Annotated in this window: 53 protein-coding genes and 1 pseudogene (1 of these 54 cut by a window edge); 32 read left to right on the forward strand and 22 right to left on the reverse strand. The window is 67.8% G+C overall.

Annotated features, from left to right (window positions below):
* Positions 1-209: 209 nt before the first annotated feature.
* Both ACFW3F_RS06115 and ACFW3F_RS06120 read right to left on the reverse strand, forming a co-directional pair.
* Positions 210-746 (reverse strand): ferritin, encoded by a 537-nt coding sequence (locus tag ACFW3F_RS06115; RefSeq protein ID WP_388055340.1) that lies wholly within the window; start codon positions 744-746, stop codon positions 210-212.
* 85 nt (positions 747-831) lie between these two features.
* Positions 832-1,755, reverse strand: a complete 924-nt coding sequence (locus ACFW3F_RS06120) for an LCP family protein (protein WP_388055341.1) — start codon at positions 1,753-1,755, stop codon at positions 832-834.
* Positions 1,756-1,796: 41 nt separating this feature from the next.
* On the opposite strand from ACFW3F_RS06120, the gene ACFW3F_RS06125 reads away from it, so the two are divergent.
* Positions 1,797-2,189, forward strand: a complete 393-nt coding sequence (locus tag ACFW3F_RS06125; protein WP_388055344.1) for a hypothetical protein — start codon at positions 1,797-1,799, stop codon at positions 2,187-2,189.
* A gap of 148 nt (positions 2,190-2,337) precedes the next feature.
* Positions 2,338-3,753, forward strand: coding sequence for an APC family permease (locus tag ACFW3F_RS06130; RefSeq protein ID WP_388055345.1), 1,416 nt, complete (start codon positions 2,338-2,340; stop codon positions 3,751-3,753).
* A gap of 99 nt (positions 3,754-3,852) precedes the next feature.
* Here ACFW3F_RS06130 and ACFW3F_RS06135 read toward each other — a convergent pair whose 3' ends face one another.
* The 3 genes from ACFW3F_RS06135 to ACFW3F_RS06145 all read right to left on the reverse strand — a co-directional run bounded on the left by ACFW3F_RS06135 (position 3,853) and on the right by ACFW3F_RS06145 (position 6,868).
* Positions 3,853-5,100 (reverse strand): oxygenase MpaB family protein, encoded by a 1,248-nt coding sequence (locus ACFW3F_RS06135; protein ID WP_388055347.1) that lies wholly within the window; start codon positions 5,098-5,100, stop codon positions 3,853-3,855.
* Between the two features lie 143 nt (positions 5,101-5,243).
* The gene (locus ACFW3F_RS06140; protein WP_388055349.1) at positions 5,244-6,041 is read right to left on the reverse strand and encodes a CPBP family intramembrane glutamic endopeptidase; all 798 of its coding nucleotides are present in this window, start codon (positions 6,039-6,041) and stop codon (positions 5,244-5,246) included.
* A gap of 74 nt (positions 6,042-6,115) precedes the next feature.
* Complete coding sequence (locus ACFW3F_RS06145) at positions 6,116-6,868, reverse strand: DUF2470 domain-containing protein (RefSeq protein ID WP_388055351.1); 753 nt, start codon at positions 6,866-6,868, stop codon at positions 6,116-6,118.
* Positions 6,869-7,027: 159 nt separating this feature from the next.
* Here ACFW3F_RS06145 and pheA point away from each other — a divergent pair, with 159 nt between their 5' ends.
* Complete coding sequence (gene pheA / locus ACFW3F_RS06150; protein WP_388055353.1) at positions 7,028-7,996, forward strand: prephenate dehydratase; 969 nt, start codon at positions 7,028-7,030, stop codon at positions 7,994-7,996.
* Complete coding sequence (locus ACFW3F_RS06155) at positions 7,996-8,655, forward strand: histidine phosphatase family protein (protein ID WP_388055355.1); 660 nt, start codon at positions 7,996-7,998, stop codon at positions 8,653-8,655. Before pheA ends, ACFW3F_RS06155 begins: the two co-directional genes overlap by 1 nt.
* 9 nt (positions 8,656-8,664) lie before the next feature.
* Here ACFW3F_RS06155 and ACFW3F_RS06160 read toward each other — a convergent pair whose 3' ends face one another.
* The 4 genes from ACFW3F_RS06160 to ACFW3F_RS06175 all read right to left on the reverse strand — a co-directional run bounded on the left by ACFW3F_RS06160 (position 8,665) and on the right by ACFW3F_RS06175 (position 11,647).
* Complete coding sequence (locus ACFW3F_RS06160) at positions 8,665-9,165, reverse strand: hemerythrin domain-containing protein (RefSeq protein WP_388055358.1); 501 nt, start codon at positions 9,163-9,165, stop codon at positions 8,665-8,667.
* Positions 9,166-9,281: 116 nt separating this feature from the next.
* The gene (locus ACFW3F_RS06165) at positions 9,282-9,632 is read right to left on the reverse strand and encodes a metallopeptidase family protein (RefSeq protein WP_388055360.1); all 351 of its coding nucleotides are present in this window, start codon (positions 9,630-9,632) and stop codon (positions 9,282-9,284) included.
* Positions 9,633-9,636: 4 nt separating this feature from the next.
* Positions 9,637-10,794 (reverse strand): septum formation family protein, encoded by a 1,158-nt coding sequence (locus ACFW3F_RS06170; protein ID WP_388055362.1) that lies wholly within the window; start codon positions 10,792-10,794, stop codon positions 9,637-9,639.
* 109 nt (positions 10,795-10,903) lie between these two features.
* Complete coding sequence (locus ACFW3F_RS06175) at positions 10,904-11,647, reverse strand: PaaX family transcriptional regulator C-terminal domain-containing protein (RefSeq protein ID WP_388055364.1); 744 nt, start codon at positions 11,645-11,647, stop codon at positions 10,904-10,906.
* Between the two features lie 124 nt (positions 11,648-11,771).
* Here ACFW3F_RS06175 and ACFW3F_RS06180 point away from each other — a divergent pair, with 124 nt between their 5' ends.
* Together ACFW3F_RS06180 and ACFW3F_RS06185 are read left to right on the forward strand one after the other, a co-directional pair.
* Positions 11,772-13,421: an acyl-CoA dehydrogenase family protein gene (locus ACFW3F_RS06180; protein ID WP_388055366.1), complete on the forward strand. Its 1,650-nt coding sequence runs from the start codon at positions 11,772-11,774 to the stop codon at positions 13,419-13,421.
* Positions 13,414-14,433 (forward strand): crotonase/enoyl-CoA hydratase family protein, encoded by a 1,020-nt coding sequence (locus ACFW3F_RS06185; protein WP_388055368.1) that lies wholly within the window; start codon positions 13,414-13,416, stop codon positions 14,431-14,433. The genes ACFW3F_RS06180 and ACFW3F_RS06185 overlap by 8 nt, the downstream gene beginning before the upstream one ends.
* A gap of 260 nt (positions 14,434-14,693) precedes the next feature.
* Here the strand turns inward: ACFW3F_RS06185 and ACFW3F_RS06190 are convergent.
* Positions 14,694-15,238: pseudogene (locus ACFW3F_RS06190) on the reverse strand (integrase core domain-containing protein); the annotation flags it as partial.
* Between the two features lie 209 nt (positions 15,239-15,447).
* Between ACFW3F_RS06190 and ACFW3F_RS06195 the strand changes: the two are divergent.
* Positions 15,448-16,692 (forward strand): DUF222 domain-containing protein, encoded by a 1,245-nt coding sequence (locus tag ACFW3F_RS06195; RefSeq protein ID WP_388055370.1) that lies wholly within the window; start codon positions 15,448-15,450, stop codon positions 16,690-16,692.
* 167 nt (positions 16,693-16,859) lie between these two features.
* Here the strand turns inward: ACFW3F_RS06195 and ACFW3F_RS06200 are convergent, their stop codons facing one another.
* A complete protein-coding gene (locus ACFW3F_RS06200) occupies positions 16,860-17,831 on the reverse strand; it encodes a cation diffusion facilitator family transporter (protein WP_388055372.1) in 972 nt (323 codons plus the stop codon).
* Positions 17,832-17,913: 82 nt separating this feature from the next.
* On the opposite strand from ACFW3F_RS06200, the gene ACFW3F_RS06205 reads away from it, so the two are divergent.
* From ACFW3F_RS06205 to ACFW3F_RS06215, 3 genes are all read left to right on the forward strand, one after another.
* Positions 17,914-18,327 (forward strand): ankyrin repeat domain-containing protein, encoded by a 414-nt coding sequence (locus ACFW3F_RS06205; RefSeq protein WP_388055374.1) that lies wholly within the window; start codon positions 17,914-17,916, stop codon positions 18,325-18,327.
* Between the two features lie 66 nt (positions 18,328-18,393).
* Positions 18,394-19,653: a serine--tRNA ligase gene (gene serS, locus ACFW3F_RS06210; protein ID WP_388055376.1), complete on the forward strand. Its 1,260-nt coding sequence runs from the start codon at positions 18,394-18,396 to the stop codon at positions 19,651-19,653.
* A gap of 14 nt (positions 19,654-19,667) precedes the next feature.
* On the forward strand, positions 19,668-20,603 hold the full coding sequence (locus tag ACFW3F_RS06215; protein WP_388055378.1) for an EamA/RhaT family transporter: 936 nt from the start codon (positions 19,668-19,670) through the stop codon (positions 20,601-20,603).
* 84 nt (positions 20,604-20,687) lie between these two features.
* Here the strand turns inward: ACFW3F_RS06215 and ACFW3F_RS06220 are convergent, their stop codons facing one another.
* The gene (locus ACFW3F_RS06220; protein ID WP_388055380.1) at positions 20,688-21,263 is read right to left on the reverse strand and encodes a TetR family transcriptional regulator; all 576 of its coding nucleotides are present in this window, start codon (positions 21,261-21,263) and stop codon (positions 20,688-20,690) included.
* A gap of 72 nt (positions 21,264-21,335) precedes the next feature.
* Here ACFW3F_RS06220 and ACFW3F_RS06225 point away from each other — a divergent pair, with 72 nt between their 5' ends.
* The 4 genes from ACFW3F_RS06225 to ACFW3F_RS06240 all read left to right on the forward strand — a co-directional run bounded on the left by ACFW3F_RS06225 (position 21,336) and on the right by ACFW3F_RS06240 (position 24,583).
* On the forward strand, positions 21,336-21,755 hold the full coding sequence (locus ACFW3F_RS06225) for a VOC family protein (RefSeq protein WP_388055382.1): 420 nt from the start codon (positions 21,336-21,338) through the stop codon (positions 21,753-21,755).
* A gap of 57 nt (positions 21,756-21,812) precedes the next feature.
* A complete protein-coding gene (locus ACFW3F_RS06230; protein WP_388055384.1) occupies positions 21,813-22,700 on the forward strand; it encodes a DMT family transporter in 888 nt (295 codons plus the stop codon).
* Between the two features lie 76 nt (positions 22,701-22,776).
* Entirely contained in the window at positions 22,777-24,030 is a 1,254-nt protein-coding gene (locus ACFW3F_RS06235; RefSeq protein WP_388055386.1) for a lipase family protein, read from the forward strand.
* Between the two features lie 40 nt (positions 24,031-24,070).
* Positions 24,071-24,583, forward strand: a complete 513-nt coding sequence (locus tag ACFW3F_RS06240) for a GNAT family N-acetyltransferase (RefSeq protein WP_388055388.1) — start codon at positions 24,071-24,073, stop codon at positions 24,581-24,583.
* Between the two features lie 72 nt (positions 24,584-24,655).
* Here ACFW3F_RS06240 and ACFW3F_RS06245 read toward each other — a convergent pair whose 3' ends face one another.
* The 4 genes from ACFW3F_RS06245 to ACFW3F_RS06260 all read right to left on the reverse strand — a co-directional run bounded on the left by ACFW3F_RS06245 (position 24,656) and on the right by ACFW3F_RS06260 (position 28,925).
* The gene (locus ACFW3F_RS06245; protein WP_388055390.1) at positions 24,656-24,868 is read right to left on the reverse strand and encodes a hypothetical protein; all 213 of its coding nucleotides are present in this window, start codon (positions 24,866-24,868) and stop codon (positions 24,656-24,658) included.
* A 251-nt stretch (positions 24,869-25,119) separates the two neighbouring features.
* Positions 25,120-26,541: a lipase family protein gene (locus tag ACFW3F_RS06250; protein ID WP_388055392.1), complete on the reverse strand. Its 1,422-nt coding sequence runs from the start codon at positions 26,539-26,541 to the stop codon at positions 25,120-25,122.
* Positions 26,542-26,686: 145 nt separating this feature from the next.
* On the reverse strand, positions 26,687-27,301 hold the full coding sequence (locus ACFW3F_RS06255) for a TetR/AcrR family transcriptional regulator (protein ID WP_388055394.1): 615 nt from the start codon (positions 27,299-27,301) through the stop codon (positions 26,687-26,689).
* A gap of 19 nt (positions 27,302-27,320) precedes the next feature.
* Complete coding sequence (locus tag ACFW3F_RS06260; protein WP_388055396.1) at positions 27,321-28,925, reverse strand: Rieske 2Fe-2S domain-containing protein; 1,605 nt, start codon at positions 28,923-28,925, stop codon at positions 27,321-27,323.
* A gap of 326 nt (positions 28,926-29,251) precedes the next feature.
* Here ACFW3F_RS06260 and ACFW3F_RS06265 point away from each other — a divergent pair, with 326 nt between their 5' ends.
* The 4 genes from ACFW3F_RS06265 (at position 29,252) to ACFW3F_RS06280 (ending at position 32,406) form a co-directional block, all read left to right on the forward strand.
* On the forward strand, positions 29,252-29,890 hold the full coding sequence (locus ACFW3F_RS06265) for a TetR/AcrR family transcriptional regulator (RefSeq protein WP_388055398.1): 639 nt from the start codon (positions 29,252-29,254) through the stop codon (positions 29,888-29,890).
* Positions 29,891-29,900: 10 nt separating this feature from the next.
* The gene (locus ACFW3F_RS06270; protein WP_388055400.1) at positions 29,901-30,671 is read left to right on the forward strand and encodes a lysophospholipid acyltransferase family protein; all 771 of its coding nucleotides are present in this window, start codon (positions 29,901-29,903) and stop codon (positions 30,669-30,671) included.
* 83 nt (positions 30,672-30,754) lie between these two features.
* On the forward strand, positions 30,755-31,567 hold the full coding sequence (locus ACFW3F_RS06275; protein ID WP_388055402.1) for a lysophospholipid acyltransferase family protein: 813 nt from the start codon (positions 30,755-30,757) through the stop codon (positions 31,565-31,567).
* Positions 31,567-32,406, forward strand: coding sequence for an HAD family hydrolase (locus tag ACFW3F_RS06280; RefSeq protein ID WP_388055404.1), 840 nt, complete (start codon positions 31,567-31,569; stop codon positions 32,404-32,406). The genes ACFW3F_RS06275 and ACFW3F_RS06280 overlap by 1 nt, the downstream gene beginning before the upstream one ends.
* A gap of 49 nt (positions 32,407-32,455) precedes the next feature.
* On the opposite strand, the gene ACFW3F_RS06285 is transcribed toward ACFW3F_RS06280, so the two are convergent.
* Complete coding sequence (locus tag ACFW3F_RS06285; RefSeq protein WP_388055406.1) at positions 32,456-34,186, reverse strand: peptidoglycan recognition protein; 1,731 nt, start codon at positions 34,184-34,186, stop codon at positions 32,456-32,458.
* Positions 34,187-34,619: 433 nt separating this feature from the next.
* Here ACFW3F_RS06285 and ACFW3F_RS06290 point away from each other — a divergent pair, with 433 nt between their 5' ends.
* The gene (locus tag ACFW3F_RS06290) at positions 34,620-36,203 is read left to right on the forward strand and encodes a SpoIID/LytB domain-containing protein (protein ID WP_388055408.1); all 1,584 of its coding nucleotides are present in this window, start codon (positions 34,620-34,622) and stop codon (positions 36,201-36,203) included.
* A gap of 99 nt (positions 36,204-36,302) precedes the next feature.
* Here the strand turns inward: ACFW3F_RS06290 and ACFW3F_RS06295 are convergent, their stop codons facing one another.
* From ACFW3F_RS06295 to ACFW3F_RS06315, 5 genes are all read right to left on the reverse strand, one after another.
* Positions 36,303-36,992, reverse strand: coding sequence for a GAF and ANTAR domain-containing protein (locus ACFW3F_RS06295; protein ID WP_388055410.1), 690 nt, complete (start codon positions 36,990-36,992; stop codon positions 36,303-36,305).
* A gap of 92 nt (positions 36,993-37,084) precedes the next feature.
* On the reverse strand, positions 37,085-37,744 hold the full coding sequence (locus ACFW3F_RS06300) for a class I SAM-dependent DNA methyltransferase (RefSeq protein ID WP_388055412.1): 660 nt from the start codon (positions 37,742-37,744) through the stop codon (positions 37,085-37,087).
* Positions 37,745-37,817: 73 nt separating this feature from the next.
* Positions 37,818-38,600 (reverse strand): PIG-L deacetylase family protein, encoded by a 783-nt coding sequence (locus ACFW3F_RS06305; RefSeq protein ID WP_388055414.1) that lies wholly within the window; start codon positions 38,598-38,600, stop codon positions 37,818-37,820.
* Positions 38,597-39,547 carry an acyl-CoA dehydrogenase family protein gene (locus ACFW3F_RS06310; protein WP_388055416.1) on the reverse strand — a complete coding sequence of 317 codons (951 nt, stop codon included), beginning with the start codon at positions 39,545-39,547 and terminating at the stop codon, positions 38,597-38,599. Before ACFW3F_RS06310 ends, ACFW3F_RS06305 begins: the two co-directional genes overlap by 4 nt.
* A complete protein-coding gene (locus tag ACFW3F_RS06315) occupies positions 39,544-40,350 on the reverse strand; it encodes a glycosyltransferase (RefSeq protein ID WP_388055418.1) in 807 nt (268 codons plus the stop codon). The genes ACFW3F_RS06310 and ACFW3F_RS06315 overlap by 4 nt, the downstream gene beginning before the upstream one ends.
* 135 nt (positions 40,351-40,485) lie before the next feature.
* Between ACFW3F_RS06315 and glf the strand changes: the two genes are divergently transcribed.
* From glf to pks13, 13 genes are all read left to right on the forward strand, one after another.
* On the forward strand, positions 40,486-41,694 hold the full coding sequence (glf, locus tag ACFW3F_RS06320; protein WP_388055419.1) for a UDP-galactopyranose mutase: 1,209 nt from the start codon (positions 40,486-40,488) through the stop codon (positions 41,692-41,694).
* On the forward strand, positions 41,695-43,638 hold the full coding sequence (locus ACFW3F_RS06325) for a glycosyltransferase (protein WP_388055421.1): 1,944 nt from the start codon (positions 41,695-41,697) through the stop codon (positions 43,636-43,638).
* Positions 43,619-44,398, forward strand: a complete 780-nt coding sequence (locus tag ACFW3F_RS06330) for a phosphatase PAP2 family protein (protein WP_388055423.1) — start codon at positions 43,619-43,621, stop codon at positions 44,396-44,398. Before ACFW3F_RS06325 ends, ACFW3F_RS06330 begins: the two co-directional genes overlap by 20 nt.
* Positions 44,395-45,315, forward strand: a complete 921-nt coding sequence (locus tag ACFW3F_RS06335; protein WP_388055425.1) for a decaprenyl-phosphate phosphoribosyltransferase — start codon at positions 44,395-44,397, stop codon at positions 45,313-45,315. The genes ACFW3F_RS06330 and ACFW3F_RS06335 overlap by 4 nt, the downstream gene beginning before the upstream one ends.
* The gene (gene zomB / locus ACFW3F_RS06340) at positions 45,302-47,392 is read left to right on the forward strand and encodes a flagellar motor control protein ZomB (protein ID WP_388055427.1); all 2,091 of its coding nucleotides are present in this window, start codon (positions 45,302-45,304) and stop codon (positions 47,390-47,392) included. Before ACFW3F_RS06335 ends, zomB begins: the two co-directional genes overlap by 14 nt.
* A 374-nt stretch (positions 47,393-47,766) precedes the next feature.
* Positions 47,767-48,756, forward strand: coding sequence for an alpha/beta hydrolase (locus ACFW3F_RS06345; protein ID WP_388055429.1), 990 nt, complete (start codon positions 47,767-47,769; stop codon positions 48,754-48,756).
* 631 nt (positions 48,757-49,387) lie between these two features.
* On the forward strand, positions 49,388-50,914 hold the full coding sequence (locus ACFW3F_RS06350) for an alpha/beta hydrolase-fold protein (RefSeq protein ID WP_388055431.1): 1,527 nt from the start codon (positions 49,388-49,390) through the stop codon (positions 50,912-50,914).
* A gap of 276 nt (positions 50,915-51,190) precedes the next feature.
* Complete coding sequence (locus ACFW3F_RS06355) at positions 51,191-51,727, forward strand: DUF732 domain-containing protein (RefSeq protein ID WP_388055433.1); 537 nt, start codon at positions 51,191-51,193, stop codon at positions 51,725-51,727.
* Position 51,728: 1 nt separating this feature from the next.
* Complete coding sequence (locus tag ACFW3F_RS06360) at positions 51,729-52,742, forward strand: cutinase family protein (protein WP_388055435.1); 1,014 nt, start codon at positions 51,729-51,731, stop codon at positions 52,740-52,742.
* Positions 52,682-52,816, forward strand: a complete 135-nt coding sequence (locus ACFW3F_RS06365) for a pentapeptide repeat-containing protein (RefSeq protein ID WP_388055437.1) — start codon at positions 52,682-52,684, stop codon at positions 52,814-52,816. The genes ACFW3F_RS06360 and ACFW3F_RS06365 overlap by 61 nt, the downstream gene beginning before the upstream one ends.
* 222 nt (positions 52,817-53,038) lie before the next feature.
* Positions 53,039-54,049, forward strand: coding sequence for an LLM class F420-dependent oxidoreductase (locus ACFW3F_RS06370; protein WP_388055439.1), 1,011 nt, complete (start codon positions 53,039-53,041; stop codon positions 54,047-54,049).
* A gap of 258 nt (positions 54,050-54,307) precedes the next feature.
* Entirely contained in the window at positions 54,308-56,209 is a 1,902-nt protein-coding gene (gene fadD32 / locus ACFW3F_RS06375) for a long-chain-fatty-acid--AMP ligase FadD32 (protein ID WP_388055441.1), read from the forward strand.
* A 116-nt stretch (positions 56,210-56,325) separates the two neighbouring features.
* Positions 56,326-57,391, forward strand: the beginning of a protein-coding gene (pks13, locus tag ACFW3F_RS06380; protein ID WP_388055443.1) for a polyketide synthase Pks13. The gene runs 4,268 nt beyond the window's last position; 1,066 of the gene's 5,334 nt are visible here — the first part of the coding sequence; it begins with the start codon at positions 56,326-56,328; the stop codon falls past the right edge of the window.

The raw sequence follows: 57,391 nt of genomic DNA on the forward strand, positions 1-57,391 counted from the left end.
CTGTTTTCTCCTTGTGCTGCGAGGCGGTGTTATACTTTTTGCTCCCTGTGGTGCGAGGAGCGGTGATTCTGTTTGCTCCCTGAGGTGCGAGGAGCGATAGCGACGAGCCTCGAAGGGCTTGGTGAGTTCGACTCGCCGGGCCCTTCGAGGCTCGCTTCGCTCGCACCTCAGGGAGCAGCGGGTGCGTCAAGCTTGAGAGCGCTTGCGCGTCAGACGTTTCCGCCAGCTGCGGGAGGTGCGGTGGCATCGGATGTCCTCTCGCCGTTGAACTCGCGCTCGACGAAGTTCTCGAGGTCGAACAGGTTTCCGTTGCAGCGCTCGGCGATGGTCTGCAGGGTCGTCATGGTCGCGACCTCCTCGACCTGTTCCTTGAGGAACCACTGCACGAACTGCTCGCCGAGGTAGTCGCCGGTGTCACGGGCCGACTTGGCGAGGTCGACGACCTGCTGGGTCACCGTCTTCTCCTGTGCGAGAGCGAGATCGATGGGCGCGCGGTAATCGTCGAAGCGGTTGTTGGGCGCCGGGATGCCGGGGATCTCGACCTCCATGTCCCGGTCGAGGAAGTACTGCACGATCATCATCGCGTGATTGCGTTCTTCGACTGCCTGGCGGTAGAAGAGCTTTGCGAGCTGCGGCATGTCGTGATTGTCGAAGTAGGTGGCGACCGCGATGTACTGCTGTGAGGCGTAGAACTCGTTGCTGATCTGGTCGTGCAGCAGTTGGTGAAATTTCGTGTGCTCGGTCATGCGGACCATCGTAGAGCCGAAAAATGGCTCTCACCAGCAAGTTCAGGCTAAGTAAGGCAAGTCTCGCCTGCCTTTGGGAACCCTTCTACGACGGTCCGCCCGCGTCGACGAGAAGCTCGTCGGGGATCGGTTGACCTGCGCGGAGCAGGGCGAAGAACTCCTCGGTCTGCCCGTTGACCGGCAGTGCCAGACCCTCGTCGGTGAAGGTGCTCTCGCCTGCGGGGGTCGTCGTGGTGATGGGGTCGCGGAGAGCGAACATGAGCGATGCGAGGTTCCAGATGTGGTCGCGGTCATCGACGGTGAGGGCGTCGATGGCGCCACCGACGAAACCGAAGAGCCGGAACGGGTTGAGCAGCACCGTCGGGCTGGTGGCGCGGGAGACCAGTGCCGCGAGGAACTTCCGCTGGTTGATCACCCGCTCGAGGTCTGCCCGCGGGAATGCGCGTGTGCGAACCAGTCCGAGTGCCTGCCGGCCGTCGAGTCGGTGACAGCCTTTCGCGAGGCGCAGACCGGCTTTCGGGTCGTTGAGGGGCTGGTCGATGCACATGTCGACGCCGCCGACCGAGTCGACGAGGGTGTCGAATCCGCCGAAGCCGATCTCCGCGTAGTGGTCGATGCGGATCCCGGTCAGGTTCTCGACGGTCTGCACGAGCAGCGCCGGACCGCCGATGCTGAAGGAGGCGTTGATCTTCAGGTTGCCGTGACCCGGAACCTCAACGTACAGGTCGCGCGGGATGCTCACCACGATCGCCTTGCCGCCGCCGGGTGGATTGTGGACGAGCATGATCGTGTCGGTGCGGGAGCCGTCGGCGTCACCCGTGGCCAGTGCTCGGCGTTGTTCCTCGGTGAGGTCGGAGCGCGAGTCGGTGCCGACGATGAGCCAGTTGGTGCCGGGGGTGTCCGATGGGCGGCCGGCATAGGCCGGCAGCGCGTCGATGCGATCGAGTCTCGAGTCGTAGTAGAACAGCAGTCCGACACTGCCGAGGACGATGACGAGCAGCAGGACCATCAGGATCTTGCCGACCCGGAGGCCGCGACGCCCGGTGCGCCGTGGCCGCGGAGGCGCTGCCGGTCGAGGAGATGCTGCCGGTCGCGGAGGCACGGGCGGGCGATCGCCGGAGCGGTTGCGGTCGCGCCGATCCTCGCGCGGCGGACGTGGGCCTCGAGACCGATCGTCCGGGATCGGTTCCGGCCGCTGGGTGGGGGCGTACCCACCGGCGCCGGATGCGGGATGCGGCGGCCGGCCGGCCGGACCGGGCCCCGGAGCGCGGCGCGGGTCGGATCCGCCCGCGGGGATACGTGGCATGGCCTGCGGATGAGCCGACGGGCCGACGCTGCCGGGAGGTGGGCGGTGGCCGTGGCCGGGAGGCGGTCCCGGGCGCGGAGTCGGGCCCGCTGGCCGCCCGGGCGGCATCGGCGGCCCGGGGCGACCTCGCCGGATGATCGGCGGGTCCTGCTCGTTCATCCCATCAAATGTACGCATGGGCGACCGTGGCGGATGTCGGTCGGTTGGCGTGCCGACGCGGCGTCGTCCCCAGCGCAATATGCCGCTGAGGTCTCATCGCGGCCCGAACGGGGTACAGGACTGGCCATGACCGACAAACACGTCGCCGAAGCGGGCGGCGCAGGAATCGATGACGCAGCGTCCGACGGCACCGGGACCGAGGGTGGGCAGACGCCACTGCGGCGCGCCATCACCGGCAAGCTGCTCTTCTTGTTCATCCTGGGTGACGTACTCGGCGCGGGGATCTATGCGCTCGTCGGCGAGGTCGCGGGCGAGGTCGGCGGCGCGATCTGGGTGCCGCTGGCGCTCGCTCTGGGGCTGGCGATGCTGACCGCGGCGTCGTATGCCGAGCTCGTCACCAAGTACCCGCGGGCCGGTGGCGCGGCGGTGTTCGCGCGACATGCCTACCGCCATCCGCTGGTCTCGTTCCTCGTCGGATTCTGCATGCTGGCCGCAGGCGTCACGAGTGCCGCCGGGCTCGCGCTCGCCTTCGCCGGCGACTACCTGCAGGTCTTCCTCGACGTGCCGACCACTGTGGCGGCGCTGGTGTTCCTCCTCGCGGTCGCGGCGCTGAACGCCCGCGGGATCACCGAGTCCCTGCGAGCCAACGTGGTGATGACCGTCGTCGAGGTCTCCGGACTCGTCCTCGTCGTCGTCCTGGCCGGCATCGTGCTGGGTCGCGGGGACGGCGAGCCGCAGCGCGTGCTGGAGTTCACCGACGAGTCCACGCCGGCGCTGGCCGTGCTCGGGGCCGCGCTGCTGGCCTATTACTCGTTCGTCGGCTTCGAGACCGCCGCCAACATGGCCGAGGAAGTCCGTGACGTGCGGAGGGTGTACCCCAAGGCGCTGTTCGGTGCCCTGCTCGTCGCGGGAGTGGTGTACGTCCTCGTCGGCCTCGCGGTGTCGGTGGTCGCCCCACCCGAGCGACTGGTGGAGTCGTCGGGTCCGCTGCTCGAGGTCGTCTCCATCGCCGATGTCGGGATACCCGACGAATTGTTTTCCCTGATCGCGTTGATCGCCGTCGCGAACGGCGCATTGCTGACCATGATCATGTCGTCGCGCCTGACCTTCGGCATGGCACGTGACGGGCTGCTCCCCGGGGCCCTGGCGAAGGTCCTGCCCAGACGACGGACGCCGTGGACGGCGATCCTGGCGACCACCGCAGTCGCGATGGTCCTCTCGGCGACAGGCACCGTCGCGGCACTCGCCGAGACCGTGGTGCTCCTGCTGCTGTTCGTGTTCATCAGCACCAACGTTGCCGTCCTCGTGCTGCGCCGCGAGCGGACGGACACCGACCACTTCCGGGCGCCGACGATCCTGCCGGTGCTCGCGGTGATCTCCTGCATCGTGCTGATGACCCAGCAGAGTGCGTCGACATGGTTGCGCGCCGGCATCCTGATCGTCGTCGGACTCGTGCTCTATCTCCTCGCGCGGGTCACCGGATCGGGCGGGCGCCCGGTCGCCGACGACGATCGTGCCGAGGGCGACGCCGAGCCCAGCTGATGTCGCATGCGACATCAATCCGTTCGCGCGACCTCGATCGAGGTCGCCCCGACGGACTCAAGTCGCATGGGACATCAGTCCGACGCCCCGGCCGCCGACTCAACGCTCCGCGAGCGACCCGATCTCCGGTGCGTCGGCGCCGAAGTGGCGGAAGAGAGCCCGGCGTCGTGCGCGGGCGCCGGTCCATTCCAGGTAACGCGGGCCGGCCGGTGTGCGCGCAATGATCTGGTAGGTGAACGTATTTCGCAGCCATGCGAAGCCGAAGGCCCACGGCAGTGCGGGGCGCAGACCGAGGTCGCGCATGCCGCGTACGCCGAGGAACCCCTGCAGCATGCTGACGAGGCGGGCACGGGTGTAGCGCGCGGCCACGCGGGGAAAACGTCGGTAGTGCAGGCGATTCTGGGCGTCGACGATGGCTGTGGTGAGCGCCGCGCCGGCGTCGGTCACGTCGTGCTGTGCCAGTAGGACCGCGTAACTCAGCTGATGCTGGTCACGTTCGGAGTCGAAGAGCCAGTCGTCGTCGACGCCGATCAACCAGCCGACATATTTCCAGAGATGCATGAGGGCGCGGGAGTCGTCGCGGCTCACCGGGACGCCGAGGGCGCGGACGCCCATCATCAATGCGCCGCTGAAGAGGTTCAGTGTGGCGGCCAGGTCGGACTGGTTGATCGGCAGACCCCACTGGTCGATGTCCCAGCGACCGTTGTGCTCGTACCGCTCGTTGACCAGGGCATGCATGAGGCGCACGTGGACGGTGAGCCGCCAGCCCTCGCCGCCGCGGGCCATCCCGCCCGGTTCACCGACCGCGATGGCCCACGTCTGTGTCTCGCCGAGACGCCGGATGACGGTGTTCCCGGTGAGTCCGCCCGTGGCGACCAGCAGGTCGGCGGGTCCGCCGAACCGGTAGCCGCCGATCAGGGAGAGCTGCAGCAGGACGTCGTTGGCGTTCTGGCCGAAACGTCGGTAGACCGCGGCGCCGCGGTCGCAGAGATCGGGATCGACCCAGTCCGGGGTGTCCTCGACGAGTGCGAAGAAGTCGCGGAGGGCCGCCGGTGCGTCGGACGGGATGTCGCCGGCGAGCGCCTGCTGGAACTGGCGCATCGTCACCCGACCGTCGGCGTCCCGCGGGAGCCGCATCGCCCGGACCAGTGTCGCGGCGGGTTCGTCTCGGGTGCGCAGGCGTCGCCCGAGCCGGGCGAGTTCGTCGTCGGTGGGTTCGCGGAGGTGGTTGTAGACCTTCAGGAGCTTGCCGATGCGTCGACCGCGGGACTCGGCGGCCCGATGGCGTCGCGGGAACGGGACGTTCGCAGGCTCGGCGGTCGGGACGGGCGGTGCGTCGACGGTCATGAGACGAATTTACCGAATCATCTCACCGTGTTCAACGGTGGCCGGGTAGGGCTGCACGGTCGACGGGATCGAGCGCACAGTGGACGGGAATGGACGCACAGTCGACGGGATCGAGCGCACGGTCGACGGGGGGTAGGGGTTGCTCACCCGACCCAGGACAGGTGGTCCCGCAGCAGCCCGTACCCGACGAAGGCCACCACGTCGATGACCGCATGGGCGATGACGAGCGGCCAGACGCGCCCGCTGACCTGGTAGAAGCGACCGTAGACGATGCCCATCACGAGGTTCCCGACGCCGCCTCCGAAGCCCTGGTACAGGTGATAGCCGCCGCGGAGGATCGCGCTGGCCGCGAGCGATGCGCCGTCGGACACCCCGAGCTGGCGCAGCCGGGTGATGAAGTACGCGACGACGACGATTTCTTCGGCGGCGGCGTTGCCGATCGCGATCAGCACGAGAACCGGCCACTCCCACCAGGTGTCGGCCTGGCTGGGTACGAGGCTCGCGTTGAGGCCGAGCGCGCGGGCCACCGCGACGAGCCCCAGCCCGGGGAGACCGATCACGGCGGCGAGGACCAGCCCGGCGGGAACGTCGCGGCGCGGAGTCCACCGGCCGAGTCCGACTCGCGACAGCCCGATTCCGCTGCGCCACAACAGGTAGACACCCAGGGCGGCGATGGCGAACAGCCGGAGTCCGCTCATGATCTGCCGGACGGCGTCGATGAGATCGAGATCGGACCGGCTGGGATTGAGGGCGACGGTTGTCTCGCCGATGCCGCCGGCGAGCTGTGCCTCGAGCAGTGCGAGCGCCGCCGAGAGTGCGGAGAACGCGAATGTCAGGACGCCGACGATGACCAGTTCGACAATGATGCCGCGTCGTTCGATCCGGTCGGTGACGACCGGGACGCCGTGCGGGGACGGCTTCAGGTACTCGCGCAAGCCCATGCCGGTCAGCCTAGGACCCCTTGCTCCGCAGCGATGGTGGGCAAGCGGCGCGCGTCGGCGCCACGAAACGCGGGTCAGTCGGGCATCGAGTTCAGAAACGGGCAGCCCGCGAGGTTGCGCAACGCACGGGACAGTTCGAACACGTCGGAGACCGGACGGGCGAAGGGGAGCCGGACGTCGGAGTCACCTTCGAGTCCCTCGATGCGGAACCGGATGCCGAAGCGATCGAGACCGAGCGGCCGCACGCGTCCGGTGCGCAGGTCGGCGGGGAGTTTGCGGACCAGTTGTCCGACGATGTCGGCGTGATCGGAGTCGAGGTGCTCCAGCCAACTGCCCTCGTGCTCCCAGAACGGGTCGGGATCGGCGTCGGCGAGTTCGGTGGCCGGCACCGAGGCCGCTCCGTCCGACGACGCGATCACCGCGGTGTCGACCTGGAGTCGCAACATCGACGCGCCGTGCCCGATGTCCAGGAGTCCGTCGTCGGGGTGCTCGGCTGCGATCTCGATGGCCAGGTCGCGCTCGAGGTCCCGCGGAACCTCGTGCAGGGTGCCGTTCAGCCAGATGACCGACCGGACGCGCTCACGCAGGTCGATGGGCGCCCAGTCGGTCACCTCGAGCATGGCGGGGATGCCCTCGGCGCCGTCGACGATCCGGATCGCGTCCCCGTCGGTCGGTACGAGGACGAAGGCCTGGGACTCGAAGAGGTGCACGACGTCGATGGGGGTGGCGTCCGCGCCCTCGACGGCCAGGATCGCGGAACCGACGCGACGACAGGCCGTCTGGATCATCTCGGCATCCGTCGGGCGGTCGGTCGTCGTTCTCGTCATGACAGTCTCTCCGGTCGGCGTCTCGGGGCGCAGGTCGTATGAAAGGTAACCCTAACCTAAATTCCTGGAGCGCATGCGTCAATGTTTTTCACACGCATGCGTCGAGGTCGGGACACATATGCGAAACGGTCTCGGCGGGGCGACTTCCACTAGGCTCGTGTGGTGCCTGTGATCGCCTACTTCGGCCCGCCCGGAACCTTCACCGAGATGGCACTCGACGCGGTCCTCGCCGCACATCGATCCGAAGCCGGCCTCGAACTGTCGGGCGGGATCGACCGGGTTGCCGCGTCGAGTCCCGCCGCCACCATCGCCATGATCCGTAGCGGGGAGGCCGACTACGGCTGTGTGCCGATCGAGAGCTCGATCGAGGGTTCGGTGCCCGCGACGATGGATGCGCTGGTGCCGTCGGTGGCCGATGCCGCCGACGGGCGTGTGCAGGCGTTCGCGGAGACAGTGCTGGACATCTCCTTCTCGATCGCAGCCGTCACCCCGCTGCCCGCGGCCGATGTCCGTACGATCGCCGCGTACCCTGTTGCGTCCGCACAGGTGCGTCGCCGGGTCGGTGAGCTGTTCCCGAATGCGCAATTCGTGATCGCGAGCTCCAATGCCGCTGCCGCGCATGACGTCGCGGCCGGGAAGGCGGATGCCGCGGTCACCACGGGACTCGCGGCCCGGCTGTCCGGACTCGTCGTACTCGCCGATGGTGTCGCCGATGCGCGAGAGGCGACGACGCGGTTCCTCCTGCTCGGTCGACCGGGAATCCCGTTACCCCGCACCGGTGCCGACCGCACGTCGGTCATACTCGACCTGTCGAACGAACCGGGCAGCCTGATGGCGGCGATGAACGAATTCGCCTCGCGCGGAATCGACCTCACGCGCATCGAGTCCCGCCCGCAGCGCGACGAGGCCCAGGGTCGCAGCATCGCGGGGCGGTACCGGTTCTTCCTCGACGCCGTCGGACACATCGACGACGCGGCCGTCGCCGAAGCGCTTGCCGCCCTTCACCGCCGGTCCGAACGGGTGGTGTTCCTCGGGTCGTGGCCGGCGGTACGCACCACCGGCTCCGCCCCACCCGACCACACCGAGTCGATCGCCTGGATCGACGCAATGCGCCGAGGAGGCAAGTGATGGCGCGACTACATCTGGTCCGTCACGGCGAGACCACGTCGAACGTCATGCGCCGCCTGGACACCGCCCTACCCGGTGCCGCACTCACCGATTTCGGTGCGCGGCAAGGAGTTCGTTTCGGCCTGGAGAACGTGCCGGAACAGCACGCGGTGCTGCTCAGTTCGCGGGCGCTCCGCGCACGTCAGACCGCAGAGTTGATCGGGTCGGTGTGGGACGTGGAGACCGCCGCGATCGACGGTGTGCACGAGGTGCAGGCCGGTGACCTGGAAGACCGCGCCGACCGTGAATCGCATGAGGTCTTCCAGGGCATCATGCACCGCTGGCACGACGGCGATCTCGACGCGCGCATCCCGGGTGGCGAATCCCTCACGATGGTCTATGACCGGTACCTGCCGACGGTCGAGGATCTCGCCGACATGTATCTCACCGGACCGGATCAGCGCGATGTGTTCCTGGTGAGTCACGGTGCGGCCATCCGCCTGATCGCCGCACGCCTCGCCGGGATCGACTCCCGGTTCGCCGCCGCAACCCACCTGGGCAACACCGGTTCCATCGAACTCGAGTACTCCGACGGGGTGTGGGTGTGCCGGCGCTGGGGCGCCTCGACCGCGCCGTTCGAGGTCGTCGACGAGCCACTCGTCGACGAACCGATGGGCTGAGCGCGGCGCCTACTTGATGATGGCGTCGACCGTCTTCTTCAGTGCCGAGGGTTGCGACGGTCGTCGGGGCGCCTTCTCCCTACGGCGCAGCATCTCCTCGCCGATCTCCCGGAGGTCCTTGCGGCTCAGGGCCTCTCGGACCTTGGGGAACCACTCGTCCTCTTCCTCCTCGATGTGGTGCTCCACGTTCTCGATGAGGACGGTGGTCTTGGCGTCGAACCGCTCGGCGTCCGGCGACAGGGCGGCGAGCTCTACGACGAGGACGTCGGCGACGTGGTGCTCCTCGTACGACTCGAGGATGTCGTCGGTGAGCTCAGGCACGCGCTTGCGGATCTCCGGGTACATCACCTCGTTCTCGATGTAGGTGTGCACGGTGAGGGCCTCGATGATCTTGTCGACGATCTTGCCCTTGGTCTTGATGGCGTTGTCGCCCTGCGACTTGAAGTCGCGGAACAGTTTGCGGATCTCCTTGTGGTCATCCCGCAGGATGACGATGGCGTCTGAGGACATGGACGGACTCCTGAGATAGAGGGCTGCTCGATCTGCTACCCCTCATACCGCGTTCCGTCGCAGGTCAAACATCGAGAGCGATTCCGGCAACCGCGTCGGGCGTGCGAGGGCCCGATCTAACCCCACCCGTTGGCGTGCAGCCATTCGTCGTCGATGCCGAAGTGGTGTGCGATCTCGTGGACGACGGTTATCGCCACCTCGTGGACCACCTCTTCCCGCGAATGGCACATCGCGAGGATGGGGTCGCGGTAGATGGTGATGGTGTCGGGCAGGAAACCGCCGTAGTCGCTGGTCCGCATCGTCAGTGCCACGCCGTGATAGAGCCCGAGGATGCCGGGTTCTTCGGGGTTGAACGGCTCGACGAGGATGACCACGTTGTTCATGGCGTCGGTCAGGTCGCCGGGGATGGTGTCCAGCGCATCGGAGACCAGCCCGTCGAACTCGTCGTCGGACATCGTCACGGACATCGACTCAACCCGCCGGGGCCGGTGCTTCGGCGGGGTTGGGCGCGATTCCCGGCGGGAGCGGTACCGGTGTCGGCAGGGCTCGCCCCGGGGGGCCCTGCGGCGGTGCGACCGGCGCACGACCGTTGATCAGCAGGGCGCCACCCTTGGCGTCGCCCACGAGGGTCGCGAATCCGCCACGCTTGTCGGGCAGTCCGAGGTAGCAGACCACCTTGCGGCTACCCGCGAGCCAACTCGGTTCGCTGAGTACCGACCACTGGACATTGAGCGTGGTCGCGTCGAGCGGCTTGCGCCCACCGACGAACCGTTCGGCCTGCACCGGACAGATCGAACCGAGGTAGCTGTTCTGCGCTCCGGTCGGCGGCCACGGCTTGTTCGACATCCGGTCGCCGAAGCGGACAGACAGATCGACGATCCCGGTCGTTTGGAAGGCATGTGGCTCAGCACAGTTGACCGCGAAACCGGTCGGTGCGCGGGTCTCGGGATCGATCCCGACGCAGGTGCCCTCGGGCCACACGTACGACTGGTTCTGGTCGGCGACCCGGCCGGAGAATTGGACTGGCGCACCGTCCGCACCGTTCTCCTGGACGCCGCAGCGCAGCTGACGCGCCCCCTTGTCCCACTGCGCCTGCGAGGGGTACATCATGCCGACCGCAAAGCGGCCCTGCGGATCGAGACGACCGTCGAGGTACTGGTCCACCATGACCGGGCACTGCTCGTCGCGGATGGTCGCGAAACGCTCGGCACCCGGCCAGAGAGCGTCCTCGCCGAACTCCGCACCCGGGATCAGCGAGGTGTCGATGGCGCCTGCGACCTCGAACCGGTGCTTCTGCTCGCACGGCACGTCGAGCGGCTGTCCGGGGTTGCCTGCGGGCCAATCCAGGCAGTCACCCGCGACCGACTTCGTGAAGGCGTTCTCGGTGAGTCGCTCGCCTTCGCCGATGTTGCTGCCGCCGACGCTGCCGCTGTCGTCGAAGACCCCCGTCGCGAAGGCGATCCCGCCCGCCACGAGCGCGCCGACGACGATCGCACCCAGGATCACGAAGACCGGGTTGCGGGCGATGCTGCCTGGTCGGCGCGGCCCGCCGGTCGGTCGGCCGGATGCCGACGCAGGCGGTGCATCGGCGTCGGCGGGGTGGCTGCGGTCGGGGTCGGGCGCGTTCATCGGGATCCATCATGCCTAACGGACCGGACCGGGCACACCCTCGTGCGCCGATGACCGGTGCCGGCCTGCTCTCGGCTGATGTCGGCGCCCGGGTTCGACGACCGGTTGTTCATGCCGAGTCGGGTGTCAGGTGCCGGGCGGCGACTCCGGTGAGCTCGTTCCGGAAGCCCTCATATCCCTCGCGCAGGCGATCTCCCGGCCACGGCTCCGGGAGCAGTTCGCCGGGCAGGAGCGGGTCGCCCAGTATGTGGCGCACGATGGCGGCGGCGACCTCGAACCGGTCTGCGAGCGCGGGCGCGGTGTGCAACGCGTCGAGCAACTCGACCGCGGACGCCGCCCAGGTCGACGGTGCGAACAGCCGCGACGCCAGCTCCGTCGACGCCTCCTCGGGAACGGCGCGGAAGAAGCTGAGGCGTCGACGAAGTTCTGGCGGGAACTCGAGGTCGACGTTCGCCGGACGCGCCCAGACGCCCTCGCGGAGCTCACCGAGTCGGGCCTTCTGCAGGGTGTCGCGCAGGAGCGCACGGTCGGTGGAGCTCTCCGAACCGATGGTCACCACGGCGAGGTCCCAGTTGCCGTCCCAGTCGCGCCGCGCCGGATGCAGAGCGCGGTCCTGTCGTCGTTGTCGTTCGACGAGTCGTGGCGAGAGTCGGCATCTTCCGTCGGTCCGTTCGAGATCTCCCGCCGCGACCAGTCGGGTGAGGGCCACTCGTACTGTCGATTCGCGTAGTCCGAGCTCGGTGGCCATGGCCAGTAATCCGTTGATCGACGCATCGGGCGCGTCGAGGCCCAGCAGGGCGCTGAGGATGACCGAACGGGCCGTGAGCTTGGGAATCTCCACGCGTCCGGCCACGGCGTCGATGGTATCGAGGAGGTCGAGCGGCGCGTAGGGCTGCGTTTCATTACAGATTCATAGCGCTTGCGCCGAGGATGTAATACGGTGGATCGCGACTCCGATCAGGAAGGCGGGTCCCGCCATGTCCACTCACGCCGTCACCAATCAGGTGCCCGAACTCGTCGACTTCGACGCTGCGGACAATCCGGCGATCTCCGAGGCGGTTCACCGCGCGGGCGCCGACCACATGCTCGAGGAGTTGCATCGAATCGGCCGTCTGGCCGGCGGTGCCGAGGCGCTGGGTTGGGGCGATCTGGCGGAATCACGCCCACCGGAGCTGCGGACCCATGACCGGTACGGCAACCGGGTGGACGAGGTCGTCTACGACCCCGCCTATCACCACCTGATGCGGACGGGCATAGGCCTGGGACTCGGCGGCGCCGCATGGTCGGACCCGAGCCCGACGGCACATTTCGAGCGCGCCGTGAAGTCGAGCGTGTGGGGGCAGGTGGATGCCGGGCATGGCTGCCCGATGTCGATGACCTACGGCGTGGTCCCGGCGCTGCGCGCCGACACCGAGCTCGCGAGACTCTATGAACCGCTTCTGGTTTCGACGGCCTACGACCCGGGGCTCCGCACCCCGACGACGAAATCAGGACTGACGGCGGGGATGTCGATGACCGAGAAACAAGGCGGGTCCGACGTCCGCGCCAACACGACGACCGCCGTGGCGCATCCGGACGGGACCTACCGCATCACCGGCCACAAATGGTTCACCTCCGCGCCCATGTGCGATGTGTTCCTGGTGCTGGCGCAAGCGCCGGGCGGCCTGTCGTGCTTCTTCGTCCCGCGGATCCTGCCCGACGGAACGCGCAACACCTTCCTGCTCCAACGGTTGAAAGCAAAGTTGGGCAACCACTCCAACGCGAGCAGTGAAGTGGAGTACGACGACACGGTCGGGTGGCTCGTCGGTGAGGAAGGCCGCGGCGTCGCGACGATCATCGAGATGGTGAACATGACCCGCCTGGACTGCACCCTGGGGTCGGCGACCGGCATGCGGGTCGGCGTCGCCCAGGCCGCCCATCACGCCAATCATCGCCGGGCCTTCGGTACCGCTCTCGTCGACCAGCCGTTGATGCGCAATGTCCTCGCCGATCTCGCAGTCGAGTCGGAAGGCGCGACGATGACGGCGCTCTGGCTAGCCGAGCTGACCGACAAAGCCGGCGCGGGTGACCAGCGGGCCGACGCCTTGCGACGGATCTCGCTCGCGGTCAGCAAGTACTACGTGTGCAAACGGGCCCCGATCCATGCTGCCGAATCACTGGAGTGTCTGGGCGGCAACGGATATGTCGAGGAGTCGCGGATGCCGAGGCTCTACCGGGAGGCCCCGCTCATGTCCATCTGGGAGGGTTCGGGCAACGTCGCCGCCCTGGATGTGTTGCGGGCGATGGCCAAACAGCCCGACACGGTCACCGCGTTCCTCGACGAGATCGATGGTGCGGCAGGGGCGGACCGGCACCTCGACGCCGCCGCCGAGGACCTTCGCCGCGAGTTCGGCGATCTCGATTCGATGCAGTACCGAGCCCGTCGGGTCGTCGGCCGCATGGCCCAGCTCCTGCAGGCCTCTCTACTGGTCCGGTACGGACATCCCGCGGTCGCCGATGCGTTCGTCGCGAGTCGGCTCGGCAACGACCGGGGAGATGTGTTCGGCACCCTGCCGCCGGGTGTCGACACGGCGTCGATCATCGAACGCGTGATCCCGAAGACGGTGCAGGAGAACACACATGGATGAGGCGAGCGGGTCGCGACCGGCGGGGTGGCGCGACGATCTCCGCCACGGCGAGGACTCCTTGTTCGCCGGACGCGCGGAAGGTGAACCGGGTGTCGACTACCGCACTCTCACCTACGAGGTCACCGGCCGGATCGCCCGTATCACGTTCAACCGGCCCGATCAGGGCAACGCGATAACCGCCGACACCCCCGTCGAGCTGTCACACGCCGTCGAGCGCGCCGACCTCGACCCCGGCGTCCACGTGATCGTCGTGTCCGGGCGGGGTAAGGGTTTCTGCGGCGGATACGACCTGTCGATCTTCGCGGAGAACGGCGGCGACCCGTCGCAAGCTGTCGATCCTCGAACCGGCACCGTTCTCGATCCCGTTGTGCAGGCACGCAATCACGACCCGAACCGCACCTGGGATCCGATGGTCGACTACGCGATGATGAGCAGGTTCAACCGCGGCTTCGCCAGCCTGCTCCACGCCGACAAGCCCACGGTCGCCAAGCTGCACGGCTTCGCGGTCGCCGGCGGCACCGACATCGCGCTCTACGCCGACCAGATCATCTGCGCCGACGACACCAAGATCGGGTATCCGCCGACCCGGGTCTGGGGAATTCCCGCCGCAGGCATGTGGGCCCATCGTCTCGGTGACCAGCGCGCGAAACGGCTGTTGTTCACCGGGGATTGCCTGTCGGGCGAGCAGGCGCACGAGTGGGGACTGGCCGTCGAGGCGCCGCCGGCGGACGAACTCGACGACCGCACCGAGGATCTCCTCGCGCGGATCGCGCGGATGCCGATCAATCAGCTCGTCATGGCCAAACTGGCCCTCAACAGCGCCCTCCTGGCGCAGGGAGTGACGAACTCGGGCATGATCAGCACGGTGTTCGACGGGATCTCCCGGCACACCCGAGAGGGATACGCCTTCCAGCAGCGCGCCGCGACCGCCGGATTCCGCGAAGCGGTCCGCGAGCGCGACGAGGTCAACGGCGACTGGAAGCGGGCTCAATTCCGTTCGCCGACAGAATGATCCTCTCTGGTCTCCGAGTGCAAGCATGGCGCCATCCTTCTGGTCCCTGGTCCGAAAGAAGCGACCCACCCCTTCGTGACGCTCGCAAACTTGCTCCTCAGGGAGCAGGGGTGACGCTCGCAAGCTCGCTCCTCAGTATCTGCGGCCTGGCGGCCGTCGTGGGCCACGAAAGAACTCCGCTCCCTGAGGAGGCCGGAGCCTGCGGAGGCCGTCTCGAAGGGTCGTGGCGAGCTGCGTCGCCGACCCTTCGTGGCTCGTCGCTAGCTGTAAGACCCGGTGAGGTTGTGAACGTGTACGCGTTCGATCGAGGTGAGGCCGCCGATGCCGGAGTGGGTTCGGTGGTGATTGTAGTCGTGGAGCCAGCCGGGGTAGGTGGCGGCGCGGGCGGCGTCGGTGGTGTAGGTCTCGGCGTAGGCCCATTCTGATGCCAGGGTGCGATTGAAGCGCTCGACTTTGCCGTTGGTCTGCGGACGGTACGGCCGGGTCTTCTTGTGGGTGATGTCGGCGCCCAGAGCGGACGCGAAAACCTTTGAGCGATAACATGCTCCGTTGTCAGTCAGCACTCGCTTCACGCTGATTGCGTGGTCGGCGAAGAAGGTGTTGGCGCGTGTCCAGAAGCCCGCGGCAGTCTCCTTACGCTCATCGGTGAGGATCTCCGAATAGGCCAACCGTGAGGGTCATCGACAGCATGATGCAGGAACGCGTAGCCGGGGCGCTGTCTCTTGTTGTGGCGGTTGCCGACCGCACGTCCCAGTTTGCGGTGGCCACCGCCATCAGGGACACGGCCGAGCTTGATATCGACGTGAAAGCAGGGTGAAGCTCGCTCCTCAGCTCAGGAGCGGAGTTCTTTCGATCAGTCCGCACAATGTGACTGGTGGGGTTTCTGTCCACCACAGTTCACCACGGTTCACTGCCGGGGTGTGAGTGACAATGCCTGGAGGACAATTGGATTCGATGAGGTTCAGGTTGTGGAGAAACCTCGTCGTCGAACGTTTTGGCGAGTACCTTGGTGTCATGACCTCGATCACCGAGCTTCGCGACACCCTCATTTCGCTGCTGCCACCACCCGACGACGGGAGTGGTCGCGCAGTGTGCGAGCGTCTCGACGAACTGCGCGTGATGCGCAACGTTCTCGATCATCAGATCGCCGTCCATATCGCCTTATTGGAGGCTTTGGGTGCGGCGGCGAGGGCGGGGTCGACGACGCGGTCGTGGCTGATCGACATGGGGATGCCACCGGGGGTTGCGCAGCGTGGTGCACGGATCGCCGCAGGGCTGGGGTCGTTGCCGAAGGTCGCCGACTGTGCCGCCGAGGGTTATCTCGCGGCTGAGTGTGTCGATGCGGTGGTCCGGGGCATCGCGCTCATCGACAAACAGGCCGCGGCTGCGTTGTCCGACGACGATCGGTCAGAGTTCGAGAGCGAACTGCTCGCGCAGGCGTTCTCCGGTGCCACACCGGCTGAGATCGCCAGTGATGCCCGCGGTATCGCGATTCGTGGTGTCGAAGAGGATCCGGACACTGTCGCGGCGGCTGATGATGCGTCGCTGAACTCTGTGCACACCCGGGTGACCGACGAAGGCAGAGTCGCCATCACCGCAGATGTGACCGCGGTGATCGGGGAGAAGTTCCTGACGATGATCGACGAACGCTCCTGCCCACGCCCCGAACCCGACGGCGCCGAGGATCGCCGTGACGTAGCCCAGCGTCGCGCCGACGGGCTGGAGCTACTGCTCGATCAAGCCGCAATCGGTGCCGCGATGACCACCGCAGGGGCACCCCGCACCCAAGTGCTGGTCACCATCCCCGCTGATGGCGCCGATCCGGCACGTCTGCCGTGGGTCGGGGCAGTCTCGACATCGACGACGCGACGACTGTCGTGTGACGGCGGGGTCGCCGAGATCGTCCTCGACAATGAAGGGGTGCCGTTACGGATGGGAACCACGAAACGGCTGTTCCCGCACCACCTGCGCCAAGCGATCATCGTGCGGGACGTCTGTTGTGTGAAATGCGGTGCCCCCGCAGCGCATACGCAAGTCCACCACGTGGTCCATTGGGCTGACGGTGGGCCGACTGACCTGGACAACGGATGCCTACTCTGCCAACGCTGTCACACTCAAGTCCATCACCACGGCTGGAGCGTGGTGATGGGGCCTGACCGGCATCCGTGGCTCATCCCACCCGTCGACATCGACCCCCGCCGGCTTCCCCGACCCTCCTACAACCGGCGCACCATGCGACTCGACGACGTGCTCGTCTAACGCCCCGCCCGCCAGTCCCCTTCGGCGTCGACCCGGCGCCACACGGCCTTTGACAACTCCACAGTGAAACCAGCGAACCCGACCACCGGGATCCTGTAGCAACAGATGGTGCATGTAGCGCATCGCTTTTCGCTACAGAATCCCGGCGGGTCGGGGGTGCCCCGGGATCAGGGGGCGTCGGCAATCAGGTCCACATCTCCCGGCGCGGAGAGCGTCAGTACCGCCTCCGCGATCCGCGGGTCGCGCTCCAACTCGTTCTCGAGTTCGCGAAGGGCGACCGCCACCGAGGACTCGACGTCGTCGCCCGCGAAATCGACCGCGGCGACGAGGAAGAGCTGAACGGGGCCGGTGTACTCGACGTGTAAATAGGTCACGCGATCGATGTTGCTGTGCGCAAGCAGGTCTCGTAGGACGTGTTGCTGGACGGCGTCGTCGACGGCCTGCCCGAGCAGGAACCGGCGGTTCTGGTTGATCAGCACGATCGCGACGACCCCGAGCAGCACGCCGACCAGGATGGAACCGATCGCATCGTAGGTGGCCGACCCGGTGACCTGGTGCAGGAGTACGCCGACGAAGGCAATGGCCAGGCCGATGAGCGCGGCCGCGTCCTCGGCGAAGACAGCGCGCAGAGTCGGGTCGGAGGTGCGGAACACCTGGCGGAGCAAGCTGATCCGGCGCTTGACGGCACCGCGTTTGGCCTGCTGGTAGGACCGCACGAACGAGATCCCTTCCAGCACCGCGGCGATCGCCAGCACCGCGTAGGCGATGCCGTAATCCGTGGCCGGTTCGGGTGACAGGAGTTCGGAGATGCCGTGCTGCACCGACACCGCGGCCCCGACGGCGAACAGACCGAACGCGGCGAACATCGACCAGATGTACGCCTCGCGCCCATAGCCCTGCGGATGGCGTGAGTCCCTGGGCCGATGGGCACGACGCTCCGCGATCAGCAGCAGGATCTCGTTCCCGGTGTCGGCCCACGAGTGAGCCGCCTCGGCGACGAGGGACGCGGACCCGGTGACCATCGCCGCACCGGTCTTGGCGACGGCGATCAGCAGGTTCGAGACGAAGGCGATGACGACCGTCAGGAAACTCTCGCTGGGGCCTGCGGATTCGTGTTGCGCTTCGGGCGGAGGAGACACTGCGGTCAGTCTCCCATATGATGCGAGGTCCGCCGGGTCGATCCGACCGGAGGTGTCCGGGGTCGCGCCTACACTCGCGGGCGTGGCAGCACATCCTGATGACCGACCGGCTCCCGATGCCCCCAGCCCCGACGTCGTCGAGCTGGCCACCCGCCTCTTCGACATGGCGCGGAGCGGTGACACCGAGACGCTGAGTGGTTACCTCGACGCCGGTGTCCCAGCAGATCTGCGCAATCAGTCCGGTGATTCGCTGCTCATGCTCGCGGCCTACCACGGGCATGCGTCGACGGTGTCGGCCCTCCTCGCCCGTGGCGCCGACGCCGACCTCGTCAACGACAAGGGGCAGACCCCGCTGGCAGGCGCGGTGTTCAAGGGTTTCGACGACGTGGCGCGTGTCCTCGTCGACGCCGGGGCCGACCCGCACAGGGGAACCCCGGCCGCCGACGCAGCAGCAGCCATGTTCGGGCGCGAGGACCTGCGCCGCCTGTGGGCCTGAGCCGCCCGTGCCGTCCGAAGCGGCGTGATCGGGTTCGCATCGTGCTCTCAAGTAGGGTTTGAAGTCGTGATCGACCTGAAGACTGTTCGCGACAACCCCGACCTCGTCCGCACCTCACAGCGCACCCGTGGTGAGGACCCGGGCCTGGTGGACGCGCTGCTCGCCGCCGATGCGGAGCGCCGGGCGGCCATCGTCGAAGCGGACGCGTTGCGATCCGAGCAGAAAACCCTCGGCAAGCAGGTCGGCAAGGCGCAGGGCGACGAGAAGCAGGCGCTCCTCACCAAGGGCAAGGAACTCGCCGAGCAGGTCAAGGCCGCGGTGGCGCGTCAGTCCGAGGCCGATGCGGCCGCGACGAAGGCCCACCGGGCGATCTCCAACATCGTGGCCGAGGGCGCGCCCGCGGGCGGAGAGGACGACTACGTGGTCCTCGAGCATGTCGGCGAGCCGCGCGACATCGAGAACCCGAAGGACCACCTCGAACTCGGCGAGTCACTCGGACTCCTCGACATGGAGCGCGGGGCCAAGGTGTCGGGGTCGCGGTTCTACTTCCTCACCGGTCAGGGTGCGCACCTGCAGCTGGCGCTGCTGAACATGGCCGCGCAGAAGGCCACCGCGAACGGGTTCACGCTGATGATCCCGCCGGTGCTCGTGCGTCCCGAGGTCATGGAGGGGACGGGCTTCCTCGGCGCCCACGCCGACGAGGTCTATCACCTGGACAAGGACGACGACCTCTACCTGGTGGGCACGTCGGAGGTGCCGCTCGCGGGCTACCACATGGACGAGATCCTCGACCTGTCCGACGGTCCCAAGCGCTACGCCGGATGGTCGACCTGCTTCCGCCGGGAGGCAGGCAGCTACGGCAAAGACACCCGCGGGATCATCCGCGTCCACCAGTTCGACAAGGTCGAGGGCTTCGTCTACTGCCGTCCCGAGGACGCCGCGGCCGAGCACCAGCGTCTGCTGGGGTGGGAGAAGGACATGCTCGCCGCCATCGACGTGCCCTACCGCGTGATCGATGTCGCCGGCGGTGACCTCGGCTCGTCGGCTTCGCGCAAGTACGACTGCGAGGCCTGGGTCCCGACGCAGGGCACCTATCGCGAGCTGACCTCGACGTCGAACTGCACGACGTTCCAGGCGCGCCGCCTCTCGATCCGGTACCGCGACGAGAACGGCAAGCCGCAGACCGCCGCCACTCTCAACGGAACGCTCGCGACGACCCGCTGGCTGGTCGCCATCCTCGAGAACCACCAGCAGCCCGACGGTTCGGTTCGACTGCCCGCCGAACTCGCGAAGTTCGTCGGTACCGACGTGCTCGCACCGCGCTGAGCTGAGCTCGTGTCGTGACCGCCGGCATCGTCATCGCGGTGATCGGTTCGCTGGCGTTCGCCGCCGCGGCCGTTCTGCAGGCGTTGGGCGCCGAGCAGGTCGCGCAACGAGCGGCGATCCGTGAGGAACGCCGACGATCCGCCGCCGCGCATCCGTCGTTGCGCTCGACGGCGGCCACGATGCTCACGGTGCCGTTCCTCGTCGGGTTCGTCTTCGACATCGTCGGTTTCGTCGCGACGATCGCCTCGGCGCGCCTGATCCCGCTGTTCCTGTCGCAGACGATCATCTCCGCCCGGCTCGTGGCCACCGCGCTGCTCGCGATGGTCATCCTGAAAGTCGGACTGACCCTCCGGGATTGGATCTCCGGGGCGGTGATCGTGCTGTCGCTGGTGCTGCTCGCGGTGTCGGCGGGCCGCGAGGGTGTGGAGCACACCGCATGGATGCACTGGGCGGTGCTCGTCGCCGGGCCGGCACTGATCGCCCTGGGTGTGATCATGATGCGCCGCCTGCGCACGCACATCGCGGCGGTCACCGGTCTCATCGCCGGCGCGGTCTTCGGCGTGATGGCGGTCGCGTCGCGCATCCTGGACGGGCTCGACCCGCTCGATTTGTCGGTGCTCTTCACCGACCCTGCGCTGTATGCATTGCTGCTCAGCGGGATCGGCGGCTTCTACCTGTTCACCGTGGCGCTGCAGACCGGTTCGGTCAACGCCGCAGCGGCCGCGCTGGTCGTCGGCCAGACGGTCTTGCCCGGCGCGGTGGGCATCGCGTTCCTCGGCGACGTCACGCGCACCGGGTGGGGTCCCGTCGCCATCGTGGCGTTCGTCGCAGCAGTTCTGGGCGGTGTGGTCCTGGCGTCGTCGGGGGCGGTCACCGCGGTCGAGACCGCCGACGCGACCAATGCGCCTGGCGGATACGGACATCCGCCTCGCGACGTCGATCACCGATAGGGGGCCGGCGGGGTCCTCGGAATCCGGTTGCGATTTCGCCCGGAGCCAGGGACAAGACGCAATGTGACAGCTCCTGTCGATGCGTCAGATGATCGCGCCGAGTAGTCGATCCAGCGCGCGATGCGTGCGTTCGCGAGCGGTGTCGTCGTCGGGGTGCCGGGCCAGCCAGAGCGCGGCCTCGTTCATCGCTCCGGACAGTTGGGCGGTGAGAGCGTCGAGGAGGTCGTCATCGACCCCGACAGCGGCGAGCGCATCGCGCAGGTGGGCTCCGGAACTCGCCTCGTCGAGTCGGCGCCACTCCTCCCATCCGATGACCGACGGCCCGTCGATGAGCAGGATTCGTGCTGCCGGTCCCACGGTGATGGCGTCGACGAACGCATGGGAGCCGTCGACCAGCTGCTGGGCAGGGTCGTTGCCGGCGGCCTGGGCGGCGGCAACCACAGCGTTGCCCACCTCCACCTGTCGTGCTTCCGCGACAGCGGCGAACAGCGCCTTCTTGTTGCGGAAGTGGTGATAGACCGCACCGCGGGTGACGCCCGCGACCTCGGCGACGTCGTCGAGGGACACGTCGGCGAAGCCACGCTCGGCGAACTGACGGGTGGCGGCGGCGAGGACGGCGCGGGCCGTCTCGGCTGCGGCTGCGGCGGAGGCTCTCGGCACGGAGGTCCCTTTACGTACGTAGCGTATGTATAGTCGGGTATACATACTCATCGTACGTAAAGGAGACCAGCCATGACCATCACCAGCGTGTATCCGGTCCTCATGTCGCAGGACGTCGCATCGGCCTCTGCCTTCTACCAGCGGGTGCTGGGTTTCGAGGTCACCTTCTCCGCGGACTGGTACGTCAGCATGCGCACGGGCGTGTTCGAGTTGGCGCTCGTGGACGCGAGTCACCCGACGATCCCCGACGGCCATCGCCGGCAGGCCACCGGACTGCTCGTGAACGTCGAGGTCGACGACGTGGACGGCCTGTACGGCCGACTGACAGGGGAACATGGTTTGCGTCCCATCCTGGAGTTGCGCGACGAGGACTTCGGTCAGCGGCACTTCATCGTCGAAGGTCCCGACGGAGTGCTCCTCGACTGCATCCAGCCGACCACCCCGGTCGGCGAGTTCGCCGATGCATACGTGGCGAGCTCGTCGGAGCACTGATCTCGCAACGATCGTCATCGTCCCGCGCGGCCGCCCGACGATGGCTACTGTTCGACCATGCTGATCGGGATTCTCGCGGCAGTGTTCGCGGCACTGGCGTACGGCACGGCGTCGGTGTTGCAGGCTCGTGGAGCGCAGAGTGTCGAGGACGCGGGCGGACCGGGCGAGGCGCCGTCGCTGAGGTCGACGATCACCGCGATGCTGACCGTGTCCTTCCTGGCGGGGATGGCGCTCGACGGGATCGGATTCCTCGGGAACCTGGTGGCCGCCCGGATGATCCCGCTGTTCCTGGCGCAACCGATCGTCAGCGCGAATCTCGTGGTGACCGTCGTACTCGCGACGCTCTTCCTGCATGCGAGATTGTCGGCCCGCGACTGGACGGCGATCGCGGTCGTGGTGGTCTCGCTGGTCCTGCTGGGCTTCGCCGCCGGTGACGAGGGACGCGAACACGAATGGTGGTTGCACTGGGCGGTTCTCGCCGCCGGGGTGGCGATCCTGGGTGTCGGCGTCGTGGTCCTGCCGCGGATGCACAGCCGCGTTGCGGTACTCGCGGGTCTGTCCGGCGGTGTGCTGTTCGGCATCCTCGCGGTCGCGGTCCGCATCCTCGACGGCCTCGACCCCTTCGACCTCGGCGAGTTGCTCACCGACCCCGCGCTGTACGCGATCATCCTGTGCGGTCCGGGTGGTTTCTACATGTTCACCGTCGCACTGCAGAAGGGATCGGTCAGCGCCGCGTCGGCCGCCCTGGTCGTCGGTGAGACGGTCGTCCCCGGCGCCATCGGGATCCTCGTGCTCGGCGACACCACACGGGCCGGATGGGGTGCCGTCGCGGTGATCGCCTTCGTCGCCGCAGTGGCCGGTGCGGTGGTGGTCGCGATGTCACCGGTGGTCGAGGCGGTCGAGCGGGCCGGCGAGAATCCGGTGCCCGACGCCACCCCCGGGTGACCCAGCGGGTGCAGCATCGTGCCGAGTCAGGACGAAAGACGTTGCAGACGCCGCATATCGGGCATGATTGCGATTCATGCGGCTTCTCTCCCGCAGCCTCGGAACGCTCACCGCGATCCTCGGGCTGACGACGTCCCTGTCCGTCCTCGCACCAACGGTGTCGGCGGCGCCCGTTCCCGTACCCGCAGCAGCTCCGGCGCAGTTGCCGTCCGAGGATCCGTTCTACAACCCGCCCGCGGGTTACGAATCGCGTTCTCCGGGCGCCGCGCTACGGACGCGCCAGGTCGAATTGGGTTGGCGCGGTACCAGTATCCCGATCGCGGCCACCCAGATCCTGTACCGCACGACCAACCAGTTCGGCCGGCCGGCGGCGACGGTCACCACCGTCATCTCGCCACCCGGCGCGGCGGTCGGTGGGCCGCGACGCGTCGTCTCCTACCACTCGTTCTACGACGCACTCGGCTCCCAGTGCGACCCGTCGTACACGCTGCGCGGTGGAAATGCGAAGGAGGCGCCGATCGACATCACGCTCATCTCCGGCCTGCTCGCCGCCGGCTACACCGTCGCCGCACCCGATTACGAGGGTCGTGGGCTGCGCTGGACGATGGGGCGCGAGTCGGGATATGCCGCACTGGACGGTGTCCGTACCGCGCTGACCCACCTGCGCGCGCCGGCCCGGACACCGGTCGGACTCTTCGGCTACTCCGGGGGGTCGATCCCCACCGGCTTCGGGGCCGAGCTGGCCCCGCGCTATGCACCGGAGCTGAACGTCGTCGGTGCCGCTGCGGGTGGCGTGCTGGTGAATCCCGCCAGCAACCTGGGATACGTCAACGGCAGCGAGAACTGGGCCGGCGTGATCCCGGCGCTGATGGCGGTGTACGGCGAGACCTATGACATCGACATGCAGTCCTACCTCTCGCCGAAGGGCAAGCGGGTACTCGGACAGGTGGCCGGGGAGTGCATCGAGGCGTTCGCCGACAAGTACCCGGGTCTGACCGACCGCCAACTCCTCGTGCCGACGGTCGGCGGCCTGCTGGACGTTCCCGGCGTGCGACAGGCGATCGCACAGAACGTGATGGGGACGCTCGGCACCCCGCGCAGTCCGATGATGCTCGGGGTCGGCAACGTCGACGGCACCGGCGACGGTGTGATGATCGCCGGCGACGTCGCACGTCTCGCCGGATCGTTCTGCAACCGTGGGGTACCGACGACGTTCACCGAGTACCGCGGTTCGACGCACACCCAGGCGTTCATCCCGTGGAGCGCCGAAGCGCTCGGCTTCCTCGATCGCCGCTTCTCAGGACAGCCCGCCGGCGGGTGTGGCCGGTGACAGCCGTGCCCGCCGACCCCGGAAGGCGCAGCGAGAAGCCGTGACCCGGTGGACGACACGCGCCGAACGTGCCGGCGACGCCGAGGCGATCCGCGAGGTGGTGACCGAGGCCTTCCCGACCCCCGACGAGGCGCGGATCGTCGACGATCTGCGCGCCGATCCGGAGGCCTGGATCGACGAGTTGTCGATCGTCGCGACCGACGCCGGCGGCTCCATCGTCGGGTACGCGCTGTTCGCCAGGTGTCGGGTCGACGCCGAGCCCGCACTCACGCTCGGGCCGTGCGCGGTGCTGCCGTCGCAACAACGGACCGGGGCCGGCTCGGCGGCCATCGTCGCGGGACTCGCCGCTGCGCGAGACCTCGACGAGAACCTCGTGCTGGTGCTCGGTCACGCCGAGTACTACCCGAAGTTCGGCTTCGTCCCCGCGTCCCGTTTCGGGATTCGTGCCCCGTTCGACGTCCCGGACGAAGCGATGATGGCCGTATCACTCGACGACGCCCGTCCGGTACCGCGCGGAACCATCGTCTACCCCGCCGCTTTCGGGGTCACCTGACGAACCTCGCGCCCCAGGGAAACCCTGGAGCGCGAGGTGGTGCCGGCGTCATCCCCGCCGAGGGGAGGCGGGTCAGTCGGCGTCGGCCGACGGACTGGCGTTTGTGCCGCCGTCGGACACCTCGAAGTTCTTCCATTCGCCCGCATCGTGCACCTGCATGACGGTGCCGAGGCTGTCATCCGGCGCTGCGACGGTCTTGAACCAGTCGTAGGCTCCGGTGGCATCGTCGAACTCTTTCTCCTCGACGACGTTCTCATTGCCATCTACTACGCGGTACTGGGCCATGATGTTCTCCTCACGGTCGATATGTGCGGCGTCGGGTCGCCGGTGGTCCGGCCGTTGGTTATTTCCGACCGAAAGTCCTGGTGTCATCGTATGAATCGACTTGTCACCGTCGACCCGATGCGCGTACGTCGACGTCGGATCGTGTCTGCACGCAACGGGTCGGTAACGATCGTCGCAGGCGGGTTTCTCCGCCGCACGAGGTCTACCCACAGGCGCCGTGGACAAACATCCACCGATCACAGATCCGGCGGTCAGGGTGTGCGCGGCGGATTGCCCAACTGCTGGTTGATCGCCAGAGCGAGGTTGTTGCCCACGAGATTGACGAACGCACGCCACGTCGCGGGATCGAGTGCCATCGATCCCTGGTCGCTCGTGGTGCAACCCGTCTGTGCGGGCTTGCCGTCGAGGCGGTCCCGCAGCCACACGATGGCCGGGGCGAAGCCCTCGACGGCAAGGGTGATGTGCTCACTGAAGTGGTCGCGCACATACCGCACACTCGCACCATCGGCGCAGTAGTTGCGGACCAACTCGTTGACCGGCCCGACGGGGGCGATCCAGTCGGGGTTCGACTGATAGACGAACATCGGGAACTTCGGAGTGGAGCCGCTTCCGCTGTCCACACCCATCTTCATCTGCCCCAACACCTTTCGCGGCACCGGGTAGTCCAGCGGATCGCCCGGCAGATTCACCAGGCCCTTGATGTTCACGAAGGGGGCGAGCGCTGCCTGATAGGTGAGGCACAGGGGATTCTTGCTCGCCAGCAGTGCTTTGCCGAGCGGGTTCATGTGTCGCTGCAGGAAGCGGTCGAGCTCCGGATACTCCCGGCTGACCCCGATGATGCCGGCCATGATCAGACCCGACGCCGCGTTCCGGTCGGCGAGATCCACGAGTGCCCGGATGTCGGCGGGCACACCGCCTTCGGCGGCGCCGACGATCGGAAGTTCGGGCGCGTAGCGCGAGTGCAGTTCGGCCGCCCATCCGGTGGCGATCGCCCCGCCGGAGTAACCCATCAGTCCCACGCGCAGGTCGTCCTTGAGTCCCAGGGGTGCGAAGTTTCGCGCGCCCCGGATGCCGTCCAGGGTGATACGACCCGCGAGTGGGCCTGCGGCGAAGGCGGATTCGGGGCCCTGATGGTCGGGGATGACAACCGACCAGCCGGCGCCGACCAGGGAGGTGATCTGCAGGACCTCGAAGCTGGAGTCCACCGAACCGGTCAATTGTCCCGGGATGGATCCCTGTTGCAAGGCGTACGACGGCGCGCAGTACATCGCGGTGGAGTCCTCCGCGGACTGCCAGGACACGAGCTTCGACGGACCGGGTTTCGGCGGTCCCTTGGGTTTGAGCAGTGTGGCCACGGCCGGGATCGGCTCGCCGCGGGTGTTCGTCGATCGATAGGAGATCTGCCAGGCGTCGACGTTGATCGGGATCACCGACAGGGCCGCGACGTGGACGCGTCGCGCAGCGATGAGCTCACCGGGCTTCTTGGCCGCGACCACCGGCGGGGGTGGCAGGTAGAAGTCCGTGTCGAACTCCGGGATGGCGGGCGGTACCGGGAACGGCAGAACCGGCGCCACGGGGATCGACGTCGGGGCCGCATCGGCACCGACCGAACCGAGTGGTCCGCCGGCGATCAGCGCAATCAGTCCGACCCCGATCGTCAGGCGCACGAACATCCGTGATCCGTGGCGTTTCCATCCCCGCATGGCCAACCTTCCGCAAAGTGAGACGGAGGTGTCTCACACTTCGGGAGAACATACACCGGGTGTGTCCGAGGACACAATGGACCCCTGCGGTGGGGAATCGAGCAGGTTGCCGGTGTCAGAGGGCGGTGAAGGCGAGCAGGATGTCGGCCAGCACAGCGACGACGTCGTCGAGGGTGTCGGGATCGGGAGATTCGCTCCATCGGTGGACCAGACCGGTGAGCGCCCCGACGAATGCGATCGCGAGGTGGCGCTGTCGCGGGGTCGCGGGACGATCCGCGAACTCCGACATGGCGTCCACGAAGAACCCGACCCACTCCTCGCGACCATCGAGGCGATGCTGTTCGACGCGGGGACTCACCCCGACGATCTGCACGAACGACACCGCCGCGCGTCGGGGATCGGTACCCACCGATTCCATGTAAGCGCGCATCGCCGTGGCGCTCAGGTCACGGAGGTCGCGAGACGGGCAGGCGGCCAACGCTTGTGTCACCGCGTCGCGCGCGGCTCCCTGCACCGTGTCGTACAACGCGACCAGTAGTTCCTCGCGGTCGGTGAACTCCGCATAGAACTGTCGGCGGGACAGTCCGGCCACCCGGCAGATCGACGTGACCGACGACTTCGCATAACCCGTGTCGGTGAACTCGACCAGCGCGGCGTCGAGGAACCGCTGTCGGCGTTCGGCGGCGCGGTCGCTCATTGCGCGTCCGCCATACGTGCGCTCGGTCGTCATCTCCGATCCTCGGTGACGACTAGGAGTCGAGTCGGGATGCGCGGAGGTCGTGTCCCTTCGACGTCAGGCAGCGTCCCGTGGGCAGATCCCACTGCCATCCATGCAGATTGCAGGTCAGCTTCTCGCCCTCGATGACGCCGAACTTGCCGAGGTCGGCCTTGAGGTGAGGGCAGCGTCGCTGGATCTCCCAGCCGTCCTTGGTGATCGACGCCGAGTCATCGTGCGCCTCGGCGAACCACCCGTCGGCGTACGCGATCCGCTCATCGGTCAGACACTTGAAGAACGTGTAGAGGAACTCGTTGTAGCCGCCGATCCGCCAGGTGGTGAACCGAGTCGACAGGAAGATGGTGTTGACCCAATCGGGCTCGCCGTCGCGCAGCACGGTCCGCACGAGCTCGGTGGCGATACGGAATCCGTAGCGGTACTTGCCCTCTCCCTCCTTCGGTTCGCGCACAATGCGGTTCGGGAAGTCGAGGACGACGGTCTCGGTGGCGTCGTTCGCCTGCCCGCCGCCCGGCGTCATGACCAGCCCGACCGGGTAACCGATGCCGTCGCAGATCAGGTCCGACTGGCGCATGATCGGTTCGAAGAGGTCCCGCAACGCCGGGAGCAGCGGTTCACCCTCGGCAGGGGCCCACGACGCCTTCTCGGCGGCGATGACCGGCGCGAACTTCTCTTTCATGCGCTCGAGGTAGGCGCGCTTGTTCTCGCCGAACACGTCGGCGGGGGCGTAGGGGTGGGTGACCTCGTCGAGGGTCGGACCCGTGAATTCGGCAACCGAGCCCGACACCATCATCAGACCCCGGTGCTTCTCCCCGTCGTCGGTGCCGTGGATGCGCATCTGTTCCAGGAAGGTCTCCTGGTCGGGGAAGATCGAGGTCTCGTCGGCGGTATCGGCCGACCCGAAGTCGTTGAGGTAGAAGAGATCCTCGTCGAGGAACATCGGCGGTCCGGCCGATGGGACCACCCACGTCGCGCCGACCTGCTCGATGTACGAACGGGCACGGTCCATTCCACGCTGCCGCTTCTGAGAGGCGAAGTTGGCCTTGGACTTCCGCGGGATGTCGTAGACCATCGGGTACCAGATCGCACCGGAGTACTGCAGCAGATGCACGTCGACGTGCCCGAACGCCTCGTCGATGACGTCGAGGTCGATCGGTCGGGCGTCGTTCATGTTGAAGCACACCGTCTCACCGTCGGAGACGATCAGACCGCTGTCGCCGATCGGCCCGTCGGCGGGCGCGCGCAGCGCGATGATCATGACGTCCAGCGAACCCTTGTCGTTCGTGACCGTCGTCTTCACCGAGTCGGTGGTCTCGACGAACTTGGTGAAGCCGAGCTTCTCGAGTTCGCGGCGCAGGTCCGGCACCGGGTAGTCGGGGAGCAGGACGGTGGCGTCCTTGTTGACGTTCTCACGCAGATTCCGCTCGTCGAAGTGATCGCGGTGCAGGTGCGAGACGTAGAGGTAGTCGCAGTCGCCGAGCGTCTTCCAGTCGAGTTCGGAGTTGTCGGGGAAGGGCACCCAGGAGGCGAAGTACGTCGGGTTGACCCAGGGGTCGCAGAGGATCGATCCGGCGGTGGTCTGGATGTGGAAACCGGCGTGACCGATGCTGGTGATCTGCACGAAGGGGCCTTTCATGGTGTGCGCGGGGCTGCGCGGCAGGGCACTACAACGGTCCAGGGTATCGAGCCACGCCGGGTGGATGCGTGGGCCATGAGTCCCGCCCGGTGTCCGGCGTGAGGAGTCTCACGACGCAGCCGGAGCGTGACCGTGCGCGCCGGGCAACCGTCGTCGACAACCGTCCGCATGGTTCTGACCGGTGACGATACGTCGGTGGCGGACCGGTGGAGGGTGGTTCTCGCCGGCGGCCGGATCGTCGCGAGGCCCGTGAGCAGCGGGATGCCACCATGGATGGATGATCGGGGAGAACCGGTGAGCAGGCGCAACGCATGACCTCGGAGAAACTGTGGCGCGGGCAGACCCTCGCCGACCGGTCCTCCGACCGTCGCGAGCAGATGCTGGCGGTCGCCGAACAGCTGCTGGGGGCGGGCGGCGCGAGCGCGGTGACGATGCGCGCCGTGGTGCGCGAGGCGAACCTCAGTCCCCGGTACTTCTACGAGAGTTTCGCATCGCGGGAGATCCTGGTGACGGCCGTGTACGACCGGGTCACGGAGCAACTCCTGACGCAGATCGCCGCCCTCCCGCGTCGGACGGACCGTCGGGAGAACGTGCGGGCGGTCCTCGAGGTCTGCCGGGACTTCTTCGAAGCCGATCCGGGCCGGGCGCGCATCCTGCTGCGTGAACCACTCGCCGACGACGTCCTGCGCGCACGCCGGGCGGCCACCGTCCCCGGCTTCGTGGCGGCGGTGCTGGAGACCACCACGGGCACGCACGCGAGCTCGCCCGAACGCCTCGCGGTCGTCTCGTCGGCACTGTCGGGTGCGCTGGTGGCGCTCTACCTCGACTACATCGACGGTCGGCTCACGCTCACTCCGGCACAACTCGCCGACGCGGCCGTCGACCTCGTGTCGGCGATCACCCGGATCGCCACCACCGACGGCGGTGAGGGGTCCGGGACGGGTGACTAAGCTCTCTCGCATGGAACCCGTCTACGACACCGTGATCACCGCTGCCCGCCTGTTGTGGCTGGCCGAAGGTCTGAAGTTCAAGGTGTCAGGTGTGGAGCACGTGCCTTCCGAGGGTCCCGGGGTGGTCGCGATCAATCACACCGGCTACCTCGACTTCACCTATGCGGGAATCCCGGCGTACCTGCAGGGTCGACGCAAGGTCCGGTTCATGGCCAAGAAGGAGGTCTTCGACAACAAGATCTCCGGTCCGATCATGCGATCGCTCAGGCACATCCCGGTGGATCGCGCGCAGGGCGCGGACAGCTACCGCAACGCGGTCGACTACCTCAAGCGCGGCGAACTCGTCGGGGTCTACCCCGAGGCGACGATCAGCCGCAGCTTCGAGCTGAAGGCCTTCAAGTCGGGTGCCGCGCGGATGGCCATCGAATCCGGCGCGCCGATCGTGCCCACCGTGATCTGGGGTGCGCAGCGCGTCTGGACCAAGGGGCATCCCAAGCAGCTGGGCCGTACCGGGTACAAGATCTCGATCGGCGTCTGCGAGCCGCTCGAGGCCACGGGGAGCGCCGACGCCCTCACCGCGAAGCTGCACGACGTCATGAGTGCGAAACTGCTCGAACTCCAGGACGCCTACGGCGAGCACCCGAAGGGGGAGTTCTGGGTCCCCGCCCGGCTCGGGGGGTCTGCACCGACGCTCGAGGAGGCCAATCGGATGGACGCCGCGGAGCAGGCCGAACGCGCCGCCAAGCGCGAGCCGCGAAACGACGATCCCGGAGTGGTCTGACCGGCCGCAGGACTTTCCGCCGGCCGGGTGAGCCGCCGTCCTTCGTCGTCGGTGATGTCGCCCGGCGTAGTTAATCTGGACGCATGCGCGCAGGGCAGCACGGACACCGCGAGCCGGTGTACCGCACCCTGGAGGTCATCGCCAACGGGCTCGCGCGGGCACAGGCGCTCGACCTGCAATTCACCGGTGTCGAGAACATCCCTGCCGAAGGCGGCGCCGTTCTGTGCGTCAATCACACCGGCTTCGTCGACTTCCTCCCGCTCGCACTGGGGGTGCAGCGAGCCGGCCGCCGGACCCGCTTCCTCATCAAGTCCGAGGTCATGGACGTGGCGATCATGCGTTTCCTGGTCAACCACACCCGGACCGTTCCCGTCGACCGCTCGCACGGCGCCCAGGCCTATCGCGCCGCGCTCGGTCGCCTCCGGGACGGTTACATCGTCGCCGTGTATCCCGAAGCGACGATCAGCCGCAGCTTCGAGCTCAAGGAGTTCAAGAGCGGGGCCGTCCGGATGGCCGCCGACGCGGGTGTCCCGATCATCCCGGCGATCGTGTGGGGTGCGCACCGCCAGTGGACCAAGGGTGGAATCCGCAACCTCGGGCGTAGCCGGCTGCCGGTGCATGTGCGGTACGGTCTGCCGTTCACCCCAGGTCCGGACGAATCCCCGGAACGTGAGACCCTGAGGCTCCGCGAAACCATGAGCTCGATGCTCCTCGAGGTCCAGGACTCCTACGGTCCCCACCCGCGGGGCGAGTTCTGGGTTCCGTCGAGGCTCGGCGGTGCGGCACCGACTCCGCAGGAGGCCGCGGTGATCGAATCCGACGAGGCGCTGCGCAAAGCCGAGGCGCGGGCGAAACGAGCCGCCGAGAGAGCTCGGTCGAGAGAAAGCAGACGCTGATGACCTTCGGTCCACCCACACTCATTGCCAGCGACGTGGACGGAACCCTCATCGACGACGAGAATCGGGTCTCCCCACGCACACTGTCCGTGCTGGCCGCGGCCCGTGCCGCCGGCGTGGAGTTCGTGCTCGCCACCGGACGACCTCCGCGCTGGATCGCCGAGATCACCGATCAGTTCGCCGGGACCGAGGCCTTCGTCCGTTACGCGGTCTGCGCCAACGGCGCGATCATCTACGACGCCGAGCAGGACCGCGTGCTGTGGTCGGCCAATCTCGAGCCCGACGCCCTCGTCAAGCTCGGAGACATTGCCTACGAACAGATCCCGGGGTGCGGGATCGCGGCCGAACGTGCGGGCCGGTCCGCGCACGACGCGGCGACCGCTCCGTTCGTCGCCAGCGCCGGTTACGAACACGCCTGGCTCAACCCCGACCACGTCGAGGTCGGCGACGACGAGGTGTTCGGTGACCCGGCCGTGAAACTCCTTGTCCGCAAACCGGGTATGGCCTCCGACGAGATGGCTCGTCGACTGCAACCGGCGGTGGGCGATCTGGCCCAGGTCACCTTCTCCACCGACAACGGACTCATCGAACTGTCCGTGCCGGGTACCCACAAGGCGTCGGGACTCGCCCGGCTCGCCGACCTCACCGGCCTGCCCGTCGACGCTGTGATCGCGTTCGGCGACATGCCCAACGACGCCGAGATGCTCACCTGGGCAGGACTCGGTGTGGCGATGGGCCACGGTCATCCGGCAGCACTCGACGCGGCCGACGAGGTCACCGTCGGCAACAACGACGACGGCGTCGCCAAGGTGCTCGAACGCTGGTTCGCCGAACGCTGATCTCCCTCGCAGAAGCGCGACCCTTGGGCCGCGATTCCACGGAACGCCGTCAGGCCGCCGGCGGGACCGGCGCGGGCGCACCCGGTTCGGCAGGCGGGGGTGCGGGTGCACCGGATTCGGCCGGCGGGGGTGCCGGGGCAGCGGGATCGGCAGGCGGGGGTGCCGGGGCAGCGGGATCGGCAGGCGGCGTCGGTTCGGGTGCCGGCGGGGCACCGCCGGCGAGCGCACGGATCGCGGTGAGTGCGGCGTAACCGTGCACCCCTGGACAGCTGGTGCTGTTGTAATCCCGGTGTCCGGAGATCACCGGCAGGTTCGACTGCGTGCCTGCGGCGAACTTTGTGCCGGAGAAACCCTCTGAGGTCAGCGTCGCCGTACCGGCGGCATTGAGCCCGGCCTTGCCGAGACGCCAGCGCAGGAACTTGCCGGTCGCCGACACCATGGCCGCGGTCGGCGGCACCTCTTCGAGGTTGCCGATCATCGACACCCCGACGGTCTCCTTGTTGAACCCGCCTGTGTGGGTGCCCTCGACGTTGCGGTCGAGCCCGCCGAACGCGCCCTCGAAGATCTGCCCGTACTTGTCGATCAGCACGTTGTAGCCGATGTCGCACCAGTTCAGGCTGCGTGCGTGGTACGCGTAGATACCCCGGACGATCTCGACGGACTGCTGCGGGGTGTAGTCGTTGCTGCCGGCCGTGTGGTGCACGATCGCGCCACGCATCTGCGGTGAGTACACCGGTTGCGAACAGCGGACGGACTCGTCGGCGCCCCACGCCTGGCGGGCCACGATCTGCGGTCCGCCCGTCAGCGGCGAGAGCAACGACGAGCCGAGGCCCAGCAGGCTCTCCGGGCTGATGAGCGTCGCCTTCAGCGCGTTGAGCACGGTGGTGGCCAGCTTCGTCACCACGGTGCTCGCGGTGCCGACAGCCAGTTGGGCGAGATCGCCGCCCTGGGTCTGGGCGGCGGGGATCGCGAGGCCGTCCTTGCTCGCCGCCACCTGAACCTCGCGGGCGTCGCCCACCCAGACGGGTTCGGTGCCGACGGGGTTCTTCGCGTTGGGTGTCTGTCCGCGCGAGATCTGTTCCAGGACGGTCCACGGACCCCACTTGCCGTCGGGGCTCTTCGCGCGCAACTTGAGGTCGACGTCCACGGGTCGCTCCCACGTGAACGCCACCATCTTGATCGGCGCCTCGCGCACGATGTGCGTGACCGCCGCCCCGACCTCCCGGCCGTCGGCCATCGTGGGTGTCGCCGGCGTCGTGGTCGACGAGGTTCCGGGACTCCGGCGGCCCTGCGGGGCGGCGGGCTGCTCTGTCGACTCGCGCGTCGCCGACGGAACAGAGGTCGCGGCTGTCGGTGTCTCGGTGGAGGAGGACTCGTCGGTTTCCGGCGTCGAGGATTCCGGTGCCGAGGAGTCGGGCGCTGAGGATTCCGACGCTGACGATTCCGATGACGCGGACGGGTCGGTGCTCGTCGACGATGCGCCGGTGCCCGGGACGAGGCCCTTCGGCAGCGGGACCGTGAGATCGGGTAAAGGGAACGCACCCGGATCGATCGGTGGCAGCTCGACCCCCGCCGCGGCGAGGCCGGAGGACGCGACGTCGAGGATGGCTGCGGGCAGTTCCCGTAGCGGGACCTGCTCGATCTCGGTGTTGGAGACCGTCTGTTTGTTGTCCACCAGCTGCGGTTCGGACTCGCTCGCGATCACCACGAACGGAGTCGCGACGACCGCAGCGGCGATCGCGGCGAGCGCGATCGAGGGTTTCGGTCTGGGGTAACGCACTCAGGTCTCCTCGCAGGTTGGTCGGACCGCGGCACGGGTGGTGCGGGGGTGTGGTCGGGTCCGGTCAGCCGTCGACATCAGCGCAGCCGAAGGCGCCGAAGCGTCATCGACTGTGCTCGGTACGGCCGTCATCGTCGCCGTCGGCGCGCACCGGTGAGGCCGACACACGCCGCCACTACGAAACTCGTGATGCTCTTGTTATCAATGTGACGGAAGTGGTCGATGTGTCGATGCAAAGTCTGGCTGCTTCTGCGATCCCGGCCGGAGGTCACGACGGGCCGGGCAACTCGTGATCCGGTTGTGATCCCCTCGGGTTGGAGATCGGCATCTTCGTTCACTAGGGTCACTTAAGTCCCAATCGTCACATCAGTCACAGGCGTTACGGGGGCCGCGAGGTTGCGGCGCCCGCGGCTGGTGTCGTCGCGACCGAAGGATGTGTTCTGCAGTGACCAAAGCCCGACCTACACGGCGTCTGCCGAGATGGACGGCGAGCGGTGCGCGGCCCGGACGGGCCCGCAACCGCGCGTTGACCTGGGCCGCGGCGGGGCTGGCGCCCGCACTGCTGGCCGGTGGTCTCGCTGTCGCGAGCTCATCGGAATCGGCCGAAAAGGTCGAGCTTTCGGTCGGGTCGACGGTGACGCTGATCGGGCACGGTCATGGCCACGGCCGCGGAATGGGGCAATGGGGAGCGTACGGCTACGCCCGTAAGGGCTGGACGGCACAGCAGATCCTGCGCCACTACTACGGTGGCACCACCGCGGGGAAGGTGGACAGGCCCGAGATCTTGGTAGCCCTCACGGGCCAGGGCTCGGTGAATGTGCACGCGGACGCCGGCATGCGAGTCGGTGGTCAGACGGTGGCTCCCGGACAGGCGGTCAGCCTGTCCGGGGGCACGGCCACCATCCGCAGCGGTTGCGGCGGCGGGGCGGTGCGCTCGGTACCCGCGACGTTCGTCGAACCGCTCAGCATGGCGCCCAATCGCCCGGGCGGTGAATTCCTCAAGTTCTGCGGCTCCAACAAGGCCTACCGCGGGGCCATGGGCCTCGAAGGTGGGCGCGTGGTCAACCGCATCCACGTCGACGACTACGTGAAGGGCGTCATCCCGCGGGAGAGCCTGCCCGCGTGGGGCGACTCCGGCGGCGCGTCGGCTCTGCAGGCGCAGGCCGTGGCTGCCCGCACCTATGCGCTTGCGGCGATCGCGGGTGGCAAGAAGATCGACGACACCCAGAACTCGCAGGTCTACGGCGGCGTCTCAGGTGAGGACCGGCGGACCAACGCGGCCGCTGACGCCACCGCCGGCCAGATCCTGCTGCAGAACGGACAGCCCGCCTTCACCGAGTTCTCCGCGTCGACCGGCGGGTACACCGCAGGCGGACGGTTCCCGGCCGTCGTCGACGAAGGGGACACGGTCTCGCCCAACCACAACTGGACCGCGACCGTCAGCGCCGGCAGCATCGGATCGGCCTTCGGTGTCGGTGCGCTGCGCAGCTTCGAGGTCATCGAGGCCAACGGCCTGGGCGCCGAACACGGGCGGGCTATCAAGGTGCGCGCGGTCGGGTCCGGCGGGACCGCGGAGGTCACGGGTGAAGAGGCCCGTACCAAGTTGCAGTTGAAGTCGTCCTGGTTCGCGGTGCAGGGTCAGCCCGCTCCGCCCCGCATCGTCAAACCGCCCACCGGTCCCGCGTCGCCCGGCGGCGGAGGGATCGACTTCGGCAGCCTCAACCAGCTCGCCGAGCAGATCCTGCCCGGATCGTCGAAGTTCCTCGACATGGCGACCTCGGCGATGAACGGACGATTCGCGGACCTGGGCGGTATCACCGGACCGCTGGGCCAGGCGCTCGGTATGCCGACCCTGACCCCCGACGCCGCGGGCGTCACCCAGCTCTTCGAAAAGGGGATGATGTTCTTCACCCCGGCGACCGGACCGCGGGTACTCGTGGGCAAGGGGCTCGAGCGCTACCAGGATCGTGGCGGCATTCCCGCGCTCGGTTTCCCCAAGCGCGACGCATTCCGCTGACCAGACGTCGACAGCCTCACTCGTCGACCGGGCGTCCGTTCTCGTCGACTTTGCGTCTGTTTCGGTTGACCGTGCGTTTGTTTCCGTCGACTGGGCGTCTCAACCAGAAGTTTCCGGCCCGGCCTCCACGATCTGGACGGCGACATCGACGAGCTTGGTGTTGGTGTCCTGCGACAGCCGCGCGAGCAGCGAGAACGCCTCACCGGCGTCGAGCTTGTACCGCTCCATGATCATGCCCTTGGCCTGGCCGATGATGTCGCGTGTGCTGAGTGCGGCGCGCAGCTGCTGCTTCTCCTGGACCGCGCCGAACGCGGTCGCGGCGTGCGCGGCGAACAGCTCACCGAGCTGGCGTGCCTCGGGGGTGAACGCCTTCGGTTCGGTGCTGTGCAGATTCAGCGCGGCCGAGTCGTCGCCGTCGATGTAGAGGTAGAAGCAGGCCATCGACCGGATACCGAGCTCGGCCGCGGCGCGCGCGAAGTTCGGCCATCGTGTCTCGTCGCGCATGTCGTCGACCCACACGGTGAGGTCGGACACCGCGGCACGCAGGCACGGACCCTCGCCGAGTTCGCGCTGCAATCGATCGGCTTCGCCGCCGAGGTCACCCACCATCACCGGTGTCTCGATCGCACCGTCCGCGACGAGGGTCACGGTCGCGTACTCGGCTCCCGGGATCGAGTCGACCGCGAACTTGGTCATCGAACGAAGCACCGACTCGGTGTCGTCGCTCTCCTTGCGCATCGCGTTCGCGATCCGTGCCATCTGAGCTCCGAAGTCCGCCAACCCGGTCACCCCTGCCTCCTCGTTGAGACGACGTTGCGCGCGCCCCAGCTGGACCGACAGAAGAGCGCTGGCGTCGAACACACCCGTTGTCGAAAGCACCATTATGCCGTACGGTGTGCGACCTCCGCGGCGACCAGTCCTTCTCGTTGCGCAACTGATTCTCTGGGTGACGAAGTCATCACGTCGATGCAGAAGTCGGTGTCCGCGTACGCCGCTGACGGATGCAACTCCGATGCCCGCAACGCGTCGTGGACCTCGTCTCCGGTTCGCGGGTACTCCTCGACCCGCCATCTCCAGTGCACCGCCAGCACCTCGCCCGTCGGTGACAGCGAGTCCGGCAACCGTGCGATGAGGTCACCGAGATCGGTGTCGTCGAGGTAGTAGAGGACCTCGCTGAGGACGATCAGGTCGAAGCGTCCGGGCGGCCAGTCGGTGACGATGTCGCCGACGCGCACGTCGACCGAGTCGTGGCCGTCGAGCCGGCGTCGTGCGAGTTCCACCGCCCGCGGGCTGACGTCGGTGCTGAGCAGATGGTCCGCGCGCGTGGCCAGCTCGGCGCTCAGCACACCGATCGAGCAGCCGGGTTCGAAGACCGATCCGTACCGGGGCGAGCTCAGCGCTGCGAGGGTGAGAGCGTACTTCCGTTGCTCGTACCATCGCGTCGCGAAGCCCCACGGGTCGTCGCTGTTTCGGTACATGTCACGGAAGTAGTTGTCGGGGAGACTTTTTCGGTCACCTTCGAATGTGCTGTCATCGGTCATGTCCTCGTCCGTCCTGTGCTCGTCCGCTTCGTACCGCCTGTCCTGCTGCGCCCGCGTCGTCGGATGCGCCCGTTCACACGAAGACGAACTCCCGGTCGCGGATCAGCCGGTCGAGGATGTGCGGCCCGAGGACGGCGACGTCCTCGGGAGCCGGCGAGAGCGGGCGGATCTGGGTGTCGAAGGCATCCACTGCCGCGCGCTTGGCCGCCGCGATGTCGTCGTCGAGGACGAGAGTTCGCAGCTGCGCCCACGGGACGTCGGGATCGCCGGGGGTTGCCCAGTGCCACATCCAGATCGGATACATCCACACGGGAACGGCGTGCCGGTCGCCGACGCGACGGGCGCACCGCCCGACGGCCTCGTGGTCGGGATGACCGTCGTGCTCCCACACCGCCAGCAGTGCGGTCGGAATGTCGGGTGCCTCGGCGAGGGTCGCGTCGACGATGTCCTCGATCTCGTCCTCGTGGGCCGACAGGGTGCCGTCCCCGAGCCCGCACCATCGCGTCGGTCCGAGACCCAGTGTTGCTGTCGCGGTGTCCACTTCGGTGCGGCGTCGGACAGCCAGTTCGGCCGGGGACAGGGTGGGCGAGCCGGGGTGCGATGCCGAGCCGTCGGAGAGGCAGAGCGCAACGACCTCGACACCGCGTCGGTGGACAGCCGCCATCGCGCCGCCGACCCCGAGTACCTCGTCGTCGGGGTGGGCCGCCAGGACCACGAGCCGCCGGACGTCCGGCTCGAAGTCGGGCCACGGCCCCCGTGCGGCGAACCACCGCTGCCACTCCGATTCCGGGGTGCCCGCCGCCGACGTCGGGGTGGTCCCGAACCGGCGCATCGAGGTGGGACCGTCGGCCGTCACGGCCGGTCTCGTCCCGGGCCGGGTATGCGCCCCTGGGTCAGCGCGCCGAGGACCGCGAGGTCGCGATCGGCGTGGGACTGCCGGATGTAGACGGTGAGATCGGCGACGGCCTGCGCGTGCTCGGGGTCGCCGGCGAGCGGGCCGGGGCCCAGCGCGCGCCCCACCCGGTCGATCACCGCGGTCGCGATCTGTTCCACGGACCAGCGCACGGCGAAGGCGAGTCGCTTCGACGGCCCGGTCGGGTCGGCGTCGATCTCACGTGCCGCGGCCTGCAGGTGCGCCCAGCCGGACGCGAGATGGGCATCGACGGCGCCGGCGTGCATCCGCAGCAGCGGGTCGTCGGTGCGGGCGGCCGCGCGGTAGAGCGGTGCGGCGACCTTGCGGGCCCCGCCGAACCAGCATGCCGCGACCCCGATCCCGCCGTGCCAGAATCCCGGCCGGTCGAGGTAGGCGCCGGGTTCGCCGATCGCGTCGGCGGCCACGGCATCGAAGGTGACGGTCCCGGTGTCGGAGTCGCGCATGCCGGTGTTGGCCCAGGCCGAGTCGGCGGCGGACACACCTGGCTGGGTGAGGTCGACGGCGAAGAGCCGGTTGCCGGCGTCGGTGTGCGCGGTGACCAGTGCATGGGTGCACGACGTCGACCCCGAACACCACTCCTTGATCCCGCTCAGTTCCCACCCGTGTGCCCCGGTCCGGGCATCGACGCGGGTGTCTCGCGGCTGGGCGGCCCACACTCCCCAGAACTCGCCGGGTGCGGTCCCGCCGCCGCAGATCTCGGCGAGGATGGCGTCGGCGTCGGCGTGCGCCTCGATGAGGCGGCCGGTGCTGATGTCGTCGGAGCAGGCACGTATGAGGGCGGCGAACCGGTCGAGCGTGTGTCCACGGCCGGGGCGGGGGAGCGCGAAGGACGGATCGTCGACGATCGCCCGTGCCTGCGCGGGCGTCATCGCGCCACCTCGTCGGCCCGTTCTCCGCTGAGGTGTCGCAGGTAGCCCGCGAAACCGTGCCGCGCCCGGCCGTCGCTCCGGGTCGACGTCCGGACCGGGGCGTCGGCACCCCGTTCGATGGTCACGCCCGCGGCGTCCAGGCGATCGACGAGATCGACGTCCTCGTCCGTGTCGAGTTCGTCGAACCCGCCGACGGCGACGTACGCCGAGGCCCGGATTCCGAGATTCGCGCCATGGACATGACCGTGTCCCGAGCTCGCGTCGTACTCGCGCCGGTACCTCTCGCCGGTCCCCGCCGGCCACCCGTCGAAGCCGTCCGGGGTGACGGTGCCCACGTACGCGTCGGCTCCGGCGTCCGCGGCGGCGACATGTTCGACGAGCCAGTCGCGGGGGACCGTCGAATCGGCATCGGTGCTCGCGAACCATGTGGTGCCGAGCTCTGCGGCGGGCGGGCCTGCGGACGCGAAGCCGGCTCGACGGGCTGCGCCGACGCATCGCTCGTCGACGACGACGATCGACACGTCCGCCGTGAGCAGCGTCGCGGAGTCGTCGTCGCACGCGTCGAGTACCACGATCACCTCCACGGGGAGGTCCACGGCCATCATGGCGGCCTCAAGGGCATCGAGGCACGCCGGCAGGCGTTCGGCCTCGTTGTGTACGGGCACCACGACGACGATGCGCTCGACCGGCCCCCTGGCAGGAGCGTCCCCGTGTTCCCTGAGGAGCCCCGGAGCCTGCGGAGGGGCGTCTCGAAGGGCAGCCGCAACCTGGTCGGCGGTGGGTCGTACGAACAGCGGCGTCACTCGAACCCCGAACTACTCACAGAGAAGGGACGGGCCCAGGGGGCTACAGGCCGACGATCGAAACATTACCCGGCTGCCGTGCCAGGCCACGTGGCTCGCAGATTCCTCAGGGAGGGTCCGTTACCCTGAGGACCCGTGGCAACCACTAGCAGCTATGACCTGATCGTCGTCGGCTCCGGATTCTTCGGTCTCACCGTCGCCGAGCGGGCCGCGACGCAGCTGGGCAAACGGGTTCTCGTGCTCGACCGACGCGACCATCTCGGCGGCAACGCGTACTCCGAACCCGAGCCGACGACCGGCATCGAGATCCACAAGTACGGTGCCCACCTGTTCCACACCTCCAACGAGCGCGTGTGGGAGTACGTCAACCAGTTCACCGACTTCACGGACTACCAGCACCGGGTGTTCGCACTCCACAACGGGCAGGCCTACCAGTTCCCGATGGGACTGGGACTCGTCAGCCAGTTCTTCGGCCGCTACTTCAGTCCCGACGAGGCGCGCAAGCTGATCGCCGAACAGGCCAGTGAGATCGACACCGCCGAGGCGCGCAACCTCGAGGAGAAGGCGATCAGCCTGATCGGTCGCCCGCTCTACGAGGCGTTCATCAAGCATTACACCGCCAAGCAGTGGCAGACCGACCCCAAGGAGCTGCCGGCGGGCAACATCACCCGCCTGCCGGTCCGCTACACCTTCGACAACCGGTACTTCAACGACACCCACGAGGGTCTGCCGGTCGACGGTTACACCGCGTGGCTCGAGAACATGGCTGCCGACGACCGCATCGAGGTTCGCCTGTCCACCGACTGGTTCGATGTGCGGGAGCAGTTGCGCGCCGACAACCCCGACGCCCCGATCGTCTACACCGGTCCCGTGGACCGCTACTTCGAGTACTCCGCGGGCCGACTCGGCTGGCGCACACTCGACTTCGAGACCGAGGTGCTCGACACCGGTGACTTCCAGGGCACGCCGGTGATGAACTACAACGACGCCGACGTCCCCTTCACGCGCATCCACGAGTTCCGGCATTTTCACCCCGAGCGGGATTCCTATCCCGACGACAAGACGGTCATCATGCGGGAGTTCAGCCGATTCGCCGAGAACGACGACGAGCCGTACTACCCGATCAACACCCCGGAAGACCGGTCGATGCTGACCGCCTACCGAGAGCTCGCCCGCACCGAGACCGCCAGCGCCGGTGTGCTGTTCGGCGGCCGCCTCGGCACCTATCAGTACCTCGACATGCACATGGCGATCGCGAGCGCGCTCACCATGTTCGACAACACCCTGGCACCGCATCTCCGTGATGGTGCGCCGCTGGTGGCCGACCCCGCAGGAGCCGAATAGATGACGGTGACTCCCGTGAACCAATCCGACATACCCGACGCAGGTGTCGGACCGTCGAAGGCGAAATCTCTTCTGCAGCGGGTGATCTTCCCGCGCGCAGGCGAGCCGCTGGACGTCCGGTCGCTCTACGTCGTGGAGTCCGAGAGCAACAACCGCCGGGCGCACGCCCCCAGCCGGACCTCGGTGCTCCTGGGCGCCGAGTCCGAGGTGAGCTTCGAGACCTACTTCAACGCCTTCGCCGCGGCCTACTGGCGTCGTTGGAGCATCCTGGACTCGGTGGTGCTGCGCGTCGAGGTGATCGGCACGTGTCGCGTCGACCTGTACCGGTCGAAGATCGACGGGTCACGCATCGGCATCGGCGGTGACCTCGTCGACACCGACGAAACCGGGCGCGGCGTGGCCGAATTCGAACTCGACCTGGGTCCCTTCGAGGACGGCGGTTGGATCTGGTTCGACGTCACCACCGACACCGACACCGAGATCGTCTCCGCCGGTTGGTACGCGCCCATCGAGGCGCCGACCCCGGACGCGGAGACCAAGCGCGTCACGGTGGGCATCCCGACCTTCAATCGCCCCACCGATGCGGTGAATGCGTTGGCCGCGTTGACCTCCGACCCCATGGTCGACGAGGTGATCGACGCGGTGATGATGCCCGACCAGGGCACGAAGAAGGTCGTCGACGAGCCCGGTTACACCGAGGCCGCCGCTGCTCTCGGTGATCGTCTGCACATCTTCGACCAGGGCAACCTCGGCGGTTCGGGCGGATACGCGCGCATCATGTACGAGGCGCTGCGGCTCACCGACTCGCCGTACGTGCTCTACATGGACGACGACATCGCGATCGAGCCCGACTCGATCCTGCGCGCGCTGGCCATGTCACGATTCGCCAAGGCTCCCATGCTCGTCGGCGGTCAGATGCTCAACCTGCAGGACCGCAGCCATCTGCACTGCATGGGCGAGGTGATCCGCCGCGACACCTTCATGTGGACGGCGGCGCCCTTCGTCGAGTACGACCACAACTTCTCCAAACACCCACTGCGCGACCGCGAGAACTCGAAGAACCTGCACCGGCGGATCGACGTCGAGGGCAACGGCTGGTGGATGTGCATGATCCCGCGCGAATGTGCGGAGCAGATCGGCCTCCCGATGCCCCTGTTCATCAAGTGGGACGACTGGGAGTTCGCCCTGCGTGCGTCCAAGGCCGGATACCCCACCGCCACCGTGCCGGGTATCGCGATCTGGCACATGGCCTGGAGTGACAAAGACGACGCCATCGACTGGCAGGCGTACTTCCACCTGCGCAACCGGCTCGTCGTCGCGTCGATCCACCACGACGGCCCCATCAAGGGCATCGTCCGGTCGATGACCAAGGCGACCGCGAAACATCTTCTGTGCCTCGAGTACTCGACGGTCGCGATCCAGAACGAGGCGATCCGGGACTTCCTGGCCGGACCCGACCACATCCGCAGCCTGTTGCCGACCGCATTGCCGAAGGTCGCGCAGATGCGCAAGCAGTACCCGGATGCGGTGGTCCTGCCGTCGGCGACCGAGTTGCCCAGGACCTCCGGCGAGGCAACACAACTGGGCACCTCGATCCCGCTGAACCCGATCAGCAAGATCAAGGCGCTGACCGCGGCCGTCGTGAACAATGTGCGTCCGGCCGATCCGCGCCACCACGAGGTGCCGCAGGCCAACTTCCCGCCGATCGAGGCGCGATGGTTCTCACTCGGCCGGGTCGACGGCGTCACCGTCACGACCGCCGACGGCCGCGGCGTCGTCTACCGGCAACGCGACCGCGAGAAGATGATCGAACTCGCACGTGAACACTTCGCACTCGTCAAGGAACTCCAGGAGAAGTTCCCGGAGATGAAGCGGCAGTACAGGTCTGCGCACCGCGACCTGACCTCGAAGGAGAGCTGGGCGGGTGTCTTCGGAATCGGATAGTCCGTTGGTGGACGGTGACAGGGCCGTCGAAGACCGTGCGGAGTCGGGTCGGGTTCCGGCCGACGACATCCCACGCCACCTGAGCGGTGAAGAGAAGGCCCTCGTCGCCATCCAGGCCGGGATCGGTGCCCGTCCCGGCATCCGACCCGCCGCGCGCGGACTGTCGCATGTCGGCGAGCACGCGTTGGGCTGGCTCGCGATCTCGGGTACCGGCTGGGTGCTGGCCCGGCGCCGCGGTGACGTGCGAGCACAGCAACGCTGGATCGAGGCGGGGGTGGGTGCCTTCGGCGCGCACGCCGCATCGGTGATCATCAAGCGGATCGTGCGCCGCCCACGGCCCGCCCATCCCGCGATCGCGATCGGGGTGTCGACGCCCAGCAAACTGAGTTTCCCGTCGTCGCACGCCACCTCGACGACGGCGGCGGCGATCCTCATCGGTCGTGCCGCCGGGTGGGACCCGAAGGTGCTGCCCGCCGTCCTGGTGCCGCCGATGCTCCTGTCCCGACTGGTGCTGGGCGTGCACTACCCGAGCGACGTGACCGCGGGTGCCGCGATCGGTGCCGCGAGCGCAGCGGCGGTCATCGTGGGCGATAAGGTGCTGCTCGAACCCACCCGGAACGACCAGGAGCCCGGACGTGCCCGCCGCGCGGCGCACGTCCTGGCCCGACTCGGCCTGACGGCCGCGGTACCCGGCGGGCCGCTGCGTCTTGCCGCGTCTCCCGTCATCGCGCGGGTGACACGACACAGGGAGAGTGCATGAGCGAGGAGCCGATCGAGCACGGAAAGGTTCTCGGGCCACCGAAGACCCTGACATCCGGGCTGATCAAGGCCGTCCGGCCGCGGCAGTGGGTCAAGAACGTCCTGGTCCTCGCCGCTCCGCTCGCCGCGGGCAACATCACCGACGCCTCGGTGCTGGCCTCCGCGGGCATCGCCTTCGTCGCGTTCTGCCTCGCCGCGTCGAGCATCTACCTGGTCAACGACGCGATGGATGTCGAGTCCGACCGTAACCACCCGACCAAGCGGTTCCGGCCGATCGCGGCCGGCGTCGTCCCGGTCAAGCTCGCCTACATCCTCGCCGTCGTCCTGCTCGCCGGATCGATCGGCATCGCCTTCCTGGCCAACTGGCAGACCGCCGTCGTCATCGCGATCTACCTGGTCATCCAGCTCGGCTACTGCTTCGGCCTGAAGAACCAGGCCGTCATCGACATCTGCATCGTGTCCTCGGGCTTCCTGCTGCGCGCGATCGCCGGTGGCGTCGCCGCCGAAATCGTGCTGTCGCAGTGGTTCCTGCTCGTCATGGCATTCGGTTCGCTGTTCATGGCGGCGGGCAAGCGTTACGCCGAACTCCAGCTCGCCGAGCGCACGGGCGCCAAGATCCGCAAGGCGCTCGAGTACTACACGACCACCTACCTGCGCTTCGTCTGGACGCTCTCGGCAACCGCGGTCGTGATCTTCTACGGCCTCTGGGCCTTCGACAAGGGCTCCGACCACGACACCAACGTCGCGTATGCCATCTCGATGGTGCCGTTCACGGTCGCGATCCTGCGCTACGCCGTCGATGTCGACGGAGGTGCCGCGGGCGAGCCCGAGGAGATCGCCCTCGGCGATCGTGTCCTGCAGCTGCTCGCCGTGGCGTGGCTGGTGTGTGTGGGTGTCGCGGTCTATGCAGTCAATTGATGGATCGCCAACCGGATTCCGGGCGCTGAACACCGGCCGCAACAAGGTTGCGGCCGTCAGTTTCGTCGTCGGGGCCGTCGTCGTCAGCACGTTCTTCGCGATCGGCGCATGGCAGCGCCGGTGGATCGCCGACGACGGCCTCATCGTCCTGCGGACCCTCCGCAACCTCTTCGCCGGCAACGGCCCGGTCTTCAACGCGGGAGAGCGCGTGGAGGCCAACACGTCGACCGCCTGGACCTACCTGTTGTGGTTCTGGGCGTGGATCACCGACGGTCAGCTCGAGTACGTCGCGCTCTGGGTGGCGCTGGTGTGTTCGGTCGCCGCCATCCCGATCGCGATGTACGGCAGCGCGCGCCTGTTCGGCACCCGTGTCGGCGGGCTCACCGGTGACGGCTGGACCTTGCTGCTGCCGTTCGGCGCCGTCATCTACATCGCCATTCCACCCGCCCGCGACTTCGCCACCAGCGGCCTGGAGAACGGGCTCTGCATCTTCTGGGCGGCGGTGCTGTGGTGTCAGCTCGTCGCCTGGGCGAGGCGTGGCCCACACACGAGCCGTGGCAGCGCGGTCGCAACGCTGGTCCTGGCCTTCACCGCGGGTCTGGCACCCCTGGTACGGCCCGAACTCGCCGTGCTGGGCGGACTCGTGCTGTTGCTGGTGTTCTTCGCGCCCCTCGGCTGGAAGATGCGTCTGGGCGTCGTCGTGGTGGCGGGCGCGCTGCCCGTCGGCTACCAGATCTTTCGCATGGGCTACTACGCACTGCTGGTGCCCAACCCCGCGGTCGCGAAGGACGCCAGCGGTGCGAAATGGGATCAGGGCTTCGCATACCTGACCAACCTCTTCGGCCCCTACGTGCTGGTGCTGCCGGTCGTCCTCGCGGCGGTGGCGGGCGCTTTGCTGATCGTCGGCGGCCGGATGCGGGCCGCGGGAGTGAACGCCCCGGACACCGCCCCGACCGACACCGGTGACGCCACCCCGGCGCCGACGTGGTCGTCGCGGCTCGCCGGCTGGTCGCGCCGACTGCAGTCCTCGACCTCGGTGGTGACCGTCGTGGTCCTCGCCGGCCTCGTGCTGATCGTCTATTGGATGCGTCAGGGCGGCGACTTCATGCACGGGCGTGTGCTCCTGGTGCCGGTGTTCGTCACCCTGCTGCCCCTGATGGTGGTCCCGGTGACGATTCCCGCTCATCTCGGTGTGGTGTTGCGTCGCCGGTCGTCGAAGGAGTCCGACTCGGTCATCACCGACCCGGTGGACGACGACCCGGCCGGCGATCCCGAGCCCGCGGCGGCCGCACCGGCGCCGGGGGATCGTCGCCGGGCGCGGGCTCAGCTCGTCGGTGCGGTGGCGATGGCCGGCATGTGGATCACCGTCGTCGTGTGGGCGGTCGCGACGCATGCGAACGTCCTGCCGAACGCGGGCATCGACATCGGGCGCAGCGGCATCGTCGACGAGCGTCGCTTCTACGTCACCAACATGGGTAACGAGAACCCGGTGACCGCCGAGGACTACCTCGACTATCCGCGCATGGGCGCGATGGTCGAGAAGATCGACGAGTATCGCGAGGACGGCGGGGTCATCCTGCCGTCGTTCAACTACGACGAGTGGTACGTGGCCCAACTGCCCGCGGTGATGCCGAAGGGCGCCGAGCGGCAGGTGACCGTCTACTTCCTCAATCTGGGCATGACGAGCATGAACGCCCCGCTGGATGTGCGTGTCATCGATCAGATGGGTCTGGCCTATCCGCTCGCCGCGCACACCGAGCGTCTCGAGGACGGACGCATCGGGCACGACAAGATCCTGCCGAGCGAATGGGTCGTCGCCGAGGCGGGCGCGTTCCCGCGCCGCCCGGTGCTGCCCGGATATCTCGACGAGGACCTGGTCCGCCAGGCGCAGGTCGCCCTGCAGTGCCCGGAGACCAAGGACCGGTTCGCGTCCTTCGAGGCGCCGTGGTCCTTCGACCGGTTCAAGCACAACCTGCGTCAGGCGTTCACGTTCAACAGCTACCGGATTCAGCGTGAGCCGGAGTACGAGATCGCGCGGTGCGGGCTGGAGTTGCCGCCGCCGGTCAACCCGCGCTAGGTGCCGCGAGCCCAAACACACGAGACCAAGAGAATGCATAGAAAACGCGGGGTCGAACCTGTGGAGTTGCCGCCGAACATCTCGGATCGGTAACGTCCCCGGGGGCGCGGCCGATACAAGGGTCGTGACCGAGGCGTTCTGAACTGCTGGGACGCCGCGGTGACGGGGGTTGTGATCGCGATCACATGGTTTGTCACGTCCGGGGGCATCGAATAGGCTCGCCGACGGTGAATCGCATGCGAGATCGACTCGTGGACCGTCGTCGCGCCGCGCTGTGAGCCGGGGGGACGAGAGATGTGTGACGCACAAGCACCGATCGACGGTGAGGGACTGCGAAGTTCCCGGTCGTTCGGCTGAAGAGGGAGATTCTGTACATGCGTGAAGCTGCCAGTCAGGCGCCAAAGCCTGCGCGCAACCGGATGGGTAACCGGTTCATCGCCGCATTCATCGCCGTGCTGACAGTTGTCGGACTCACCGGCGTGGTCGCCGGGCAGGCCAACGCCCGCATCGGCGGTACGCAGGTCGGCAAGCAGGAGTTCTGGGTGAACGGCTGCGGGATGCCGAATGTGAAGGTCCGCGCCTGGAAGAAGCCCGGCAACTACAAGACCGTCATCCTTCTCGACGGCATGCGCGCCCAGTACGACTACAGCGGCTGGGAGATCAACACCAACGTCCAGGAGATGGTGAAGTCCGGCGTCAACGTCGTCGAGCCCATCGGTGGACCGGCAAGCTTCTACACAGACTGGGATGCACCCAGCAACTTCAACGGGCAGCCTTACCGGTACCGCTGGAACTGTGTCATCAGCCGCACCCTGATCAGTGCACTGGACGCCCGCGGCTTCCGCGTCGGACCGTCGAAGCGTTACGCCATCATGGGTCTGTCCATGGGTGGTAACGCCGCGCTCGTCCTCGGTGCTCAGAACCGCCAGCACTTCGACCGTTCCGGTTCGCTCTCGGGCTACAACTTCCTGAGCGCGCCCGGCATGCGTACCGCGCTGCGCCTCGCGATGCTCGACGTCGACCCGAAGCCGTGGAACATCGACGCCATGTGGGGCCCCCCGTGGAGCATCCGCTGGTTCCAGAACGATCCTTTCTGGAACATCGGCCTGATGCGCGGCATGAAGGTGTTCGTCGGCTCCGGTAACGGTCTGTTCGGCCGCTACAACGCGCTGCCCAACGTGTTCGACGACCTCTTCAAGGGTTCGACCCTGGAGCTGCTCGCGTTCACGCAGTCCAAGGCCTTCGAGGCCGCGGCCTTCGTGCAGGGCGTCCCGCTGATGACCTACTACGCCAACGGCACCCACGCCTGGGGCTACTGGCAGGACATGATCTGGAACGCCAAGAACCGCGGATTCTTCCGCTGATCTGACATCGCCGGTCCGCCGGCCGCACGACGCCCCGCTCGGGTTTCCGGGCGGGGCGTCGTCGTGTCTGGGTGCGCCCCCAACCGTTGGTCTCTGACCAGGATGAGCCGCAGAACTCTGGCTCCCTGGTCCGAGCGAAGCGACCCACCCCTGCTCCCTGAGGAGCGAGCTTGCGAGCGGCTCACCTGCTCCCTGAGGAGCGAGCTTGCGAGTGGCTCACCTGCTCCCTGAGGAGCGAGCTTGCGAGTGGCTCACCTGCTCCCTGAGGAGCGAGCTTGCGAGCGTCACGAAGGGCCTTCCTCGGTCGCCGGACCCTTCGTGACGCGCCCTCCGCAAGCTCCGGGCGCTCCTCAGGGAGCGGGGGACTCGCGCTCCGCAAGCTCCGGGCGCTCCTCTGGGGGCAGAAGCACGCTCGCTCCGTTCGCACCCCAGCTAGCGAGGCGACGACCCCATAGATATCGACTGTCACACAAATCCCACGTGTCACAGCGTGGCGTGCGGACAACCGCGCTCAAGGGCGTGTAAGAAACTCCTGAGGCGTTTGATTCTGGAGAGGCGTATGTGACTGACGGGGAATCAGTCACGATGCTGCTGGCGCCGGTGTACAGGGGCGAAGGAGTTCTGGAGAGTGATGCGGCGAAACAGTGGTACAGGCAGGGGCGACGCCCGGGCGGCCGACGACGGGCAGCCCGACGCGCGGGCGACCGGCCGTCGAGCGACCCGTCGTCCGGTGAAGGTCGCCGTGGTCGCGCTGGCGGCGGTCGCAGTGCTGGTGATCGGCAACGGTCTCGCCGGCGCCGAACCCGCGCCTGCCCCACCCGCCCCCGCGGCACCGCCGGCAGCGCCCGCGCCCCCGGCATCACCGAGCGCTCCCGCGCCCCCGAGCTCGCGCGCCCCCGTCGCCCCGGCGTCGGTGCCGGCCGCGCAACCGGCCAAGGTGACCAACACCTACTGGTACACCGACCGTCGCGTGGCCCTGTGGGTCTACTCCCCGGCGATGAACACGAACATCCAGGTGCAGATCCTGCTGGCGCGTGACTGGCACGCGAAGCCCAAGGAGAAGTTCCCGCAGCTGACGATGCTCGACGGTCTGCGCGCGCAGGACGATCAGAGCGGTTGGATCATCAACACGAAGATCGTCGACTTCTACAAGGACAAGAACGTCAACGTCATCCTGCCGATCGGTGGCGAGTCGAGCTTCTACACCGACTGGAAAGAGCCCGACCGCGGCAAGAACTACAAGTGGGAGACGTTCCTCATGCGGGAACTGCCGCCCATCCTGGAGAACGACTGGCGTTCCACCGACGTCCGCGGCATCGAGGGACTGTCGATGGGTGGCTCGGCGGCGATGATGCTGGCCGCCCGTAATCCCGGCTTCTACAAGTTCGCGGCGTCGTTCTCGGGGATCCTCCAGCTGAGCTCGTTCGGCATGCCGCAGGCGATCCAGTTCGCGGTGCGCGACGGCGGCGGCTACGACTCGATGAAGATGTTCGGCCCGCCCTCCGACCCGGCGTGGAAGGAGCATGACCCGTATCTGATGGTCGACAAGCTCCAGGGCACGAGTCTGTATGTCTCGTCGGGCAACGGCATGGTCGGTCCGCATGACAAGCCGTCTGACATCCCCATGCTCGCGACCAACTATTCCGGCGTCGGACTCGAGATGCTGAGCCGCGTCACGTCGCAACAGTTCGCGATCCAGCTGAACCGCAAGGGGATCCCGGGCCAGGCCAACTACCGCCCGTCGGGCACACACACCTGGCCGTACTGGGAGTTCGAGATGATGCAGGCCTGGCCGCAGGCGGCCGCGGCACTCGGGCTGTCCCGCGATCAGGTCGCCTGTCGCGTCGACGGAGCATTCCGCAAGGTGTGGGACGCCCGCAAGGCGGACCTCGGTGGCTGCCTCACCCCGTCGTATCCGGTCGCCGGCGGCAAGGCCCAGGACTTCGCCGGCGGACGCATGTTCACCGGACCGAAGGGACCCAAGATCGTCACCGGTGCGATCGGTGGTGCCTACGTCGCCGCGGGCGGTCCGGCCGGACGTCTCGGCAAGCCGACGACCGACGAACTCCCGACCCGCGACGGCAAGGGACGTCTGAACCATTTCGAGCACGGCCGCATCACCTGGACCGCGAAGGACGGCACGAAGGTTCTCAAGTGACGGGCTCCGTGGCGAAGGGGCGGGGGCGCCGATCGGTGCCCCAACCTCGACCCCACGTGTGTACGTCCTGAAACTTCGCTGAGGAATCGGAACGTTTGCGCAGGTGGTGCCCGTGCGACGGCCAAAAGGCCTCCGCACGGGCGGTAGCCTGACGAGGTGTGCGATGCAGGGTGCCCCTGCGTTGCGATCGGCCGCAGGCCGGACGCGTGAGGTGTCGCCGGACGGTAGGTCCGGCGGTGCGGCAACTCGACCCGAAAGGTTCGGCAGGAAGTGGCGATGACAACGAAGTGTGTGCGGCTGGTGCTGGCCGTGACGGGCCTCGCTCTCGCGCTCGGGTCCGTGTCGGCCTGCGCCGACGACTCGACGGCCAGCGCGCCGATCACCAACAACCCGGTCACGACGACGTCGCTGTACTCGGCTGCCGAGTCGTCGGCGAGCACGCCGGGGTCCGCGTCCGGAGAGACCACGCCCTCCACGCCGGGCGGCACGTCGGAGCTTCCGGCCACCGAGCCGAACCCCAGCACCAAGGTCCCGGCCAGTTTCCCGGGACCCAGCGGTCAGCCGCTCGACGACAAGGCCCGCGCCTACCTCGCCGCGCTGAAGCAGCAGGACGTCACGTTCATGGGGGACAACGACAACTCGGTCTCCCTGACCATGGCGAAGTATGTGTGCGGTGCCAAACAGAAGGGCACCGATCCCAATATGGTCAAGGCCTTCGTCACCGCCTCCGTCGGCCCAGGCTCGGACAACGTCGAAGAAGCGAACGTGAAGGCCGACAAGGTCATTCGCGCAGCCGAACAGCACTACTGCTGACGTGGCCGCTCGACGCAACGCCGCGGGCCGCACCCGAAAGGGTCCCGCCCGGCGGCTGGGTAAGTTCGCTCTGCTCCTCCTCGCGCTCGCGGTCATCGCGATCGTGCTCATCGTGGTGCTCGTCCTGGTGTGGCTGGCTCCTGGACCGTCACCGATCGGCCCCGGCGGGCCGTCGACGCCCCCGCCGTCGAAGGAACGCCCCGACGCCCAGCCGGCGGACTGCCCCGACGTCCTGACGGTTGTCATCCCCGGAACCTGGGAGTCGAGCGCCGACGACGATCCGTACGCGCCGTCGGCGAATCCGAACTCGTTGATGTTGCGGGTGTCCCGCGCGCTGTCGAACGACTTCGACTCCTCGCGCACTGAGATCTACACCGTTCCCTACACCGCGCAGTTCCGGAACCCGACCAATCTGGCCGACCGGCAGGCCGACTACAACGTGTCACGCACTCAGGGCTACAAACGTGCCGCGGGCAAGATCATCTCCACCAACGAGCGCTGCCCGCTGACGAATTACGTGATCATGGGTTTCAGCCAGGGTGCGGTCATCGCGGGTGATCTCGCGAGCAACATCGGCAACGGCCGCGGTGTGCTCGAAGACGGCGACCAGGATCTCGTGCTCGGTGTCGGACTCATCGCCGACGGACGCCGTCAGCCGGGTGAGCAGAACGACATCGCGCCGAGCCCGAGTGGCGTGGGTGCCGAGATCGCGCTCGGCGGGATGGGCAACCTCGTTCCCGGGATCTCGATGACCGGTCCGCGCAACGGCGGATTCGGCGACCTCCGGGATCGGGTCGAATCCATCTGTGCCCCGGGCGATCTCATCTGTGACTCGCCGACGATCGTCAACCCGCTGGCGGCGGTGTCGAAGCTGGCGAACGCGGCGTCGAATCCCATCCACGCGATGTATGCGACGACGCGCTACTGGGAGAACGACGGCCAGACCGCGACCCAGTGGATGTACGACTGGTCCAAGGACCTCATCCAGGGCGCGCCCCGGCCCGAGCACAACTGACCGGGGCACAACTGACCGGGGCACAACTGACCGGGGCCCAACTGACCGGGGCCCAACTGACCGGGTACATCTGAGCGGTCACAACCGACCGGGCTTGCCCGTTCCCCCGCCCTCGGCCCGGCCGGTCTGGCCGTCGACCTAACCGGCCGGTAACCTCGTCTGTCGGCGGCGACCGATTCGTTTGGCGGTGCCGTCACGCTGCATTAACGTGTTGGGCTGGCCCGAGGAACACCGCGGATGCCGGCGGATGCCGCACGCGACCTCACGCAGCCGGTGATCACGACGAGAGGACAGCGATGACGCAACCCCCGAGCGATGCCGGTGGTAGCTCGGCCGGCTTGCGAAAGTTCCGGTTCGGCGCGGGAGGCGAGGGCAACAAGGACGAGGGCGGTGCCCGTAAGTTCGTCAAGCTCGCGCAGACGGCCGAGGAGTACGGCTACGACACGTTCGCGGTTCCCGACCATCTCGGGAACCAGGTCGGTCCGCTCGCGGCGCTGGGCGCGTTGACCCAGGCGACGAGCACGATCCGCCTGGCGACCTCGGTGCTCGCCAACGGCTGGCGCCACCCCGCCCTGCTCGCCAAAGAGGCCAACACGATCGACGTCCTGAGCAAGGGGCGCCTCGAGTTGGGAATCGGCGCGGGGTGGATGAAAGAGGAGTTCGACAAGGCCGGCATCGAGTTCGAGTCGCCCGGTGTCCGCATCCGTCGCCTCGACGAGGCCCTGACGGTCCTCGACGGCCTGATGCGCGGCGAAACGGTGAACTTCGACGGCGAGTTCTACCAGATCAACGGCCTCGAGGGCAGCCCTCGGCCGAGGCAGGGCCCGCGGCCGCCGATCGCTGTCGGTGGCGGCGGACCCAAGATGCTGGCGCTGGCCGCCAAGCACGCCGACATCATCTCTGTCGCGCCCGGTACCACCACCGACGGCAAGATGAAGCTGTCCGACATGACGATCGCGAAGACCGCCGAGCGCGTCGATCGGATTCGTGAGGCCGCCGGTGACCGGTTCGACGACCTGGAGCTGAACTGGACGATCGCCGTCATCGTCATCACCGACGATCGGGTCGCCACCGCCGAGATGGCGCTGAAGGCGCTCGAGCAGGGCTATCCGCCCAATATCGCGCATGACACGGAGTTCACCGTCGACGACGTGCTGACCTCGCCGTACATCGCGATCGGCAGCTTCGACGAGATCGCCGACCAGATCCGGGAGGTGCGCCGCCGGACCACCATGTCCTACGTCGGGGTGTTCCCGACGCAGATGGATGCTTTTGCGCCCGTCCTGGCGCAATTGAAGGGGGAGTAGGATGGCCGACGGTCTCGCGAGTCAACAGCGAGGTGACGGGTCGGTGAACCCGGGAGTGTGCGTCGAGGGGCGACGCGCACTCATGCGAAACCGAGCATGACGAACGCGAGTTTTTTCGTTGGGTAACTGGACGTGCGCTACCGTATCCCGCGGTCGGCACAGGACGTGGACGGCAGGACTGCGTGGTGGTGTCGCCAAGACCTCGCCGGAGATCTGCGCCCGCGTGGGGGAGTCCACGAGGGGGCACAGGAGTAATGAATGCTGAGTACTGAACTCGAAGACTTTCTCGACGAGACCGGGAACATCTCTTTCACAGAGGAAGCGACTCTGGTCGACTACGTCGAGCAGAACGTTCGCGAGCAGGCCGACACACTGGCCTACCGGTTCATCGACTACAGCCGCGAGCGCGATGGCGAGCCGCAGGATCTGACGTGGGCGCAGTTCGGTAAGCGCCTGCGTGCGGTCGCGGCACGCCTGCAGCAGGTGACGAAGCCGGGCGACCGTGTGGCGATTCTGGCGCCGCAGTCGCTCGAGTACGTGATCGGGTTCTTCGCCGCGCTCTATGCCAGCAACGTCGCGGTGCCCCTGTTCTCCCCGGACGAGCCGGGCCACACCGACCGGTTGCACGCCGTCCTCGACGACTGCAAGCCGACGGCCATCCTGACCTCGACGAAGTCCGCCGAGGCGGTCCGCGACTTCTTCGCGCCGCTGCCGGCCAAGGAGCGTCCGCGCGTCATCGCCGTCGACGCCGTCCCCGACTCGGTCGGGTCGAGCTGGGTGGCCCCGGTCGCCGGCCAGGACCACAACAAGGAGACGGTCGCCTACCTGCAGTACACGTCGGGTTCGACCCGCGTCCCCGCCGGCGTCGAGATCACCTATCAGGCGGTCGCGGCGAACGTGCTGCAGATCTCCGACACCATCGGCATCGATCGCAAAGCCCGTGGCGTCACGTGGCTGCCGATGTTCCATGACATGGGTCTGCTCACCGTGATCCTGCCCGCGCTCGGCGGTCGCTACATCACGATCATGAGCCCGCAGGCGTTCGTGCGTCGTCCCGGTCGTTGGATCAAGGAGCTCGCCGCGGCCGCCGACGGCGCCGAGACCTTTGCCGCCGCTCCCAACTTCGCCTTCGAGCACGCCGCCGCACGCGGTCTGCCGAAGGACGGCGAAGAGCTCGACCTCTCCAACGTCATCGGCCTGATCAACGGTTCCGAGCCGGTGACCGTCAGTTCGATGAAGAAGTTCAACGAGGCGTTCGCGCCCTACGGGTTGCCGAAGACGGCGATCAAGCCGTGTTACGGCATGGCCGAGGCCACGTTGTTCGTGTCCGCGACCCAGCGCGAGAACGAGGCGAAGATCGTCTACGTCGACCGCGACGACCTCAACGCCGGCAGATTCACCCTCGTCGACGCCGACGCCCCCAACGCGGTCGCGCAGGTGTCCTGCGGCCAGGTCGCGGTGAGCCAGTGGGCCACCATCGTCGATGCCGAGACCGCGACCGAGCAGCCCGACGGGCACGTCGGCGAGATCTGGTTGCACGGTCTGAACATCGGCGCCGGCTACTGGAACAAGCCGGGCGAGACCGAGGAGACCTTCCACAACAAGCTCGTCACCCCTCTTCCGGAGAACAGCCACGGCGAAGGTGCGCCGGCGGACGCGATCTGGATGCGGACCGGCGACTTCGGGGTCTGGCTCGACGGTGAGCTGTACATCACCGGGCGCGTCAAGGACCTGGTGATCGTCGACGGCCGCAATCACTACCCGCAGGACCTCGAGTACAGCGCGCAGGAGGCCAGCGACGCACTGCGACCCGGCTTCGTCGCCGCGTTCTCGGTGCCGGCCAACCAGCTGCCTGCCGAGGTCTTCGACTTCGCGGGCAGCGGATTGAAGCCCGATTCCGACGACGCGTCCGAGCAGCTGGTCATCGTCGCCGAACGCGGACCCGGCCGAAAGGCCGACCCGCAGGAGGTCGCCGACACCGTCCGCGCCGCGGTGGCGCAGCGTCATGGCGTGATGGTCCGCGACGTCCTGTTGGTGCCGGCCGGCTCCATCCCGCGCACGTCGTCGGGCAAGATCGCGCGCCGCGCGACGCGGGCGGCCTACATCGACGGCAGTCTCCGGGGCGGCTACAAGCAGACGGCGTTCCCGGACGCCGAGTAGCGATTCTGCGGACCCGGGCGGGGTGAGTGCGTCGAGTTGCCGCGCCCGGACACCCTGCGGGCTCATAATGCACCCGGCACCAGTTCAGGTGCCCCGAGATCAGTAGTCTGGAAGCGATGTCTGAACTGAATACCGACAAGGCCCGCAGTATCGATTCCGCCGCGGCCGGCACCGATGGCGAGACCGCTGGTGACCTCACCGTCGACCAGCTTCGTGATTGGCTGCGCGAGTGGGTGTCACAGGCAACCGGGCTCCCTGTCGAGCAGATCGCCGTCGACCGTCCCATGGAGGAACTCGGTCTCTCGTCCCGCGACGCGGTGGCGCTCGCCGCCGATGTCGAGGACAAGACCGGGGTGATCCTCACCGCGACGGTGGTCTACAACCATCCGACGATCGCGACGCTCGCCCAGCGGATCATCGAGGGCGATCCCGACGAGGGCGCCGACAGCGACGCGGACACCTTCTGGCGGCGCGAACGCAATGCCGACGACGACATCGCGATCGTCGGGCTGTCGACGCGGTTCCCGAAGTCGGGCACCACGCCGGAGTCGACGTGGGACGCACTGATCGCCGGTGTCGACGGTGTCTCGGACCTGCCCGACGACCGGTGGTCGGAGTTCCGGAGCGATCCCCGGCTGGTGGAGATCCTCGAGGCGGCGAACACCAAGGGCGGCTATCTCGACGACGTCCGGACCTTCGACGCCGACTTCTTCCAGATGAGTCCGCGCGAGGTCGAGATGGTCGACCCGCAGCAGCGCCTCGCGCTCGAGCTGACGTGGGAGGCGCTCGAGCACGCGCACATCCCGCCGAGCGATCTCAAGGGTGCCCCGGTGGGTGTGTTCATCGGCTCCTCCACGAACGACTACCAATTGCTCGCGACCCTCGGCCTGAGTGAGGGTGCCGAGGACACCGCGGCGTACGCGCTGACGGGGACCTCCACCGCGATCGTCGCGAACCGGGTGTCCTACTTCTACGACTTCCGTGGACCCTCGATCGCGCTGGACACCGCGTGCTCGTCGTCGTTGGTGGCCGTCCACCAGGCTGTCCGCAGTCTGCGTACCGGCGAGTCCGACCTCGCCCTGGCCGGCGGCGTCAACATGATCATCAACCCGGCGGCGACGCTCGGTTTCGACAAGATCGGCGCCCAGGCCGCGGACGGACATGTGAAGGCGTTCTCCGCCG

Source organism: Gordonia sp. NPDC058843, from assembly GCF_042743165.1.
Taxonomy (GTDB): domain Bacteria; phylum Actinomycetota; class Actinomycetes; order Mycobacteriales; family Mycobacteriaceae; genus Gordonia.

Coding starts and splice junctions, on each gene's coding strand:
- ACFW3F_RS06115 (WP_388055340.1), bottom strand. CDS start 746: ATGACCGAGCACACGAAATTTCACCAACTGCTGCACGACCAGATCAGC.
- ACFW3F_RS06120 (WP_388055341.1), bottom strand. CDS start 1,755: ATGGTCCTGCTGCTCGTCATCGTCCTCGGCAGTGTCGGACTGCTGTTC.
- ACFW3F_RS06130 (WP_388055345.1), top strand. CDS start 2,338: ATGACCGACAAACACGTCGCCGAAGCGGGCGGCGCAGGAATCGATGAC.
- ACFW3F_RS06135 (WP_388055347.1), bottom strand. CDS start 5,100: ATGACCGTCGACGCACCGCCCGTCCCGACCGCCGAGCCTGCGAACGTC.
- ACFW3F_RS06140 (WP_388055349.1), bottom strand. CDS start 6,041: ATGGGCTTGCGCGAGTACCTGAAGCCGTCCCCGCACGGCGTCCCGGTC.
- ACFW3F_RS06145 (WP_388055351.1), bottom strand. CDS start 6,868: ATGACGAGAACGACGACCGACCGCCCGACGGATGCCGAGATGATCCAG.
- ACFW3F_RS06155 (WP_388055355.1), top strand. CDS start 7,996: ATGGCGCGACTACATCTGGTCCGTCACGGCGAGACCACGTCGAACGTC.
- ACFW3F_RS06160 (WP_388055358.1), bottom strand. CDS start 9,165: ATGTCCTCAGACGCCATCGTCATCCTGCGGGATGACCACAAGGAGATC.
- ACFW3F_RS06165 (WP_388055360.1), bottom strand. CDS start 9,632: ATGTCCGTGACGATGTCCGACGACGAGTTCGACGGGCTGGTCTCCGAT.
- ACFW3F_RS06170 (WP_388055362.1), bottom strand. CDS start 10,794: ATGAACGCGCCCGACCCCGACCGCAGCCACCCCGCCGACGCCGATGCA.
- ACFW3F_RS06180 (WP_388055366.1), top strand. CDS start 11,772: ATGTCCACTCACGCCGTCACCAATCAGGTGCCCGAACTCGTCGACTTC.
- ACFW3F_RS06185 (WP_388055368.1), top strand. CDS start 13,414: ATGGATGAGGCGAGCGGGTCGCGACCGGCGGGGTGGCGCGACGATCTC.
- ACFW3F_RS06195 (WP_388055370.1), top strand. CDS start 15,448: ATGACCTCGATCACCGAGCTTCGCGACACCCTCATTTCGCTGCTGCCA.
- ACFW3F_RS06225 (WP_388055382.1), top strand. CDS start 21,336: ATGACCATCACCAGCGTGTATCCGGTCCTCATGTCGCAGGACGTCGCA.
- ACFW3F_RS06230 (WP_388055384.1), top strand. CDS start 21,813: ATGCTGATCGGGATTCTCGCGGCAGTGTTCGCGGCACTGGCGTACGGC.
- ACFW3F_RS06235 (WP_388055386.1), top strand. CDS start 22,777: ATGCGGCTTCTCTCCCGCAGCCTCGGAACGCTCACCGCGATCCTCGGG.
- ACFW3F_RS06245 (WP_388055390.1), bottom strand. CDS start 24,868: ATGGCCCAGTACCGCGTAGTAGATGGCAATGAGAACGTCGTCGAGGAG.
- ACFW3F_RS06250 (WP_388055392.1), bottom strand. CDS start 26,541: ATGTTCGTGCGCCTGACGATCGGGGTCGGACTGATTGCGCTGATCGCC.
- ACFW3F_RS06255 (WP_388055394.1), bottom strand. CDS start 27,301: ATGACGACCGAGCGCACGTATGGCGGACGCGCAATGAGCGACCGCGCC.
- ACFW3F_RS06265 (WP_388055398.1), top strand. CDS start 29,252: ATGACCTCGGAGAAACTGTGGCGCGGGCAGACCCTCGCCGACCGGTCC.
- ACFW3F_RS06270 (WP_388055400.1), top strand. CDS start 29,901: ATGGAACCCGTCTACGACACCGTGATCACCGCTGCCCGCCTGTTGTGG.
- ACFW3F_RS06275 (WP_388055402.1), top strand. CDS start 30,755: ATGCGCGCAGGGCAGCACGGACACCGCGAGCCGGTGTACCGCACCCTG.
- ACFW3F_RS06280 (WP_388055404.1), top strand. CDS start 31,567: ATGACCTTCGGTCCACCCACACTCATTGCCAGCGACGTGGACGGAACC.
- ACFW3F_RS06290 (WP_388055408.1), top strand. CDS start 34,620: ATGTGTTCTGCAGTGACCAAAGCCCGACCTACACGGCGTCTGCCGAGA.
- ACFW3F_RS06300 (WP_388055412.1), bottom strand. CDS start 37,744: ATGACCGATGACAGCACATTCGAAGGTGACCGAAAAAGTCTCCCCGAC.
- ACFW3F_RS06310 (WP_388055416.1), bottom strand. CDS start 39,547: ATGACGCCCGCGCAGGCACGGGCGATCGTCGACGATCCGTCCTTCGCG.
- ACFW3F_RS06325 (WP_388055421.1), top strand. CDS start 41,695: ATGACGGTGACTCCCGTGAACCAATCCGACATACCCGACGCAGGTGTC.
- ACFW3F_RS06335 (WP_388055425.1), top strand. CDS start 44,395: ATGAGCGAGGAGCCGATCGAGCACGGAAAGGTTCTCGGGCCACCGAAG.
- zomB (WP_388055427.1), top strand. CDS start 45,302: ATGCAGTCAATTGATGGATCGCCAACCGGATTCCGGGCGCTGAACACC.
- ACFW3F_RS06345 (WP_388055429.1), top strand. CDS start 47,767: ATGCGTGAAGCTGCCAGTCAGGCGCCAAAGCCTGCGCGCAACCGGATG.
- ACFW3F_RS06350 (WP_388055431.1), top strand. CDS start 49,388: ATGCGGCGAAACAGTGGTACAGGCAGGGGCGACGCCCGGGCGGCCGAC.
- ACFW3F_RS06355 (WP_388055433.1), top strand. CDS start 51,191: ATGACAACGAAGTGTGTGCGGCTGGTGCTGGCCGTGACGGGCCTCGCT.
- ACFW3F_RS06370 (WP_388055439.1), top strand. CDS start 53,039: ATGACGCAACCCCCGAGCGATGCCGGTGGTAGCTCGGCCGGCTTGCGA.
- fadD32 (WP_388055441.1), top strand. CDS start 54,308: ATGCTGAGTACTGAACTCGAAGACTTTCTCGACGAGACCGGGAACATC.